We start from the raw sequence: 56,276 nt of genomic DNA, 5'->3' as shown, positions 1-56,276 counted from the left end.
TTGCGGTCGGCCAGTTGCGACGGCACCACGTTCTGCAGGCTGCGGAAGATGCTTTCGGTGCGGCCCGGGGTCTTGCGCTCCCAGTCCTGGAGCATTTCCTTGACCACCTGGCGCTGCAGGTTTTCCTGGGAGCCGCACAGGTTGCACGGGATGATCGGGAACTGCTTGAAGTCCGAGTAGGCCTGGATGTCCTTCTCGTTGCAGTAGGCCAGGGGGCGGATCACCACGTTGCGGCCGTCGTCGGCGCGCAGCTTGGGCGGCATGGCCTTGAGGGTACCGTTGAAGAACATGTTCAGGAAGAACGTCTCGACGATGTCGTCGCGGTGGTGCCCCAAGGCCATCTTGGTCGCGCCGATCTCGTCGGCGAAGGTGTACAGCGTGCCGCGGCGCAGGCGCGAGCACAGCGAGCAGGTGGTCTTGCCTTCCGGCACCAGCTCCTTGACCACCGAATAGGTGTCCTTTTCGACGATGTGGTACTCGATGCCCAGCTCTTTGAGGTAGGCCGGCAGGACGTGCTCGGGGAAGCCCGGCTGCTTCTGGTCCATGTTCACCGCGACGATCTCGAACTTGACCGGCGCGACCTTCTGCAGGTGCATCAGCACATCGAGCATGGTGTAGCTGTCTTTGCCCCCGGACAGGCAGACCATCACCTTGTCGCCGTCCTCGATCATGTTGAAGTCGGCGACCGCTTCGCCGGCCAGGCGGCGCAGGCGCTTTTGCAGTTTGTTCTGGTTGACGGTGAGAGTGCCCATGACGCGAAATCCGTGAGGTGTGACGAAGGGCGGGCATTTTACGCAAAAACGCCGCCCGGGCGAAGGGCCGCGGGTCTGTCGCTGCGCCGGCGGCTCAAGTCCCTGCGGCGATTAAGCCCTGGGTTTACAGCGCGATTTGCTCTAAGCCCCTACACCCTGTGCGGTCAAGACCTTCCTATACTGCGACATAAGGTCGCATCGATGTCTGGAGACCTGAATTTGCTCGGCCACCTTGGCCCGAAGGCGCTCCGTTGGGGGGCGATGGCAATACAAAGAGGAGTGACTGGCATGATCCATCACGTAGTGGGGCTCTTCACCCACCCCGATCAGGAATGGAAGGAAATCCGTGGCGACCAGGAAGAAAGCATCAGCCACATGTACCTGACGCACACGCTGATCCTGGCGGCGATCCCCGCGGTCTCGGCGTTCATCGGCACGACCCAGGTCGGCTGGGTGATCGGCAGCCGTGCGCCGGTGATGCTGACCCTCGAAAGCGCGCTGTGGATGACGATCATGTCGTACCTGGCGATGCTCGGCGGCGTGGCGGTCATGGGCGCGTTCATCCACTGGATGGCCCGCACCTACGACGCCAACCCGAGCCTGGCCCGTTGCGTGGCCTTCGCCACCTACACCGCGACGCCGCTGTTCGTCGGCGGGCTGGCGGCGCTGTATCCGCACATGTGGCTGGGGATGATCGTCGGCACGGCGGCCATCTGCTACACGGTGTACCTGCTCTACGTGGGCCTGCCCACCTTCATGAACATACCGACCGATGAGGGATTCCTGTTTTCCAGCTCGGTGCTGGCGGTAGGCCTGGTGGTGCTGGTGGCCATCATGGCGTTCACCGTGATTGTCTGGGGGCTGGGCGTGGGCCCGGTCTACACCAACTAGCGATCCCCCCGAAAAGAACAAGATCCGCCAACACCAGGCCGCCGCAAGGCGGCCTTCTCATGCCCGGGAAAGCCGCGACCATTCGGCGGTCCGGCGATGCGCAAGGCCGGAAGGTTGCGGCATACTCCAAGCTTCTGGAGATCCATCAAGCATGCCCGAGCAACTCAATACCCGCGTCGAAGACTGTTTCCAACTCGCCGAATCCTTTTTCAAACGTCCTTTCAAGCGCCCCGTGGTGAGCCTCAAGCTGCGCGGGCAAAAAGCCGGGGTCGCGCACCTGCACGAGAACCTGCTGCGCTTCAACCCGCAGCTGTACCGGGAAAACACCGAGCATTTCCTCAAGCAGACCGTGGCCCATGAGGTCGCGCACCTGATCGCCCATCAACTGTTCGGCGACCGCATCCAGCCCCACGGCGAGGAATGGCAGCTGATCATGCGCGGCGTCTACGAATTGCCGCCCGACCGCTGCCACACCTATGAGGTCAAGCGCCGCAGCGTGACCCGCTACATCTACAAGTGCCCGTGCGCCGACAGCGACTTCCCGTTCACGGCCCAGCGCCATAGCCTGGTCAGGCAGGGGCGACGGTACCTGTGCCGCAGATGCCGGAACACCTTGGTGTTCAGCGGGGAGATGCGGGTCGAATAGCGCGGATCCCGTGGCGCCTGTTCCGGCCCCATCGCCAGCTGGCTGGCTCCCATACTGGATCTTTGGCGTTCACACATCCCCTGCTGGCGAAGGGCCGGGACAGCCGCTAGAGCACCACCTTGGCTTGCCGCAGCGCCTCGATCTCCGCAGCAGCGAAGCCCAACCCCTCCAGCACCTGATCCGTATGCGCCCCCAGCGCCGCCCCGACATGCCGCGGCGGCGGCAACGCTTCGGAGAACTTCAGCGGGCAAGCAATCTGCGCCTGGGCCGTGCCGTCCCCACGCGGTACCTGCGCCACCAGCGCCCGCGCCTGCAACTGCGGATGCCCCACCGCCTCGCCCAGATTCAACACCGGTTCGACGCAGGCATCGATGCCGGCGAACAGCTCGCACAGGTCGGCAAAGTCATGTTTCTCGAACTCGACCTTCAAGGCCTCCTTGAGCGCCCGTTGCTGCTGCGGCTTGGGTGACAAACCCTGGGCCGCCAGTTCCGGCCGCCCCAGCGCCGCACACAGTTGCTGCATGAAGGCCGGCTCCAGGCTGCCCACCGACATCCAGCGCCCATCCCGGGAGCGGTAGTAATCGTAGAAGCTGCCGCCATTGAGCATCTGATCTTCCCAGCCCGGTAGTTCACCACACGCCAGATACCCGGCGCCGGCCATGGCGTTCAGGCTGAAGGCGCAGTCGGTCATGCTCACGTCCAGGTGTGTGCCCTGCCCGCTCTGCTGGCGAGAAATCACCGCCGCCAGCAAACCGATCACCCCGTGCAGCGAGCCGCCGGCGATATCCGCCACCTGCATGCCCAGCGGCAACGGCCCGCTGTCGGCGCGCCCGGTGTGGCTGGAGAGCCCGGCCAGGGCCAGGTAATTGATGTCGTGGCCGGCGCGATCCTTGTAAGGGCCGGTCTGGCCGTAGCCGGTGATCGACACGTAGATCAGCCGGGGGTTGATCGCCTTCAGTGCCTCATAGCCCAGCCCCAGGCGCTCCATCACGCCGGGACGGAACTGCTCCAGCACGATGTCGTAGTCCGCCAGCAAACGCTTGATCACCTCCAGCGCTTCGGGCTGCTTCAGGTCCAGGGCCAGGCTGCGCTTGTTGCGGTTGAGGTAGGCGTGGCTGGCCGATATCCCGTGATCGTGGGGCGGCAGCACCCGCACCAGATCCAGGCGGGTCGGAGATTCGATGCGCAGCACCTCGGCGCCCATGTCCGCCAGCAGCAGCGACGCGAACGGCCCCGGCAGCAGGGTCGAGAAATCCAGGATTTTCAGTGAGGCCAGCGGTGCGGACATGGGCGATCTCCGTGAACGATCCCAGCAGCCTAGGCAGCCCCGGCCGGGGCGGCAATCACCGGATGCGTCAGCGGCAGTGACCGTTGCGCTCAAACCGCAGGCAAGAAAAAACCCGCCGCAGCGGGTTTCTTCATGACGCCAGCGTTACTTGACGCTGCTTGGGGTCGCGCCTTCGGCCACGCCCAGGTCGTCTTCCGGACGGGTATCGGCGATGCCGCGACCGCCCGAGGCCAGCTCGGCCTGCAGCACGTCGGTGTCCAGCTCCTTGACCCACTTGGCGACCACGATGGTGGCGACGGCGTTGCCGACCAGGTTGGTCAACGCACGGGCTTCGGACATGAAGCGGTCGATGCCCAGGATCAGCGCCAGGCCGGCCACCGGCAGGTGACCGACGGCCGACAGCGTGGCCGCCAGCACGATGAAGCCCGAACCGGTCACGCCGGCCGCGCCTTTGGAGGACAGCAGCAACACCACCAGCAGGGTGATCTGATGGGTGATGTCCATGTGCGTGTCGGTGGCCTGGGCGATGAACACGGCGGCCATGGTCAGGTAGATCGCGGTGCCGTCGAGGTTGAACGAGTAGCCGGTCGGGATCACCAGACCCACGACGGATTTCTTCGCGCCCAGACGCTCCATCTTGATCAGCATGCGCGGCAGCACCGATTCCGACGACGAGGTGCCGAGCACGATCAGCAGCTCTTCACGGATGTAGCGGATCATCTTCAGCACGCTGAAGCCGTGCATGCGGGCGATGGCGCCGAGCACGATCAGGATGAACGCCAGGCACGTGATGTAGAAGCAGGCCATCAGTTGACCCAACTGCACCAGCGAGCCGACGCCGTAGGCGCCGATGGTGAACGCCATCGCACCGAAGGCACCGATCGGCGCAAGCTTCATGATCATGTTGATGATGTTGAACATCACGTGGGCGAAGCGATCGATGAAGTCGAGGATCGGCTTGCCGTAGGCGCCCAGGCGGTGCAGGGCGAAACCGAAGATCACCGAGAACATCAGCACTTGCAGGATGTCGCCGGTGGCGAAGGCGCCGACGATGGTGCTCGGGATCACGTTGAGCAGGAAGCCCACGACGCTTTGCTCGGCGCCTTGCTGCACGTAGGTCGCGACTTTCGAGGCGTCCAGGGTGCTCACGTCGACGTGCATGCCGTTGCCGGGCTGCACGATGTTGACCACGACCAGGCCGACCAGCAGGGCGATGGTCGAAACGATTTCGAAGTACAGGAGCGCGTAGCCGCCGGTCTTGCCGACCGATTTCATGTTCTGCATGCCGGCGATGCCGCTGACGACGGTGCAGAAGATGATCGGGGCGATGATCATTTTGATCAGTTTGATGAACCCGTCACCCAGCGGCTTTACGGCCACACCGAGCTGCGGATAGTAGTGGCCGAGCGCGATACCGATGCAGATTGCGACGATCACCTGGAAATACAGGGATTTGTACAGTGGCTGACGAGTCGTCATTGCAAGTTTCCTCAAGAGTCCCGCGGGCAACATCCATCTGTTGAACACGACACTTGAATTGCGAACCCTCCTGCACTGGAGGGATTTGTTGTGTCGAGCGACGCTTTCCGGACCGGCTCGGCGCACGCTTCTGGCGCTTGTATCGCAAACCGCGTGCCACTTTGGCGCATTTCGCTGAAAGCCTTTTGATATCAGGGATTGCGGCCCGATCACGGTCACCGTTGCGCCGACTCGACGTGGCGGATTTCCGCCAACACGCCCGCTCTCGTCCTACAATTTGGCGGAAATCCGCCTTGTTGCACGTTCGGGCCGCCAGCTACCATCCGTCGCCTGAGGGAGGACTTGCCGCTTATGCGCGAACGCACCATTGCCAGCCATTTCGCCCGCGCCGCCCTGGTCGGCGCGCAGCGTGCGGGCCACGACTGCTCGCCGTTGCTGCAGCAGCTGGGCATCAGCCCCGAACTGCTGGAGGAGCCGCGCGCGCGGATCGCCCCTGAGCAGTTCACCCGGCTGATCCAGGGCCTGTGGCTGGCGCTGGACGACGAGTACCTGGGCTTCGGCCGGGCGCCGAGCAAACCCGGCAGCTTCGCCATGATGTGCCATGCCGTGATCCATTGCCGCACGCTGGAGAAGGCGCTCAACCGTGGCTTACTGTTTTATAGCCTATTCCCCGAGGCCCCGCGCCTGACCCTGCACCGCGAGGACGAGTGGGTGCGCCTGAGCCTGGACGATTCGCGGTTATGGGATCCGGATCACTTTCTGACCGAAAGCCTGCTGGTGATCTGGCATCGCCTGGGCAGCTGGATGATCGGCCAGCGGATCCGCCTGGAGCAGGCGACATTCAGCTACCCCAAGCCTGCCCACGGCGCCGAGTACGATCTGCTGTTCTCCTGCCCGTTGTCGTTCTCGGCCGGGCAAAGCAGCCTGCGCTTCCACAGCCGCTACCTGAACATGCCGCTGCTGCAGGACGAGCGCACCCTCAAGCACTTCCTCGAACGCTCCCCCGCCGACCTGCTGTCGCGCCCGGACGACGGCAACAGCCTCAGCAGCCGGCTGCGTCGCCTGCTCAGCCAGGACAGCGCGCGCTGGCCGGACCTGGAAGCGGTGGCGGCGCACCTGCACATCAGCCCGCAGACCCTGCGCCGGCACCTGCGCGAGGAAGGCACCAGCTTTCAGGAGCTCAAGGATCAGCTGCGGCGGGATATCGCCATCTACCACCTGGGACGGGCCGATCTGTCGTTGCAGGCGATCGCCGAGCAGTTGGGGTTTTCCGAGCCGTCGGCGTTTCACCGGGCCTTCAAGAAGTGGACGGGGCTGACGCCGGGGGCTTACCGGGCGCAGGAGCATTGAGCCGGATCTTCGACCGGATCGAATGGCCCCTTCGCGGGCAAGCCCGCTCCCACAGTGATCGTGGGCGTTCACCACTGTTGTGCAGACCGCGGAACCTGTGGGAGCGGGCTTGCCCGCGATGAGGCCTGCAAGGCCAACGCCCAACGGTCAGACCGCCGGGAAGTGAATCCTGAACGCCGCCCCGCCCATCGGCGAATCCCCCAAGGTCAGCTTGGCGCTGTAGCTTTCGATGATGTCCTTGACCACCGCCAGGCCGATGCCCTGCCCCGGATGCTGCCGGTCCAGCCGCTCGCCGCGCTCCAGGATCCGTGCACGCTGATCCTGCGGCACGCCGGGGCCGTCGTCCTCCACGCACAGCTCGACCCCGGCCAGGCTCTCGCGCACGCTGATGCGCACTTCGCCCAGGCACAGGCGGTAGGCGTTCTCCAGCAGGTTGCCCATCATTTCCAGCAAGGCGCCCTGCTCGATCGGCACGTAGCAGTGCTCGGGCAGGTCGAAGGCGACCCGCACACGCTTGTCGCGGTAGACCTTGTCCAGGGTGTCGCACAGGCTCTGCAGCACCGGGCGCAGGCGCACCTGATGGCGCACCAGCCCGCTCTTGCGCAGGCTCGCCCGCTGCAGCTGGTAGCTGATCTGCTGGCTCATGCGCTCGATCTGGTTCTGCAGCACCCAGGCCTGGTCCCGGTCCTGGGGGCGCAGGGCCATGTCTTCGCTGACGCCTTGCAGCACCGCCAGCGGGGTTTTCAGGCTGTGGGCCAGGTCGTCGAGGGAGTCGCGGTAACGGCTGCGCTGCTGGCGTTCGCTGTGCAGCAGGCGGTTGAGCGAGCCGGTCAGGCGCAGCAGTTCGCGCGGGTGCTGTTCGCTGAGGCTCTCGCGGGTGCCGCTTTCGATTTCGTCCAGCTCCTGGCTGAGCCGGCGCAGGGCCTTGAGGCCCCAGGTCAGGCCGATCCACAGCAGCGCCAGCAGCACCAGCAACGCGGCGCCGAAGCCCAGATAGAGATTTTCGCGCAGGCCCTCCAGGGTGGTTTCGTACTCGCGCACCGGTTGCAGGGCAACGATGCTGAACGCCGCGCTCTTGCCGCCCAGCAGCTTGACTTCGACGTCGTAGACGAAGAACTCCTGGCCGTTGCTCTCGCGGATCCGCGCGAACTCGTTGCCGAGGCCGTCGTAGCGCGGCTTGTAGTTGATCTGCTCTTCCTGGGTCGCCTTGGAGCGCCAGACCAGATGCCCTTCGCGGTCGTAGATGTAGCCCAGCAGGCGGAAATCGGCGAGGTTGAAGCGCTCGTCCGGCAACTGCGTGGGCATCACCAGGCGGCCGTTCTCCACGCGGGCGGCGGAGATCAGCGTGGTGACGTCCGACGCCAGGCGCTGCTCGATCGAATCCTGCAACGCCAGGCTGAACGCGCCCTGCATCGCCGGCAACAGGGCGAGCATGAACAGCACCGCCAACGTCGTGGCGGCGAGCATCAAGCGAACGCGAAGGGAGCGGATCAAGTGCAGCGCTCGTTGAACAGGTAGCCCAGGCCGCGCACGGTGTCGATCGGCTTGAACCCGGCCGGGCCTTCCAGCTTGCGGCGCAGACGGCCGACCAGCACTTCGATCACGTTCGGATCGCGCTCGTCGTCATCCGGGTACAGCTGCTCCATGAGGCGGTCCTTGGGCACCACCTGCTGATGGTGGCGCATCAGGTATTCGAGGATCCGGTACTCGTAGGCGGTCAGCGCCAGTGGCTGTTCATCGAGGGTCGCCTGCTTGCGGTTGAGGTCCAGCAGCAGCGGGCCGGCGACGATGGTCGACTGGGTGAACCCGCTGGAGCGGCGCAGCAGCGCATTGAGGCGCGCTTCGAGCTCCTCGAACTGGAACGGCTTGACCACGTAGTCGTCGGCGCCGGCGGCCAGGCCTTCGACCTTGTCCTGCCAGTTGCCGCGGGCGGTGAGGATCAGGATCGGGAACGCCTTGCCCCCCGAACGCAGCTGACGGATCAGGTCCAGCCCGCCCATGCCCGGCAGGCCGAGGTCGATCACCGCCAGATCGAAGTTGAACTGGCCGGTCTGGTACAGCGCCTCCTCGGCGTTGGCCACGGACTCGACCACATGGCCGCTTTCCGTGAGGCGGGTTTGCAGGTGATGGCGCAGCAGCGCTTCATCTTCGACGACCAACAGCTTCATGACCTTCTCCCAGTCAATCGATATTTCCGGACACAACAGGTGGAAGCCAGCCCGCCGGCGATGGCGGTCCGGCAGCCGACAAAGGGTCGACCGTCAGGACGCCATCGCCAGCAGGCTGGCTCCCACAGGGCTTTGCAGTCAACCGCGCCTCAGAAAGCGTAGTTGGCCGACAGGTACGTCTGGGCGCTGCTGGTCAAGTCCAGCGAGCCCTGCTTGCTGCCGCCGCGCTCGCTCATCTCGGTGCTGGCGTTGCTGCGCAGGTAACGGTAACCGAGTTCCACCGAGGTGTTCTGCGACACTTGCTGCAACACACCGAATTGGCCGCCGACGGCGTAACCGATGTCGCTGTCGTGGCTGAAGCCCGGGGAATTCTGGCTCAGCTTGGTCAGGCCGGCGGTGGCGCCGCCGAACAGTTTGGTGCTGTCGCCCACCGGATAGAACAGATCGTAGCTGCCGAGCAGGTTTTCCTGGCGCAGTTTAATGCCATTGTGCGAACCGGACACGGTGTCGTAGGTGGCGTAGTAGCGGCCCTGGCTATTTTGCTGACCGAGGCGCACGCCCCAAGTGTTGTCCTTGCCGATCACGCCGTCGGCGTCCGGGTGACCCAGGTTCTCGTTCAGGGCGTTGGACTTCTTCACTTTGTCGCTGGTCTGGCCGAACGTCAGGCCGGCGAAGTTGGAGGTGGTATCGGCATGGGCGGCGATGCTTGCGCTCATGACGGTGAAGGCCAGCAGCAGTTTGTTCAAACGAGTCATCGGATGTTCCTCTTGGGTGCTCTTCAGGTATGGCGCAAGGTTAACGGCCCTCCCCTGTACCGCCCCTGAACGCTCTCTGAACCTGCGCTGAACCAAATGGACTAGGCTGTCTTGACCCCTTTTCTGTCAGGAGACCCGACCATGCGCCTGTTCCTCGCCCTCGCCCTGCTCCTCGCCAGCGGTTTCAGCCAGGCGGCGATCAAGACCCAGGAGATCCCTTACCAGAGCGCCGACGGCACGAAGCTCATCGGCTACTACGCCTACGACGACGCCCTCAAGGGCCCTCGCCCGGGCGTGGTGGTGGTGCATGAATGGTGGGGGCTGAACGACTACGCCAAGCGCCGCGCCCGCGACCTCGCCGGGCTGGGCTACAGCGCCCTGGCCATCGACATGTACGGCGACGGCAAGAACACCGAGCACCCCAAGGACGCCATGGCCTTCATGCAGGCGGCGCTCAAGGACAGCGCAGCAGCGGGCGCGCGGTTCCAGGCCGGCCTGGATCTGTTGAAGAAACAGCCGCAGACCGACCCGCAAAGACTCGCCGCCATCGGCTACTGCTTCGGCGGCGGCGTGGTGCTGAACGCCGCGCGCCAAGGCGTGCCGCTGGCCGGCGTGGTGAGTTTCCACGGCGCGCTCGCCACCAGCACCCCGGCCACGCCCGGCAGCGTCAAGGCGAAGATCCTCGTCGAACACGGCGCGCTGGACAGCATGGTCACCCCAGACAACGTCGCGGCCTTCAAGGCGGAAATGGACAAGGCCGGGGCCGACTACCGTTTCGTCAGCCTCGACGGCGCCAAGCACGGCTTCAGCAACCCCGACGCCGACCGCCTGAGCCACGGCGAACATGGCGGCCCGGACATCGGCTACAACAAGGCCGCCGATGAAAAGTCCTGGGCGGACATGCAGGCCTTCTTCAAGAACATCTTCGGTTGACCCGAAGGCATCGCCGGCAGGCTCGTTCCGATGCGGGAGCGAGCCTGCCGGCGATGAATCCGCCGCCGGCCTTGAGCTGAGCACCGGCCACCCGGCAAAATGCCCCCCATGAATGCCGAACCCCTGCTCCCCGCCTGCTGCTCCGCGCTCGACGCCCATTGGCCGTTGCCCACGACGCTGCCCGACACCGTGCTGCTGAGCACCCGTTTCGACCCGTCACGCCTGCTCGGCGATGACTTTGCCCGCGCCGCCATCGAGCCCCCGCCGAGCATCCAGCGCTCGGTGGCCAAGCGTCAGGCCGAGTTTTTGGCCGGACGCCTCTGCGCCCGCGCTGCGCTCCAGCAGTTGGAAGGCATAGGCGTGGTGCCGGCCATCGGCGAGGACCGCGCCCCGGTGTGGCCGGCGCACATCTGCGGTTCCATCACCCACGGCACCGGCCGCGCGGCGGCGATCGTCGCCCGCAAGCGGCACTGGCGCGGGCTGGGCATGGACCTGGAAAACCTGCTCGACGTCGAACGGGCCGAGCGCCTGGCCGGGGAAATTCTCACCCCGCCGGAACTGCAGCGCATGGCCGCCGGGCCCAGGGACCAGATCGCGCTGTGCGTGACGATGACGTTCTCGGTGAAGGAAAGCCTGTTCAAGGCCCTGTATCCGATCGTGCAGCAGCGCTTCTACTTCGAGCATGCCGAAGTGCTGGAGTGGACGCCGGAAGGCGCCGTGCGGTTGCGCCTGTTGACGAACCTGTCCGGCGAATGGCGTAACGGCACGGAACTGGAGGCGCAGTTCGGGGTGCAGGACGGGCAACTGCTGAGCCTGGTCAGCATTCCCTCCTGAAGGATTGAGCCTTCACTGACGCCATCGCCAGCAGGCTGGCTCCCACAGGTTTCGGCGGTGAAATGTTGGAGCGAGCCTGCTCGCGATGAGGCCGGCACCCTCCATAAAACTGTGGGAGCCAGCCTGCTGGCGATGACAATGGCACCGTCACCGCAGGACTCAGCGCCGTTCCTGATTGCGCGGCCAGCTCAGGCTGAAGCACGCCCCGCCCAGGCTCTTGCTCTTGCCGATCAGCGCCCGGCCATCGTGCCAGTGGATGATCCGCCGCACGATCGACAAGCCCAGCCCATGCCCGCCGGACGCCCGTGTGCGGCTGTCGTCCAGGCGCAGGAACGGGGTGAAGATCTTCTCCCACGCCGCCTCCGGTACACCGGGCCCATCGTCCTCGACGTCCACCCGGCAGCGCAGCTGGCCCACCTGATAGCTCACCGTGACCTTCGAGCGCGCATGCCGCATCGCGTTGCGCACCAGGTTCTGCAGCGCCCGGTGCAGGTAGCGCGGCTCGGCCTCGACCCAGGCATCGTCGCAATCGGCCGCCGACAGGCACAGCCCGCGCTGCACCGTGACCTCGGCGCGCAGCGGCGCCAGCTCGGCGATCACCTGATTGACCAACGCATCAAGGTCGATGCGCTGGAAGGTCAGCTCCGGCGAGCCCTGCTCCAGCCGCGCATAGGTCAGCATCTCGTCCACCAGCTTGTCGAGGTCCTCGATGTCGTGGTCCATGCCTTCGCGGTATTTCTCCAGCGCCTGCGGGGTGGTGGCCGAGCCGATCATCTCCAGCCCGAAGCGCAGGCGCGCCACCGGCGTGCGCAACTCATGGGACACCGCACGCACCAGCTCGCGCTGGATGGCCAACAGTTGCTGCAGGTGCTCGGCCATGCCGTTGAACGCCGCCGCCAACTTGCCCACCGAGTCGGCGCCCCGCGCCGGCACGCGGGTCTCCAGGCTGCCCTTGGCGATGCGCGTGGCCGCCGCCTCCAGGCCGCGCAGGCGCCGTTCGAGCTGACGCACCAGCAGATAGACGATCAGGCCGATCAGGGTCAGCCCGAGGGCGGCGATCAGCACCAGCCATTCCGGTGGATAAGGGTTCATCTGGTACAGCGGGCCGATCTCCAGCACCCACGGCGTGCCGACCATGCCGGCGAACACCCGGATCGAGTCGCCGCCCTTGCCCAGCGCCATTACCGTGTCGCCCTCAGCCACGCGGCGGCTCTGGTCTTCGTCCATGTCGGCGTCCTGCACCGTGACCAGCCGCAGGTCGAAGCCGAAGCCCTTGTCGTCCTTCAGTTGCGCCAGCCGCTTGGGCTGGTCGCCCACCGGCACCCGCACCAGTTCGTCGGCCAGCAGATAGATAGTCGCCCGCGCCAGTTGCTCGCTGATCTGCTGCACGTCGCCGGTGAGCACCAGTTGCTCCTTGTCGCTGACCAGCCGGTAGACCCGCGCGGCGTGCGGCCCGGTCTGCTCCACCAGGGCCTGGCCGCGCAGCACGCGGGTGCGCTGGGTCAGGTCAAGGTCGGTCTGGGCGAAGGTCTTCAGCGCCAGGGGAATGCCCAAAAGCCGCTCCCACACCAACAACGCACGGTGACGCTCGGTTTCGTTCATCGGCTGCAGGTTGTCGGCCATCAGCGAAAAGGTGCCATGGGCCAGGCGCTCGCGGTACTGCTCGCTGCGCACCTGATTGAGCAGGTGCAGGGCCAGCACGCCGAGCACCGCCACCAAAATCAGCGCGGCGCACATGCCGCCGTAGATGCGCAGGAAGATCGAATTCACAGCGGCAGTTCTGCGCAGGCTTCCGGCACGAACAGGTAGCCTTTGCTGCGCACGGTCTTGATCAGCCGCGGATGGTCCGGGTCATCGCCGATCTTGGGGCGGATCCGCGAAATGCGCACATCGATCGAACGGTCCTGGCCGTCGTAGCCGATGCCCCGCAGCGCGGTGAAGATTTCCTCCCGGGACAGGATCCGCCCGGCGTTGGACACCAACAGCCAAAGCAGGTCGAACTCGGCGCTGGTCAGCTCGATGCCGCTGTCGCCCAGCCAGGCCTCGCGCAGCGCGCTGTCCACCACCAGGGGGCCGAACTGCAGGCGGCGCGCCTTCTCCGCCGCCGGCTCCGGCGCTTCGCTGCGCCGCAGCAACGCCTGGATGCGGGCCAACAGCAGGCGCGGGCGCACCGGTTTGCAGACGTAGTCATCGGCGCCCAGGTCCAGGCCCAGAATCTGGTCGGCGTCATCGGTGCGGGCGGTGAGCATCAGGATCGGCCCGTCGTAGCGGTCGCGCACCTTGCGGCAGATGCTCAGGCCGTCTTCGCCCGGGAGCATCAGGTCGAGGATCACCAGATCCGGCTGCTCCTTGACGATCCGCGCCGCCGCCAGGGCGCCGTTGCCTTCGATCTCCACCCGCAAACCGTTGGCCTGCAGGTATTCGCGGGTCAGTTCGGCCAGACGCTGGTCGTCCTCGACTATCAATACCTGCCAGGCTTCTTGCTCCACGGGTGACCTCTGCTTGCCGATGCTGCCGATAAAGGAAGGGGTTTCCCGGCGGGGAAACCATCAGGATCCTCCCGTCTTTTTGTCATGTTTGGGGAGGATAAGAATGCTAGCGCACGGGCCGATTGTATAAACGTCGACCGGCGAGAACACAAGTCGGCAAATGCGTCTGGACACGCTGCCTTTTTGTGATAGGGTTCGCGCCCTCAAAAATTTGCCGGCGTCATTTTTTGCGGCGGAAAACAGTGACAAACGGTCTGGCCCGGCAGGTTCGCGGCCTACACGCGATTTCTCGTTTTCCCACACAATTTACGCACAGGGTTATCCACAGGTAGTACGTTGCAATCCCTCCCCCAAACGCATTATCTTGTAGCCCGCGCGCAAAAAAACCCTAGATGTTGGGGTTGGCGCCCAAAACCCAAACACAAACCCGGCAGTGAATTCAAGGCTTTTTATTGCCATTGTCGGGTTGAACCAAACGTATTTTCAGAAGCCCAAACCGCGCCTGCGGATGGCAACCGTTTTTCAGCCGTTCACGGCGATGACGGTACGGGAGTTGCAGTCCGGAACTGCCCCCGGAACGGAATGCGGTTTCACGCGCACCGCGCGTGACCGAAGACTTCGGCATGGAAGCGGCGCCCACAAGGCCCCCTTCCTGAACTGTCCCGAAGTCGTTATGCCCGGCGCTTGCCGGCTGTAGTGCTTCAGGACGGAACGGTGGGCACCGAGACGGTGCCCAAACAAACATAGAGAACGTGGAGACACCCATGCAAACCGACACAACTCGCGAGAACCCGCAGGGCACCTTGCCGCAGGCCGCCGATTCGAATTCGGATCTGGCCGCCACCGCGCCTGGCCAACTGCGCGTGATCAAGCGTAATGGCACTGTCGTTCCTTACACCGATGACAAGATCACCGTCGCTATCACCAAAGCGTTCCTCGCAGTTGAGGGCGGCACCGCTGCCGCCTCGTCGCGAATCCACGACACCGTCGCCCGCCTGACCGAACAGGTCACCGCGACCTTCAAGCGCCGCATGCCGTCGGGCGGCACCATCCACATCGAAGAGATCCAGGACCAGGTCGAACTGGCCCTGATGCGCGCCGGCGAGCAGAAAGTCGCCCGCGACTACGTGATCTACCGCGACGCCCGCTCCAAGGAGCGCGCCACCCGCACCACCGCCGAAGCCCCGGTGCAGGCTCACCCGTCGATCCGCATCACCCGTGCCGACGGCAGCCTGGCGCCGCTGGACATGGGCCGCCTGAGCACCATCGTCAGCGAAGCCTGCGAAGGCCTGGAAGAAGTCGACGGCGAACTGATCCAGCGCGAAACCCTGAAGAACCTGTACGACGGCGTGGCCCTGAACGACGTCAACACCGCCCTGGTGATGACCGCCCGCACCCTGGTCGAGCGTGAGCCGAACTACTCGTTCGTCACCGCTCGCCTTTTGATGGACACCCTGCGCGCCGAAGGCCTGGGCTTCCTGGGCGTCGCCGAGAGCGCGACCCACCACGAGATGGCCGACCTGTACGCCAAGGCCCTGCCGGCCTACGTCGCCAAAGGCATCGAGTTCGAACTGCTGAACCCTGTGCTGGCCGACTTCGACCTGGAGAAACTGGGCAAGGCGATCAACCACGAGCGCGACCAGCAGTTCACCTACCTGGGCCTGCAGACCCTCTACGACCGTTACTTCATCCACAAGGACGGCGTGCGCTTCGAACTGCCGCAGATCTTCTTCATGCGCGTGGCCATGGGCCTGGCCATCGAAGAGAAGCAGAAAGAAGACCGCGCGATCGAGTTCTACAACCTGCTGTCGTCCTTCGACTACATGGCGTCGACCCCGACCCTGTTCAACGCCGGCACCCTGCGTCCGCAGCTGTCCAGCTGCTACCTGACCACCGTTCCGGACGACCTGTCGGGCATCTACGGCGCGATCCACGACAATGCCATGCTGTCCAAGTTCGCAGGCGGCCTGGGCAACGACTGGACTCCGGTGCGTGCGCTGGGCTCGTACATCAAGGGCACCAACGGCAAGTCGCAAGGCGTCGTGCCGTTCCTCAAGGTGGTGAACGACACCGCCGTGGCCGTGAACCAGGGCGGCAAGCGCAAGGGCGCTGTCTGTGCGTACCTGGAAACCTGGCACATGGACATCGAAGAGTTCATCGAGCTGCGCAAGAACACCGGTGACGACCGTCGCCGCACCCACGACATGAACACCGCCAACTGGATCCCGGACCTGTTCATGAAGCGCGTCTTCGACGACGGCAAGTGGACCCTGTTCTCGCCGTCCGAAGTGCCGGATCTGCACGACCTGACCGGCACCGCCTTCGAAGAGCGCTACGAGTACTACGAAGCCCTGACCGAGTACCCGGGCAAGATCAAGCTGTTCAAGACCATCCAGGCCAAGGACCTGTGGCGCAAGATGCTCTCGATGCTGTTCGAGACCGGCCACCCGTGGCTGACCTTCAAGGATCCGTGCAACCTGCGCAGCCCGCAGCAGCACGTGGGCGTGGTGCACAGCTCGAACCTGTGCACCGAGATCACCCTGAACACCAACAAGGACGAGATCGCGGTCTGCAACCTGGGCTCGATCAACCTGCCGAACCACATCGTCGACGGCAAGCTGGACACCGCCAAGCTGCAACGCACCGTGAACACCGCCGTGCGCATGCTCGACAACGTGATCGACATCAACTACTACTCGGTGCCGCAGGCGAAGAACTCCAACTTCAAGCACCGTCCGGTGGGCCTGGGCATCATGGGCTTCCAGGACGCGCTGTACCTGCAGCACATCGCCTACGGCTCGCAGGAAGCGGTCGAGTTCGCCGACAAGTCGATGGAAGCCGTCAGCTTCTACGCGATCCAGGCGTCCTGCGACCTGGCCGACGAGCGCGGCGCCTACGAGACCTTCGAAGGCTCGCTGTGGTCCCAGGGCATCCTGCCGCTGGACTCCCAGCAGATCCTGATCAAGGCCCGCGGCCAGAAGTACATCGATGTGGACCTGAACGAATCCCTGGACTGGGCACCGGTTCGCGCCCGTGTGCAGAAAGGCATCCGTAACTCCAACATCATGGCCATCGCACCGACCGCCACCATCGCCAACATCACCGGCGTGTCGCAGTCGATCGAACCGACCTACCAGAACCTGTACGTGAAATCGAACCTGTCGGGCGAATTCACCGTGATCAACCCGTACCTGGTGCGCGACCTCAAGGCCCGCGGCCTATGGGACTCGGTCATGATCAACGACCTGAAGTACTACGACGGTTCGGTGCAGCAGATCGAGCGCATCCCGGCGGAGCTCAAGGCGCTCTACGCCACCGCGTTCGAAGTGGACACCAAGTGGATCGTCGACGCCGCCAGCCGCCGCCAGAAGTGGATCGACCAGGCTCAGTCGCTGAACCTGTACATCGCCGGCGCATCGGGCAAGAAGCTGGACGTGACCTACCGCATGGCCTGGTACCGTGGCCTGAAGACCACCTACTACCTCCGTGCCCTGGCCGCGACCAGCACCGAGAAGTCGACCATCAACACCGGCAAGCTGAACGCGGTATCCGCGGGCGGCAACCACGGCGACGACGCTGTCCTGGCGGCACCGACCGCACCGGCAGGTCCTGCTCCGGTGCCGAAGGCCTGCGCCATCGACGAGCCGGATTGCGAAGCTTGCCAATAAGCTGAGCGCCTTCAGGCGTTGCGAGACGCCTGAACGAACAACCCCCGACAGACCTTCGGTTTGCCGGGGGTTTTCTTTGGGCGCAGGAAAAACGGGCCACAAAAAACGGCGAAGCCCCTTCAGGCTTCGCCGTTTCCTTTGCCGCTACGGGGTATCAGACCATGAACGACTCGGTCATCGCCTGCCCTACGACCGGAATGGTGAAGCTGTCACCGTTGGCGGTCGTGAAGGTCTCGATGGTGGCGGAACCGGCGTACCAGTCGGCCAGCACCACCGCGTTGCCCTTGTAGCCGGCGTTCCAGTCGGACGCCTTGTAGATGTAGGCATTGACGCCGTCGCTCGCGATGAACACATCCGCTTTGGACTGGATGTTCGACAGCACGACCTGATCGCCGCTGGAGCTGCCGTCATCCTTGATCACGAAACGTCCCCCCGTCCCGGTCACCTTGTAGGTGTCGGCGCCTTCTCCGCCGAAGGCAAAACCGTTGCCGACCATGATCAAGGTGTCTACGCCCGCGCCACCGAACAGCTGGTAGCCCGGCCCTTCGCCCACCATCGCGTCGTTGCCTTCGTCACCGTAGGCGATGCCGGCGTAGACCGTGATGCTGTCATTGCCGGCGTCGCCGTGCAGAATGCTGCCGCGGTCGTTGCTGGCGCTCCACATGTCGTCATCGCCGTTGCCGCCGAACAGCATGTCCGCTTCCGCCGGACCGCTGCGGTCAGGGCCGTTGAACGCAAACGGCTCGTACTTGCCGCCGTGGATCGTGTCGTGGCCGTCGCCGCCGCGGATCACGTCATTGCCCGCACCGCCATAGAGCTCGTTGTTCAGGGCATTGCCGGTCAACGTATCGTCGAAGGCCGAACCGTGCAGGCCTTCGATGTTGACCAGCACGTCGCCGGTGGCGTCGCCGCCGGTCACGGTGTTGGCCAGCAGGTCGATCTGCACCGCCGCCGAGCTGCCCAGGTACCAGGCCGCGTCGGCGCCCGCGCCGCCGTCGATGTAGTCGGCGCCCTTGCCGCCGATGAACGTCTCGACGCCGGCCGTGCCGATCAGCGTGTCGTTGAACGCGGTGCCTTCCCAGTTCTCGATGTTCAGGTAAGTGTCGCCGGCCGCAGCCCCGGTCAGCGGCTGGCTGAGATCCAGCGTGATGGCCGAGCTTTCGAACGCAAAGCTGACAGTGTCACGTCCGTAGCCGCCGTCGAAGATGTTGGCCTGGTCGTTGCCCATGAAGGTGTCGTCGCGACCCGAGCCGACGATCTTCTCGATGCTCTGGAAAGTGTCGCCCTTGGCGATCGCCGTGTGCTCGCCGGTCTTGAGGTTGACGACCACGCCCACCGGGCCGATGTCTTCATAGCTGACGGTGTCGAAGCCGTCGCCGCCGATGAAGGTGTCGCCGCCGTCGCCGCCCATCAGCACATCGTTGCCGGCACCGCCGGTGATGACGTTGTCCAGCGCGTTGCCCCGGGCCAGGAAGGTGCCGGTGCCGGTGTAGGTCAGACGCTCGATGCCAGCGTTCATGACGTAGAAGGCCTGGTTGGTGCGCACCTCATCGTTGCCGCCGTCGGCCAGCTCGATGATCGAGCCGAACGTGGCATTGTTGAGAATGTAGACGTCGTCGCCGGCGCCGCCCTGCACGGTGAAGGAGCCCGAGTTGGCGTTGCTGACGAATACGTCGTTGTTGGCCGAACCGATGATCTTCTCGATCCCGGTGAAACTGTCGCCTTCGGCGTCGCCGCCGGCACCGGTGCCGGCTCCGGCGCCGGTGGCGCCCAGGGTCAGGGTCACGCCCTGTGCCGACTGCGAGTAGTCCGCCACGTCGACGGCCGTGCCGGCGCCGCCGTCGAAGCGGTCCGCGCCGCTGCCGGACATGAACGTGTCGCCGTACTGCGAGCCGCGGATCAGCTCGATGTCGGTATAGGTATCGCCTGCGGCGATGCCGCTGTGCACACCGGTCTTGAAGTTGAGCGTGACGGCCGCGCCGCTGTCTTCGTAGCTGACGGTGTCGGTGCCGGCGCCGCCGATGAAGCGGTCGGCGCCTGCGCCGCCCATCAAGGTATCGTTGCCGGCGCCGCCGGTGATGATGTTGTCGGAGGCGTTGCCGCGACCGGTGAAGTTGCCGGTGCCGGTGTAGGTCAGGCGCTCGACCTCGGCGCTCAGCGTCATGTTCGCCAGCGTCGTGCGCACTTCGTCGTTGCCGCCGCCGGCGGTCTCGACGATGGTCTGGAAGGCCGGGCCGTTGATGATGTACAGGTCGTCGCCCGCACCGCCCTCCAGGGTGAAGGCCCCGGCGCCGGTGGTGAACACATCGTTCTGGGCCGAACCGACGATCCGCTCGATGTTGGTGAAGGTGTCGCCCTGAGCGTCGCCGCCCTGCCCGCTGCCCGTGCCGACCGTGGTGAGGGTGATGTTGACGGCCTGTTCGGAGGTCGAGTAGTCGACGGTGTCCACGCCACCGACGACGCCGCCGTCGAAGATGTGCGCCTCCAGCCCGCTGACGAAGGTGTCGCCGAACTTGCTGCCGCGGATGATCTCGATGTCGGTGAAGGTGTCGCCGGCGGCGATGCCCCCATGGACGCCGGTCTTGAGGTTGACCGTCACGCCTGCTGCGGTGCTGTCTTCGTAGCTGACGACATCGGTGCCGGCGCCGCCGATGAAGCGGTCGCCGCCGGCGCCGCCCATGAGCAGGTCGTTGCCGGCGCCGCCGGTGATGATGTTGTCCGAGGCGTTGCCGCGGCCGGTGAAGTTGCCGGTGCCGGTGTAGGTCAGGCGCTCGACTTCGGCCGACAGCGTCAGGCTGGCCTGATTGGTGCGCACTTCGTCGTCGCCGCCGCCCACCGATTCGATCACCGCCGCCGAGCCGTTGCCGTTGATGACGTAGACGTCGTTGCCGGCGCCGCCGCTGAACGTCGTGGAGCCGGCCGTCACGGTGAACACGTCGTCGAAGGCCGAGCCGTAGAAGCCTTCGATGTTGCTGAACAGGTCGCCTTGGGCGTCCCCGCCCGAACCGCTGCCGGCGTTGCTCGCCACGGTCAGGCTGACGCCCTGGGCAGAACCGGCGTAGCTCACGGTGTCGGTGCCGGTGCCGCCGTCGAAAGTGGTGGCGCTTTCATCGGCGACGAAGTTATCGGCGTAACTGGAGCCGCGGAACACTTCGATGCCGCTGAACGTATCGCCCGTGGCGATGCCCGTGTGGACGCCGGTCTTGAGGTTGACCGTCACGCCGACGCCCGAAACGATGTCTTCGTAGCTGACGGTGTCGATGCCCGCGCCGCCGATCAAACGGTCCGCGCCGGCACCGCCGATCAGCAGGTCGTTGCCCGCGCCGCCGGTGATGATGTTGTCGCCGGCGTTGCCGCGGCCGGTGAAGTTGCCGCTGCCGGTGTAGGTCAGGCGCTCCACTTCGGCGCTCATGTTCATGCTGGAAAGGTTGGTGCGAATCTCGTCGTCGCCCCCGCCGGCCAATTCGAGGGCCCCCGCACCGCCGGCGCTGTTGATGATGTAGATGTCGTTGCCGGCGCCGCCGGTGAACGACGCGTTGCCGGACGTGATGGTGAAGACGTCATCGTAGGCCGTGCCGATGTACGACTCGATGTTGCTGAACATGTCGCCTTGGGCATCGCCGCCGGAGCCGGTGCCGGTGGTGCCCGTCACGGTCAGGTTCACCGCCTGGTCGGACAGGGCGTAGCTCACGCTGTCGTAGCCGACGGCACCGTCGAAGGTGTTGGCCGACGCATCGGCGAAGAATTTGTCGTGGTAGGTGGTGCCGCGGATGACCTCGATGCTGTCGAACGTGTCGCCCTTGGCCAGCCCGGTGTGCTCGCCGGTCTTGAGGTTGACCGTCACGCCGAGGCCGGAGTTGTCGTCTTCGTAGCTGGCGGTATCGATGCCCGCGCCGCCGATCAGACGGTCCGCGCCGGCGCCGCCGATCAGCACGTCGTTGCCCGCGCCGCCGGTGATGATGTTGTCGCCGGCGTTGCCGCGGCCGGTGAAGTTGCCGCTGCCGGTGTAGGTCAGGCGCTCGACTTCGGCGCTCATGCCCATGCTGGACAAGCTTGTGCGGATCTCGTCGTCGCCGCCGCCCGCCAGTTCGCTGACACCGGAGAAGGTGGCGCTGTTGATGATGTAGACATCGTTGCCGGCGCCGCCGCTGAAGGATCCGCCGCCGGACGTCACGGTGAAGACATCGTCGTAGTCCGAGCCGATGACCACCTCGATGTTGCTGAACGTGTCGCCCTGGGCGTCGCCGCCGGTCCCGCTGCCGACACCGCCTGCCATCGTGATGTTCACGGCCTGCTCGGAGAGGGCGTAACTCAGGGAGTCATAGCCGTTGCCGCCATCGAACGCGTAGACGTTGCCGTCGGCGACGAATTTGTCGTGGTAGGTCGTGCCGCGGATGACCTCGATGCCTTCGAAGGTGTCGCCCAAGGCCAGCCCGGTGTGCACGCCGGTCTTGAGGTTGACCGTCACGCCCGCACCCGATACGTCATCTTCGTAGCTGGCCGTGTCGGTGCCGGCGCCGCCGATCAACCGGTCAGCCCCCGCCCCACCCATCAGCACGTCGTTGCCGGCGCCGCCATCGAGGATGTCGTCGCCCGCCATTCCGCGGATCTGGTCATCTCCTGCGGTGCCCACCAGATTGTCAGGGCCGTTGGAGCCATTAATTACCGCCATTGCATCTTCCTTGTGTGTGTTGTGGAAACTACGGTGAAACAGGGAATGAAGCTTCCTGATTTCCATATCGCCAAGCCGTGTCCTGGCTCAATGAAGCAGGTGAAAGGGTTTTTGACACGTACGTGCCGGATGCGGCGGGAGTGCAAAAATCAAACCAAGAATCCGACGAACGGCAGTCAGTTGTTCTATAGACGATTTCGGCAGGCATAAAAAAACCGGCGCCACTGGCGCCGGTTCTCTTGTTGCGATCAACCCGGATCAGGTCATCTGAATGATGGTCTGCATGATGGTGCTTTGGGTCGAGATGGTCTTGGCGTTCGCCTGATAGTTGCTCTGGCCCTTGATCAGATCCACCAGCTCGTTTGTCAGGTTGACGTTCGACTCTTCCAGCGAGTTGGATGCCACTTCGCCCAGGGTACCGGTCTTCGGTGCGTCGTAGCCCGGGATGCCCGAAGCGTAGGTCTCTCTCCAGGCGGTGCCGCCGACAGGCTGCAGGCCCTGTTCGTTGGTGAAGCTGGCCAGCGCGACCTGGCCGATGGCCTTGCTCTGGTTGTTGCTGAAGTTGGCGAACAGGGTGCCGGTGCCGTCGATGGTCAGGTTGGTGATCTGGCCGGTGGCGTAGCCGTCCTGGGTCGGGATCGAACGGGCGGTGTCGGCGTTGAACTGGGTGGTCTTGGCCATCGAGATGGTGATGCCCGCCGGGTTGGCCGACGCGCCGTTGGCTTTCCAGACGCCGTTGGTCACGGTGCCCGGCACCCAGCCAGTGAGTTTCAGGTCGCTGCTGATGATGGCAGGGCCACCCGCAGGATCCGGAGTGCTGACCTGAGTCAGTTTGCCGGCGGTGTCGAAGGACATGGTCGAAGCCACCGGTGGGGTGGTCTTCGGATCGCTGCCGGTGGCGTCCGGGTTGCGGCCGTCCACCAGGGTGTAGACCTTCCAGGTGTTGGCGCCGGTCTTGACCATGTACTGGTCCATGACGTGGGAGTTGCCCTGGCTGTCGTACACCGGCGTGCTGAACGACTTGGTGTAGGTCGCGGTGTTGCTCGGGTCGAACTTGCCTGCCGCCACGGTATCGTCGATCACCGGCGCGGTGGAGTTCAGGTTGATGGTCGAGGTCACGAGCGAGGTGGACTTCGGCGCCAGGTTCGAGGTGTCGATCTTCAGGTCGGTCAGCACGCCGTTGATGATCTTGCCGTTGGCGTCCACACCGTAGCCTTGCAGGCGCGAGGTGTAGTCGGTGTTGGTGATGAAGCCGTCCTTGTCGACCTTGAACGTGCCGGCACGGGTGTAGGTGATCGAACCGTTGTTGCTCAGGGTGAAGAAGCCGGAACCGTTGATGCCCATGTCCAGCACGTTGCCGGTGTTGCTGATGTCACCTTGGGTGAACTGCTGGGACACGTTGGCCAGGCGCACGCCGTTGCCGATGACCTTGCTGCCGCTGCCCAGGCGGGTCGACGAGTAGACGTCGGCGAATTCGGCGCGGGAGGACTTGAAACCGGCGGTCGCGACGTTGGCGATGTTGTTGCCGGTCACGTCCAGTTGTTTGTTGGCTGCATAGAGACCGCTGAGGCCGATGTTAAAAGACATATTTCACTCCTTTGTGCCGGTGGGTCGGCTCTATATACCAATGGTTTGTACTTTGGACAGGGCGACGGTGCCCTTGCCGGACAGGTTGAGCATCAGCTCGCCGCCGGTCTGGCTGATCGTCACGCTGGTGACGGTGGCCGGCAGGTAGGTCGCCAGGTCCGTCGCCGTGCCGTTGATCGGGGCATTGGCCTTGACGGTGTAGGTGCCGGCGGCGACCAGGTTGCCGTCCTTGTCCTTGCCGTCCCAGGTGAAGCTCGCATTGCCTGCGGCGCGGCTGCCCAGGTCGATGGTGCGCACGGTCTTGCCGGCGCTGTCGGTGATGGTGACGGTGCCGCCGGCGATCGACGAGGTGACGTTGACCGAACCGGTCATGCCTTTGCTCGGGTCGTCGAGCTGCACGGTGTTGGTCTGCACAATCACGTTGCGGCCCACCAGCGACGAGGCCTGCAGGGCCTGCGACGAGTTGTAGTTGCCGGCCAGCGAACTGACGGTGCTGTTGAGGGTGGTGATGCCTTCAAGGCTGCTGAACTGCGCCAGCTGGGCCACGAACGCGCTGTTGTCCTGCGGGTCCAGCGGGTTCTGGTTCTTCAGCTGGGTCACCAGCAGTTGCAGAAACGCGTCCTTGCCCAGGGCTTTGCCGCCGGTCGAACTGTTGGTGGCCGAAGCGATGCCATCGGCGGTCGAACTGGTCTTCTTCGACGAGTTCGCCAGGATGTCGTTCAGGCTCAGGCTGCTGGTGGTATCGGTAACGCTCATGGCAGTCGCCCCTTATCACTGACCGAGGGTCAGAACCTTCTGCATCATGGTCTTGGCGGTGTTCATCATTTCCGCGTTGGTCTGGAACGAACGGCTCGCGGAAATCATGTCGGCCATCTCTTCCACCACGTTGACGTTCGGGTAGTAGACGTAGCCCTTGGCGTCGGCCGCCGGGTGGTTAGGCTCGTAGCGCGCCTCCAGGTTGCTCTGGTCTTCGACCACGCCCAGCACCTGCACGCCCTGGCCTGCGGCGTCCTGGTTCTGGAACAGGGAGTTGCCGCCGGAGCTCTGCTCGCCCTGGAACATGGTGGCGAACACCGGGTGACGGGCGCGGTAGGTCTGGTCGATGCTCGACGAGACGGTCTCGGCGTTGGCGATGTTCGACGCCACGGTGTTCAGGCGGGTGTTCTGTGCGCTCATGCCGCTGCCGGCAATGTTGAAAACGCTGGACAGGGACATGGATTACTCTCCGCGCAGGGCCGATACCAGCCCTTTGAATTTGCTGTTGAGCAGGGTGAAGCTGGCCTGGAAGCCGACCGCGTTCTGCGCGTAGTTCGACTGCTCCAGTTGGGCGTCCACGGTGTTCTGGTCGATCGACGGCTGCATCGGCGTGCGGTACATCAGCGACTCGTCGCCGTTGCCCAGGCCTTCGGCCTCGATGTGACGGCTGTTGGTCATGTTCAGGGCGAAGGTGCCGTTGGCGTTCTTCTGGCTCTGGGCCTCCAGCACCTTGGAGAAGTCCAGGTCCCGGGCCTTGTAGTTCGGGGTGTCGGCGTTGGCGATGTTGTTGGCCAGCACCTCGGCGCGCTGGGCGCGGAAGCCCAGAGCCTTTTCGTGGATGCCGAGCGCTTTGTCGAAGCTGATGCTCATGTCGGGAACCTTCAGGTGACCGGAGTTTTTCGTAATCGGGTTATAGCAAGCGGCATGCCAATTTATAAAAGCCCCGGATTACGGGGCCTTGCCGACCAACGGCAAGGCGGCAATGCCAGAAAAGCGGCAACGGGTTTCCGCCGCCTGCCGCTTTTCTGCCGCTTGAGGCACAAAAAAACGGGAGCCCTCGCGGACTCCCGTTTCTTGTGTCGCCATGTGCCGGTCACTTCGCCTGGTAGATGATCCCCGGGCTGCACTGCACCATCTGGTAATGGTCGGGCAGCCCGTTCAGCGCTTCGGAAGCGCCGAGGAACAGGTAACCGCCCGGCTTCAGCGTGCTGTGGATGCGCATCAGGATGTCTTTCTTCACCTCGGCGGAGAAGTAGATCAGCACGTTGCGGCAGAACACGATGTCGAACTTGCCGAGGCTGGCGTAGCTGTCGAGCAGGTTGAACGAGCGGAACTCCACCCGGCTCCTGATCGGCGCCTTGACCGCCCAGCGGCCCGGCCCCTTCGGATCGAAGTAGCGCTGCAGGCGATCGGCGGACAGACCGCGGCCGATGGCCAGGCTGTCGTACTCGCCGGTCTTGCAGTTGGTCAGCATGCTGCCGGACAGATCGGTGGCGACGATCTGCACGCCCATCTTCAGCTGGCCGATGTTGATCCGCTCGAACTCGTCGATCGACATCGACAGCGAATACGGCTCCTGGCCCGACGAGCAGGCCGCCGACCAGATCCGCAGACGCTGGTTGGGGCTGGCCTTGATCGCCTCGGGCAGCACCTTGTTCTTGAGGACCTCAAACGGATAGGTGTCGCGAAACCACAGGGTCTCGTTGGTCGTCATGGCATCGACCACCTGCTCGCGCAAACCGCTGCGCGGCTGGGTCTGGATGCGCTGCACCAGCTCACCCAGGGACTTGATGCCTTGCTGCTCCATCAGTTTGTTGAGACGGCTCGACACCAGATACTGTTTGTTTTCACCGAGCAAGATGCCACAGGCTTTCTCCAGGAACACCCGGAACTGTTCGAAATCCAAATTACCCGTAGACAAATTGATGCCGCCTCTTAAATCGTGTTGACCGCCAGGGGCGAACGCCCCTAGCTGATATCTGCTGCTTTGATCCGGTCGACTACCCGGGATGCCAGGTCATCAGGACGGAACTTGGCCAGGAAGTCATCGGCACCGACCTTCTTGACCATCGCCTGATTGAACACACCCGACAACGAAGTATGCAGGATGATGTGAAGCTTTTGCATGCGCGGGTCGCTGCGGATCTCGGCCGTGAGGGTGTACCCGTCCATCTCCGGCATCTCGATGTCGGAGATCATCATCAGGAACTCTTCTTCCGGCTTCTTCCCTTCGTCGACCAGCTTGCGCAGGTAATCCAGCGCCTGCCGGCCGTCGTTCAGCGCCACCACCTCGACGCCCACCGTCTGCAGGCAACGCGTGACCTGCTTGCGCGCCACCGACGAGTCGTCGACCGTCAGCACCCTGAGCGACAACGCCTTGCTCTGGGTCTCGACGTCCACCACGCCGTGCGAAATCGCCTCCGGCGTCGGCGCGACTTCCGCCAGCACCTTCTCGACGTCGATGATTTCGACTAACTGATTGTCCACCCGAGTCACAGCGGTCAGGTAGTGATCGCGACCGGTGCCCTTGGGCGGCGGATGGATCTCTTCCCAGTTCATGTTGACGATGCGCTCCACCGAGCGCACCAGGAAACCCTGGGTCTTGGTGTTGTACTCCGTGATGATCACGAACGGACTGTTCTTGTCTTTCAAAGCCCCGGAACCGGTCGCCATCGCCAGATCAAGGATCGGAATGGTCGCCCCCCGGATATTCGCCACCCCGCACACGACAGGACTGGACTTGGGCATCAGCGTCAGTTGGGGACATTGCAGCACTTCCCGAACCTTGAACACGTTGATCCCGTAGAGCTGCTGACCGTCGAGACGGAACAACAGCAGCTCCAGGCGATTCTGCCCCACCAGTTGCGTGCGCTGGTTCACCGAATCCATTACACCAGCCATGCACAGACTCCTACGCCAACGCCAAGTGTTGTTGCGACGCACATTCGTTGCCAAACGGCACGGCGCTTGCTTTTTAACCCGTATGAACACTCAAACGACATTTTTTCGACGCCCGGCATCCCCGATCCGCAGATGGCTTTGCGCGGCGTCGGCCGTTTGCTTCTTTTTCGCTGGCAGCCCTGCCGTTGCTGATGCGGTTACCTTGCCTGACATGCTTATCGGCGTCACTCAAGGCTTTCTTGAATTCACCGTAGAAGACTATCTGGCCACCAGTCAAACGGAAGGCCGCTACGAAATCGAAGTCAACCAGCTCGACCCGCGCATGCGCATGCCTATGTGCGACAAGGAATTGACAGCCTCCCTGGAGAGTCCCGCACGTCCGCTGGGACGGGTGACGGTCAAGGTGCGCTGCGAAGGCGCATCCCCCTGGACGGTGTTCGTGCCCGCTCAAGTCCGCCTGTTTCGCGAGATCGTGACCACCACCCGTCCCCTCAAGCGCGCCGGGATCATCGAACCCCAGGACGTGACCTTGCGCGAGCGCGACGTGAGTCAGATCAACCAAGGTTTCCTGACGTCGGTGGATCAGGCGATCGGGCAGAAATTGACCCGACCAACGGTCGCCGATCAGGTGATCACGCTGGTGCACCTGGAGCAGGCGGAAGTCGTGCGCAAAGGCGATCAGGTGGTCATCACCGCCCGCAGCGGCACGCTGGCCGTGCGCATGCCGGGCGAAGCCCTGTCCAACGGCGGGCTCAAGGAACAGATCCGGGTGAAGAACCTCAATTCCCAACGGGTCATCAAGGCGCAGGTCATCGCGCCCGGCCAAGTGGAAGTGGCGATGTAGAAAACTGGCGCAGACCGCAGCCGTTCCCTAAACTGTGCCACATCGGCAGACGTGCCGGCGCTTGCAGGCTCATTGACGAAAGGGCCTAAAGTTTTCCAGGGGATGGCCGAGAACATGGCAAGCGTCCAAATTCCCAGAGGTTTTTTTGACATGGTCATCGATTTCAGCCGTTTGAACAGCTCCTCGTCACTTACGGGCGGCACACGCACCAGCGCTCCCAAGGAAACCGCCGAAACCGGCGCTTCCGCACCGCTGAACGCCCCGGCCGAACAGGCCACTGCCGCAAAAAGCGGGGAATCGGTACACCTCAGCAATGAGGCTCAACAGTTGCAGAAGATCACTGACAAGCTGCGCGACCAGCCCGTCGTCGACAAAGGCCGGGTGGCCGAGTTGAAGGCGGCGATCGCCGATGGCAGCTACAAGGTCGACAGCAACCGTGTAGCCAGCAAACTGCTCAACTTCGAAGCCCAGCGCTAGGCCCCGGTCTGCGCCAGGCTTTTGGACGCTTAAAACCCAAGGCCAGCCATGCACGACACAACTTTATTGCAACTGATCATCGACGACTTTGCTCCAGCTCAACAATTGCTGGAGTTGCTGCAAAGCGAGTACCTCGCCCTGCACGGTCGCGACATGCCGCTGCTGGAAGAAATTCTGGCGAGCAAGCAGGCGTTGATCATTCTGCTCGAACAGCATGGCCGCAAGCGCAGCGAGATCCTCGCCAGCCTCAACCTGCCCGCTGACCGCCAAGGCCTGGAGCAACTGGCCAGCCAATCGAGCGTCGGCGACCGGCTGCTGTCCCAGAGCGACGTGCTGACCGACCTGATCGCCCAGTGCCACGCCGCCAACCTCAAGAACGGCCAGTCGATCCGGATCCAGCAGGCCGCCACGGCCAACCAGCTGAAGATCCTCACCGGCGGCGAGCCTCCCGCGCTCTACGATGCCAGCGGCGCCTTCGCGAACCTGCAGAAACCACGCGCACTCAGCCAGGCGTGAGCCCTTCCATGCCGGCGCCCTATCAACACGTGAAACATGCTGGCAAAATGCTGGCTAGCCGTAGTCAAATTTTGTCTGGAGATTGATTCAACGTGTCCAATGCCCTCAGCGCGGATGATGCTCCGCAGCCACCCAAGGTGCTCACCACGCCCCTGGAGATCTCCAGCAACCTGCGCCAGCTGCAAGAAAGCCACGACCCTTTGATCATCACGTTCCTGGAGCGCAGCCAGCGCTTTCAGAGCTACCTGATCAAGGTCGACCGTGACAGCGGCACCATCGCCCTGGACGAAATGATCCCGCGCGACGGCGAGCGTTTCCTCCAGGCCGGCGAGCCGTTCAAGGTCGAAGGCTTCCACGAGGGCGTACGCATCGCCTGGGAATGCAGCACCCCGCTGACCATCGAAGAATCCGCAGGCGACCGCTTCTACAGCGGCGCCATGCCGACCGAAGTGGTCTACCACCAGCGCCGCAACGCCTTTCGCGCGGCCCTGAAGCTGACCGACCTGGTCAATGTCGAACTGGGCGGCGAAAAGCTCAAGTCGCCCCTCTCCGGCAAACTGCTCGACATTTCCGCCACCGGCTGCAAGCTGCGCTTCGAAGGCGACATCACCGGGCGCCTGCAACTGGGCCAGGTCTACGACCGCCTGATCGCTCCCCCGCTGTTCGGCAACCAGTCGGCCTCGGTCGAACTGCGCTACCTGCATTTCGAAGAAAAGCTCAACATGACCTTCGCCGGCCTGCGCTTTCACAACATCAGCGGCCCGGCGGCGCGCAACGTCGAGCGTTTCGTCTACCAACTGCAGCGCGAGGCCCGTCGTTTCGACAAGGACGACTTCTGACCGTCAGGCCAGCGCCATGAAAAACGGGCAGTCACTCAGGGTGACTGCCCGTTTTTCGTTGCGGCAAAGGAAAGGGCCCGTCAGGGCTTGGCGGGCTCGGCGTCCGCCTCGGCAGGCACATCCCCCGCCGCTGCCGGATCGGCATCCGCCGCAGGCTCCGGGCTGACCGAACTGTGCATCTGCTCCTGCACCACCTGCTCGTCCACGCGCGGGTCAAGGGCCGCCACCAGCGGCGAGCTGGACATGCTGTCAGGCATCGCCACGTGATGCAGCGGCGCGTCGTCGACCTGATGCAGGTTGGTCACGGCCTTCGGCCGGATCCGCCACACCAGCACCAGCGCAAAGAACGTGAAGAACGCATACAGGCTCTGGCTGCCGAACAGCTTCATCAGCACCCCTGCCGCCAGCGGACCGATGCTCGCGCCCACGCCGTAGGTCACCAGCAGCATCGCCGTCAGCGACACCCGCCGCTCGCTCTCGACATGGTCGTTGGAAAACGCCACCGCCAACGGGTACAGGCAGAACTGCACCAGCGAACACAGGAAGCCGACGATGAACAACACCTCCAAAGGCACCTGCGGCAGGATCGCCAGGGGCAACGCGGCCACCGCCAGCACCAAGGCAAAACTGCGGATCAGCAACGCCCGGTCGTAACGATCCGACAGCCAGCCCAACGGCCACTGCACCAGCAGCCCGGCGAAGATGCAGCTACCCATGAACAGACCGACCTGCTCGGTGGACAGCCCCTGCTGCGAGGCGTACAGCGGCGCCAGGCCGTAGAACGAACCGATGATCAGCCCCGCCCCCAGCACCGTGCTCAGCGACTGTGGCACGCGCTTGATGAAGAAGCGCGGTTCCATCGGCGCCGGGTGCAGCGGCGCGGGGTGAATCCGCCGGGTCAGGGCCACCGGCACCAGGCACAGGGCAAAGCACAGCGCCACCAGCATCAACAGCTCCGGGCCCAAGCCCGGATGCATCACCAGGATCAGTTGGCCCAGCACCAGCCCCAGGTACGAGGCGATCATGTAGCCGCTGAACACCAGGCCGCGCTGGTTGGCGTCGGCCTGCTCGTTGAGCCAGCTCTCGATGACCATGTACTGGCACATCATGCCGAGGCCGACGATGGTCCTGAGCACCAGCCACGCCGGCAGCCAGTCCACCAGGCCATGGCCCAGCACCGCCGCACCGACGATCCCGGCGCACGCGGAATAGGCGCGGATATGCCCGACCCGGGCGATCAGCCGGTGGCCGATCTTGCCGCCCAGCACCAGGCCGAAATAGTTGGCCGCCATCAACGCACCGACCCACAGTCCGTCGACGTGGTCGGCCGCCAGGCGCAAAGCCAGATAAGTGGAAAGGAGGCCCGAACCGATCAGCATCATCAGCGAGGCGAAATACAGCGCTCGAAAGGATTTCCAGATTTGGCGCATCGGCGTTCCGAGCGGCTCCTTGCGGTAAGTGTCGGGCTATCCGAACGATAGCCCGACGGCGGCGGTTCGTCAGGCCTGGGCAGCTAGAACGCGCCGTTCCCAGGGAGTGATTTCATCGAGGAAACTGGTCAACTCCATGCTCTTCGAAGCGATGTAGCCTTCGATGAACTCCTTGCCGAACAGTTCCCGGGCCAATTGGCTACGCTTCAGACGCTCCAGCGCCGCGTGCAAGGTACACGGCAGCGAAAGATTGTCCGGCACCTCGAACTCGCCCTGGATCGGCGCGGTCGGCTCAAGCTCATGCTCGATGCCGTGCAGGCCGGCGGCCAGGCTGGCGGCGATCGCCAGGTACGGGTTGGCGTCGGCGCCCGGCAAGCGGTTCTCGACCCGGCGGGCCGCCGGCGAGCTGGCGGGAATGCGCAGGCCCGCCGCACGGTTGTCATGGGACCAGCAGGCGTTGTTCGGCGACGCATAGGGATGGCACAGGCGCTGGTACGAATTGACGTTCGGCGCGAACAGCGCGGTGAAGTCGGCCAGGCCCGCCTGCTGCCCGCCGATGAAGTGGCGGAACATCGCGGTCGGCTGCCCGGCCTCGTCGCTGAACACGTTCTTGCCGCTGCCGGTTTCGACGATGCTCTGGTGAATGTGCATCGAACTGCCCGGCGTGTGCGCCAGCGGCTTGGCCATGCACACCACGGTCAGGCCGTGCTTGAGCGCGACTTCCTTGAGCAGGTGCTTGAACAGGAACGTCTGGTCGGCCAGGAGCAGCGGATCGCCGTGCAGCAAGTTGATCTCGAACTGGCTGACGCCCATCTCGTGCATGAAGGTGTCGCGCGGCAGGCCCAGGGCCGCCATGCATTTATAGACGTCGCTGAAGAACGGCCGCAGGCCGTTGTTGGAACTGACGCTGAACGCCGAATGGCCGTCCTCCCGGCGCCCGTCCAGGCCCAGCGGCGGCTGGAACGGCTGGGTCGGATCAGTGTTCGGCGCAAAGACAAAGAACTCAAGCTCGGTCGCCACCACCGGCGCCAGGCCGCGGGCCGCGTAACGGGCGATGACCGCCTTCAGCTGGCCGCGGGTGGAGAGGCTGGAGCTTTCGCCGGTCAGCTCGTCGGCGTCGCAGATCGCCAGCGCCCGGGGCTGTTCGCTCCACGGCAGGCGATGGATCTGCGCAGGGTCGGCCACCAGCGCCAGGTCGCCGTCGTCGCTGCCGTAGAACCGCGCCGGCGGATAGCCGCCCATGATGCACTGCAGCAGCACCCCCCGGGCCAACTGCAGACGCCGCCCTTCGAGGAAGCCCTCGGCGGTCATCACCTTGCCCCGTGGCACGCCGTTCAAATCCGGCGTGACACATTCAATCTCATCAATGCCCGTCAATCGCTGCGCGAGTGAACGCTGGCCATCGGTTGTCATGACGCAATCCTTGTTATTGTGCGAGCCGCGAACGGCGACCCGTACAAAATAGGCTTCGGCTGTTCGGAATATCAAGCAGTCGCCAACAAAAAGCCGAACAACCCGCAGAACACCTGAAAAGCCGGGGCTTCACGGCAAATAGAGACTGAACACCCCGCCGCCCAACGGGCCGCCGTTGCGGATCTCGGTACGCCCCTCGACACCGTTGCGCTGATGCAGCGCGGCGATGCGCCCGGCGAAGTACAGCCCCAGCCCGGTGCTGCCGCTGCTGTGGTTGATGCCTTGTACATATTCGGCCTGGCGCTCAAGCATCTCGGCCGGGTAGCCTTCGCCGTCGTCGTTGACGCTCAGCACCAGTTGCCCGGCTTCGTCGCTGACGGTGATCAGCAGCGACTCCCGGGCATAACGGATTGCGTTGTTGATGATGTTGCCCAGCACCGAGGCGACCAGCTCGCGGTCGAAGAAGCCCAGCGGGCTCAGGGGATCGACCTCGTACGTGACCACGATCCCGCGACTGGCGAACACCTCCTGGTGCGCGGCCAGTTGCGCTTCGATGAAGTCGTCCAGTTCGTGGTAGGCCGGCTGCAGGGGCATCTGGTTGACGCCCAGCTTGTACAGCGCCAGCAGCTGCACCAGCATGCCGTTGAGGTGCGCGAACTCGAAGTCGATCACCCCCTGCTCCGGCCCCTGGCGCTGCGCCTCGGGCAGCCGCGCCAGCCATTGGCTGTGGGCCTGGGTCAGCATCGCCAGCGAGTTCTTCATGTCGTGCACGGTGGATGCGATCACCGTGGAGAAATCCAGTGCCTGCTCATCTCGGTTCATTCGCCAAACGCCTTGCTTTTCAGCTTCTGGTAGCGCGGGTAACGCGCGTCGGTGTCGGGCATCAGGCCAACCGTTTTCAGGCAGGCCCGACATTCTTCCAGCTCCGCCGACGGCACTTTGGTGTCGGTGCCGTGCAGCAGCGACTGCGCCATGTTCAGCGCGATGCTGATGTTCTTCGGTTGCATCTTCAGCGCCCGGCGGAACACCTCGCGGGCTTCGGCCAGGTTGCCGGTCTTGTACACCCGCACGCCCTGACGGTTGAGTTCGGCGGCGGCGTTGCTGGAACTGAGGATAGCCGGGTCGTCGGTCAGCTTGGCGATGTCTTTCATCACCGTCGGATCGTCGCCGTAGATTTCCGCGCAGCTCTTGAGCATCGAGGTGCCCGCCTCGGTCTGGCCGAGCATCTGCAACTGCTTGGCCACCAGCAGCGCCGCTTCCGGGCTCATGAACTGCTCCATGCCGTCCAGGCGCAGCAACGCCTGCTCGGTGAGCTTCTCGGCGGTTTCGGCATCGTTGAGCAACAGGCTGGTGGCCTTCATCAGGCGCGCACGGATCTGCAGGCCCGGATCGGACGGGTTTTCCTTGGCCACCAGGCTGAGGGTGGTGTTGATCTCCAGCCGGGTGCGGGTGTCCAGCCCCTTCTCGCTGCCCTTGCTGATCAGCGCATGGGCCAGGCCGAGATTGCTTTCCGGATCCTTGAAGCGCGACTGCGCGCCCTGGTGCACGGCCTGGCGGTAGGCGCGGGAGGCGGTGTCGAAATCTTCGTTGGCCATCGCCAGCTTGCCCAGCAGCGCCTGCCGGCGCACCGCCAGCGGCGACAGGCGGATCGCTTCTTCGAGCACTTTCTGCGCGCCCTTGCTGTCGCCCTCGGCCACCAGCACCTCGGCCATGCCGTCGTACAGCGCCGGCATCATCGGGAACATTTTCAGGGCCTTTTCATAGACGCCCTTGGCCTGGGCGATCTGGCCGCGCTTGAACAGCAACTGGCCCAGCCCGGCGAACGCCCACGGCAACGGACGGTCGGCCAGGATGCTGTCGTACAGGCGTTCCAGCGCTTCGTTCTGGTTCATGTCGCGCAGGGCATCAGCGCGGTAGCGCAGGCACAGCGGCGAATAGCGGATGTCCTGCTTGCACAGGGCGATGCAGGCGTTGAGCACCTCGACCGGCTTGCCGCGGTCCAGGGCCTGCAGAATCGGCTTGAGCAGGGTCTTGCGCTGCTCCAGGCGCTCCAGGCGCTGGGCCAGGCCGATGCGGTTGAACGGCTTGGTCAGGTAGGCATCGGGCTCGTGCTCCAGGGCACTGAGCACCATCGCCTGACTGGTCTCGGCGGTGACCATCACGAACACCGCCTCGTGGCTGATCAGCTTTTCCATCATCAGGTCTTCCAGCACCTGCTGACCGTTCTTCTTGCCGTCCCCCAGGTGGAAGTCCTGGAGGATGAAATCGTAGGACTTCTGCGAACACATCTTCAGCGCCTGCTCGCCGCTGTCGGCGGTGTCCACGTCCTTGACCCCGAGCTCGCGCAGCATAGAACGCACGGAACTGCGGTAATCCGAAAAATCATCGACGATCAGAAAACTCTTTTGGTGATACGACGACATCGAGGATTTCCAGGCAATTGAAGAGGACGGATCGAGGCTTTGCGCAGGCGCGCAGATGATAACGGCAGGCCAAATGCTATCAAGCGATTTCGCGCGATTCCGCCGTCACCCCAAGGGTTATCGGCCGGATCAACGGTTCTCTTGAAGCCGGGCTTCAAGATTCCTTGCGGCGGGATTACCCTTCGCGGCTGTTCTTTTCATCCAACCGCAAGGGATTGATCGTGTTCATCAAAGGAAGCTGTGTTGTATCGGCGTGTGCGTTGTTGTTCGCCCAGGCCGCTTGGGCGAGCGGCATGGATTGCGAGAAGGCGCAAAGTGTCGTGGAACACGCCATTTGCGCGGACAAGCCGCTGTATGGACTGGATGCGGAGATGGGCTCGACCTACCGCAAACTGATCAAAGCCGCCCCGCAGGCGCAGGCCGAACTGAAGTCGAGCCAGCGCCAATGGCTGAAGACCCGTGACGGGTGCGCCGACAACATCGCTTGCCTGCACCAGCAGTACCAGGATCGCTTGCAGACATTGAACGCGCAGTGGATCGAGGCCGTCGCCTACAAGCCCGACGACGTCGACCGGGAGGTCATGGAGGATCTGCACCAACGCATTCTCAAGAAGATCGAGGACAACCCGGAGTTTGCGCTGGAAGGGGCACTGGGCACGCTCTCGGCCAAAAGAGACGAAACCTCGTTCTCCGGCGATCCGAGCGAAGACGACGCCTACGATCAAACGACCTTCCCCAAGGCCCGGCCCGAAGGGGTCTCGCCGGATGAATGGAAAGCCCTGAACGCCTCCGGCCTTGATGCGGATGCGGAGCAAGGCCGGGCCACTTACACCTTGATTGACCTGGACGGCGATGGCCAACGGGATCTGTTCGTCTCCACCTATTCCGGCGGAACCGGCCTGGTCAACATCTATGAAACGTTCCATCGCGACGGAGCGCGGTTCACACGACGAAAGGCCCCTTACGATCCTGAAGCGATCAATGACCGCTACTCGTTATCGACCAGTGATCGCGGCGCCAACCAATCGGTTGGCTGGATCGAATCTCACGGAAGGATGTACCTCACCTACTTCAACGGCTCCTACGGCACCGACCGGCTCTATCTGCTCAACCCGCTGAAAATCAACAGCCAGATCCCCACCGTGACGGTTCGTTACGAGTACCGACTGACCGTACCCGCCACCCAGTACGCCGAAGACAACAACGCCAGCTACACGCTGGAACCGGGCCTGCAAACGGCGCTCACCGAAGCCTTGACCGAATCGAACGCCGGCAACCCCCAACAGCTCAAGCAGGGCACGGCCCCCCTCTGCCCCATTCCGGCCTCCGGGCAAGGCGACGATGACTACTACAGCTACGGTGCGGGCTACTACGCCATCGAATCGGTCACGGACATGGCGGTGACCATCGGCAACGAGTGCTTCATCGCCAGGCTGAACAACTGGTTCGGCAGCTACAGCGAAAAGGATGGATTGCCTGCATTGCTCACACTGCGCAAACCCGGGGCTGGGGGTCAGGAGCGGAGTTATTCGGTCAACGGCCGGCGCCGAGCTACCGAGGTCAGCGCCACGATCGGCAAGGCTGAAGAAGGGATCGGGCTCTTTTGAGGGCCGGCGGAACACCATGAAAAAGCCCCGCCAGATCGCTCTGCACGGGGCTTTCGAAAGGATGGTGTCCCAGGGCAGGTTCGAACTGCCAACCTTCCCCTTAGGAGGGGGATGCTCTATCCAATTGAGCTACTGGGACACGCGGTTGCCGTTGTGACGGACGGCGTGCATGTTAACGGCCATGCCCCTGTTTGTCATGTCATCCGTAGGGCTTTTTGAGCGTAGGCAGGCACCCTGCAATGTCGCGGGAGCTTTCGTCGTGCATTTTGCATCCCATTAAAAGGCCACCCTTGCGAAATGCACGTCAACCCCTGCGAAAGACCCTTTCAAATGCTTGTTTTTAAAGGACTTCACAGCGGTTAGACTATTGGCACGCCGGCTGCTTCGCTTGTTCCCAAAGAACAAACGGAGATCAGCCCATGAACAGCGCCCTCTTGCTCGCCAATGCGATCGCCCTCGCGGTTCTGGTGGGGTTTCATTTTGCGCCACGGGAAGACGCCTCGGTGGCCCAACGCCTGCCGCACTACCTGATGGTGCAGAAAGCGCCGCAATGGGCGGTGCTGAGCGACCGCCAAGTCTTCGCGCCGCAGGAGGTCAACGAGCCTGGGCACGCATTGCCGGCGCAATCGACCGAGCGCCTGGCGTTCTAACTTTTTTCAGGAGGACTGCATGTCCAGATCGGCCTTGGGATTGTTGATCCTCGCCCTGCTCAGCGGCATCGCTCACCTTTCGCTCTTCGAAGAGACGGAGATTTCCCTGCCGTTGATCGGCTGCGGCGCATTCGCCGTCCTGTTCGTGCTGGCGCTGGTGGCCGGCCGCAAGATCAAGTTCGACCCGGTGCTGCGCTGAGCTTCACCCACGCCAGCAAGCGGGCGACGGTGTCCGCCAAAGCCCCCGAATTGTCGAGCCGATGGATCGGCGCCTCGCCGACCGCATCGCCCGCCACGAACAACGCATTGCGCGCCAGCCGCGCATCGATCTGCGCCAGGGTTTCCCGCCCCCGCCTGAGCAAGCGCTCGCGCAGCACGTCATCCCGCACCGTCAACAGCACCGGCAACAGCGTCGGATAGCGCTCGAACGCCTCGGCCAGGTGTCCGCGCGAGCCGTTGACCAGCACATGCCGCCCGGACTGCAGCCATTGATCGATCTGCACCGGAATGCCGTAGCTAAGGCCGTTGGCCTGCCATGACAGCGCGAAATCGCCGGCGCTGCGGCGTCGCTCGAACTCCTGCGGCGTCACGCCGACCGCCTCTTCGCCCACCGACTCCGCCGACCGGGTGATCACCCGCCGCACCACTTCGCAGCCGAGCGCCCTGAGCGGTTCGCGCGCAGCGTCGATCAGGCTGTCCTTGCCCGAACCGGACGGCCCCATCAGGTAAATCAGCCTGCCGTCCATCCTGAAAATGCCCTCCGGCAACGGTTGCGCCCTAGAAAATCGGCCATTTGCCACTATCCTTTAAAAGGTAGGGAAGAAGGATCGAAGCCACATAGCATGCACGTTCTGGCGCCGTCGGGCACCCGTTCTCGTGCATCGGGATGCGGTCGGCGATGCGCACTGGGCGATCTTTTCAAACCAGTCCGCATTTCTGATAATTGGTGCTGGCATTACGCCTTTACCCAGATCAATATTTGTCACAGAATTGACGCCAAGGATCTGGCAATTTTGAGGCATGATGCGGGCCTCTTAACAATTCAGGTTGAACCATTTGGCGAGGGTGCTTGTCCTACCACTCATCCTGCGGCCAATTCCGAGAACCGCTCCCCTGAACTAACCGGTTAACTATATGCGCCCATTGAAACAGGCAATTTATTCCAGCCGCACGGCTGACAAGTTCGTCGTACGCCTGCCAGACGGAATGCGTGAACGCATCGCCGAGGTGGCTCGCAATCATCACCGCAGCATGAACTCAGAGATCATTGCCCGTCTTGAGCAGAGCCTCATTCAGGAAGGCGCACTGGGCGAAGAGTTGAGCATGCGCCTGGACAGCCCCGAGCTGTCGCTGCACGAACGCGAACTGCTGCAACGCTTCCGTCAGCTCTCCCACCGCCAGCAGAACGCCCTGGTGTCGCTGATCGCCCACGACGCCGAAATGGCCGCCGACGCGTCCTGAGCCGCACAGAACATCTCAAGCCAGCCTGCATGCTGGCTTTTTTTTGCCCGGCATTCGGCCAAGCGCTTTTTTGCAGGCAACAAAAAGCCCGCCGATGGGCGGGCTTTTCAGGTGCGGTCAGAGCAGGAAGATCGTCGCCAACCCCAGGAAGATGAAGAAACCGCCGCTGTCGGTCATCGCGGTGATCATCACGCTGGAGCCCATGGCCGGGTCACGCCCCATCTTCGCCAGCGTCATCGGGATCAGCACCCCCATCAACGCCGCCAGCAGCAGGTTCAGGGTCATGGCCGCCGTCATCACCACTCCGAGCGACCAGCTGTGGTACAGCAGGTAAGCGACCACACCGATCACGCCGCCCCAGATCAAACCGTTGATCAGGGCGACCGCCAGTTCCTTGCGCATCAGGCGCGAGGTGTTGCCGGTGCTGACCTGATCGAGCGCCATGGCCCGGACGATCATGGTGATGGTCTGGTTGCCTGAGTTGCCGCCGATGCCCGCCACGATCGGCATCAGCGCCGCGAGCGCCACCAACTTCTCGATCGAGCCTTCGAACAGGCCGATCACCCGCGAGGCGACGAACGCCGTGATCAGGTTGATCGCCAGCCAAGCCCAGCGGTTGCGCAAGGACTTCCAGACCGAAGCGAAGATGTCTTCCTCTTCGCGCAGACCCGCCATGTTGAGGACTTCGCTTTCGCTTTCCTCACGGATCAGGTCCACCATTTCGTCGATGGTCAGACGGCCGATCAGCTTGTCGTTCTTGTCCACCACCGGGGCAGAGACCAGGTCGTACCGTTCGAACGCCTGTGCTGCGTCGTAGGCGTCCTCGTCCGGGTGGAAACTCACCGGATCGCTGGCCATGACTTCGGCAACCTGCTTCTCAGGATCGTTGACCAGCAGACGCTTGATCGGCAGCACGCCCTTGAGCACGCCGTCGTAGTCGACCACGAACAGCTTGTCGGTATGGCCCGGCAGCTCCTTGAGACGACGCAGGTAACGCAGCACCACTTCCAGGCTGACATCCTCACGGATGGTCACCATCTCGAAGTCCATCAGCGCACCGACCTGCTCCTCGTCATAGGACAGGGCCGAACGCACACGCTCGCGCTGCTGGTTGTCGAGGGACTCCATCAGCTCGTGGACGACGTCCCGCGGCAACTCAGAGGCCAGGTCGGCGAGCTCGTCGGCGTCCAGCTCCTTGGCGGCGGCCAGGAGCTCGTGATCGTCCATGTCGGCGATCAGCGACTCACGGACGGAATCGGACACTTCAAGAAGGATGTCGCCGTCGCGGTCAGCCTTGACCAGTTGCCAGAGCGTCAGACGGTCGTCCAGCGGCAAGGCTTCGAGGATGTAGGCGACGTCGGCGGAGTGCAGGTCATCGAGCTTGCGCTGCAGCTCGACCAGGTTTTGCCGGTGAACCAGGTTCTCGACCCGGTCGTGATGAGCGCCTTCCTGGCGATGGGTCAGGTCTTCGACGACCTTCTGGCGCTGCAGCAGCTCAACGACCTGAGCCAGGCGATCCTGCAGGCTTTCCTGTGTTTTCTTTACTTCAACTTCAGACATAGGCGAACTCCACTCCCAGCAGCGGGGCACGCCGGAAGGATCAATCAGTCAATTCTTGATTGGTGAAACGGGCTACTGAACAACTACTGGGTAAGTCCATGGAGGTTTTCCATAAGCCCCGGCGGGGCTGACGGGCGCAATGATACACCGCCTGACGGTTTAAAACGTTAAAAAATCATGGCTGAAACAAGCGCTTGCGAGACAAAGCTCAGCGCCGCCCTGATCCATGGAACTGCGACGACTCATCCTGAAAAGAAAACACACCGGCAACGGCAAAAGCAGCGGCTACCCTTGGACATTGCCCGTCACGGAGGACGCCCGATGCCCTTGAAACCAACCCCGATCGTTTTGACCACCCTGCTCTGCCTGCCGCCCGCCGCCGGGGCGACCACCGTCCATCGCTGCGAGGCCGAAGACGGGCGCATCACCTTCACCACCTTGAGCTGCACAAATGGCGAACGCCTTTCACGACACGAAGTAAGCCCCTACGCACCGGGGTCGGTCGTACCCCTGCTGCCGGAAGCCCGTCATGAAGAAACCGCCGGTCACCCAGGCAAAAGGCGCGAGCCGGCCATCATCGGCCGCGCACAAGACCCCTGCGGCAACCTGATCGACGCCAGGCAGAGGCGTGAAGCGATCATCAACCGTAGAGTCATCACCGGCATGAACCCGCTGGATGTCGAGAGCGCCCTGGGCAAACCGGACAAGATCACCCAGCGCAACTCATCCATGACCTATCGCTACGACCTCAAACGGGGCCGCAGTGCGCAGGTGGATTTTGACGAGAAAGGATGCGTGACGGGAAAAGCCAAATCCCGGACAGCAAAAAGCCCGCGTTAAACGCGGGCTTTTTGGTGTATGGTGCACTCGACAGGATTCGAACCTGTGACCGCTCGGTTCGTAGCCGAGTACTCTATCCAGCTGAGCTACGAGTGCATTTTGTGTTTTTAGACCAGACCACAACTGGTTGAAGCCGAGTCGCCTATATCGCTATAAACAACTCTTAAATGGTGCACTCGACAGGATTCGAACCTGTGACCGCCCGGTTCGTAGCCGGGTACTCTATCCAGCTGAGCTACGAGTGCATTTGTTGCCGCGCATTATAGACCGTTGAATCTTTTTGTAAAGCACTTTTTCTAGTAATTTCAACAACTTACCGAAAAAGCCAGATTACAACGAACTACGAAAATAATGGCGGAGAACGGGGGATTCGAACCCCCGACACCCTTGTGAGGTGTACTCCCTTAGCAGGGGAGCGCCTTCGGCCACTCGGCCAGCTCTCCGCAACACGGGGCGTATATTAACCAGCTTCTTCCCCGTTTGCAAACATAAAAATCGATAAAAATTAATGGGTTGGTTCTTCGTCCTTCTCTTTCTTGATACGCAGGTAAATTTCCTCACGGTGCACGGCCACCTCTTTGGGGGCGTTGACGCCGATGCGCACTTGATTTCCTTTGACGCCGAGCACGGTCACGGTGATTTCGCCATCACCGATAATCAGGCTTTCTGCGCACCGACGAGTCAGAATCAGCATACCTTTCTCCTCACGCATTTCAGTTCAGGGACAACAGTCTGCAAAAAAAAGGCACCCGACCTACAACCGGAGCGATCGTAGCCCTACATGCCTGAGTATTGACCAGCGCAAGCAAAAGAACAGTTTCCCGTCTGCGCCATTCAAAAAATAAAGGGCGCGGTCAGACCGCGCCCTTCAGGTGACGCGTCACTCGCCCTGGCGGGCTGGAGCGTCCAGTTCGAAAGCCGTGTGCAGGGCGCGCACGGCCAGTTCCAGGTACTTCTCTTCGATCACCACGGACACCTTGATTTCCGAGGTCGAGATCATCTGGATGTTGATGCTTTCCTTGGCCAGGGATTCGAACATGCGGCTGGCAACGCCTGCGTGGGAACGCATGCCGACGCCGACGATCGAGACCTTGGCGATCTTGGTGTCGCCGACGACCTCACGGGCACCGATCTCGCGGGCGGTGTTTTCCAGCACAGTCTGCGCGGACTGGTAGTCGTTGCGGTGCACGGTGAAGGTGAAGTCGGTGGTGTTATCGTGCGCGACGTTCTGCACGATCATATCGACTTCGATGTTCGCGGCACTGATCGGGCCGAGAATCTTGAACGCCACGCCCGGGGTGTCTGGCACGCCACGGATGGTCAGCTTGGCTTCATCGCGGTTGAAGGCGATGCCGGAAATGATCGGCTGTTCCATGGTTTCCTCTTCATCAATGGTAATGAGGGTGCCCGGACCCTCCTTGAAGCTGTGCAGTACGCGCAGCGGGACGTTGTACTTGCCGGCGAACTCCACCGCACGGATCTGCAGCACCTTGGAGCCGAGGCTGGCCATTTCCAGCATCTCCTCGAAGGTGATCTTGTCCAGGCGCTGAGCCACGGACACCACACGCGGGTCAGTGGTGTAGACACCGTCGACGTCAGTGTAGATCTGGCATTCGTCAGCCTTGAGCGCGGCGGCCAGCGCCACGCCGGTGGTGTCGGAACCGCCACGGCCCAGGGTGGTGATGTTGCCGTGTTCGTCGACGCCCTGGAAACCGGCGACGACGACGACGCGGCCGGCCTTCAGGTCGCCGCGGATCTTCTGGTCGTCGATCTGCAGGATGCGCGCCTTGTTGTGCGCGCTGTCCGTCAGGATCCGCACCTGGTTGCCGGTGTACGACACCGCCGGCACACCGCGCTTGATCAGCGCCATGGCCAACAGGGCGATCGTGACCTGCTCACCGGTGGAGACGATCACGTCCAGTTCACGGGGAACCGGCTGGTCGTCGCCACTGATTTGCTTGGCCAGATCGATCAGACGGTTGGTTTCGCCGCTCATTGCAGACAGCACAACCACCAGGTCATCGCCGGCATCGCGGAATTTCTTAACCTTGTCGGCGACCTGCTCGATTCTCTCGACGCTGCCGACCGAGGTGCCTCCAAATTTCTGTACGATCAAAGCCATTTCAAAGCCGCCTCTGCCCATGAAGGGCGCCCAATAATCACTCGAACGGCCATCGGGCCCGCCACTAGACTGCGGGCCCGGCGGCGCGTCTTATAAACCCTGCTCGACGAACGGAACGGTCAGCGCCAATGCGCTGTCCAGTGCGCCGGCGTCTGTACCGCCGCCCTGCGCCATGTCCGGGCGACCGCCGCCCTTCCCGCCCACTGCCGCAGCAGCCTGTTTCATCAAATCACCGGCTTTGAGTTGGCCAGTCAGGTCCTTGGTCACGCCAGCGACCAGTACGACCTTTTCCTCATGGACACTGCCGAGCAGGATCACTGCGCGGCCGAGTTTGTTCTTCAGCTGATCGACCAGCGCCAGCAGCGCCTTGCCGTCCTGACCGTCCAGACGCGCAGCCAGCACCTTCACGCCCTTGACGTCCGCAGCCTGGGCCGACAGATCGTCGCCGGCGGCGCTGGCGGCCTTGGCCTGCAGCTGCTCGAGCTGCTTCTCCAGCAGGCGGTTGCGCTCCAGCACAGCCGACAGCTTGTCGATCAGGTTGTCGCGGCTGCCCTTGACCAGGCTGGCCGCTTCCTTGAGTTGCTCTTCGGCCGCGTTCAGGTAGGCCAGCGCCGCAGCGCCGGTCACCGCTTCGATGCGGCGCACGCCGGAGGCCACACCGCCTTCGCTGATGATCTTCAGCAGGCCGATGTCGCCGGTGCGGTTGGCATGGATGCCGCCGCACAGCTCAACGGAGAAGTCGCCGCCCATGCTCAGCACGCGCACGCTGTCGCCGTACTTCTCGCCGAACAGCGCCATTGCGCCTTTCTTCTTGGCGGTGTCGATGTCGGTCTCTTCGGTCTCCACCGCCGAGTTCTTGCGGATCTCGGCGTTGACGATGTCTTCCAGCGCCTTGAGCTGTTCAGGCTTGATCGCCTCGAAGTGGCTGAAGTCGAAACGCAGGCGCTGACTGTCCACCAGCGAGCCCTTCTGCTGGACGTGGTCGCCCAGCACCTTGCGCAATGCCGCGTGCAGCAGGTGGGTGGCCGAGTGGTTCAGCGAGGTGGCGTGGCGCACGTCGGCTTCGACGTGGGTCTCCACCGGTGCGCCGACGATCAGGCTGCCCGAGGCCAGCACGCCGTGGTGCAGGAACGCGCCGCCGGTCTTGGTGGTGTCGCGCACGTCGAAACGGCTGTTGCCGGCCTGAATGTAGCCGCAGTCGCCGACCTGGCCGCCGGACTCCGCATAGAACGGGGTCTGGTTCAGCACGATCACGCCTTCCTGCCCTTCACTCAAGACGTCCACGGACTGGCCGTCTTTATAGAGCGCGACGACTTTCGCCGAACCGCTGGTGGCGTGGTAACCGGTGAATTCGGTGTCGACGTCGACCTTGACCAGGCTGTTGTAGTCCAGGCCGAACGAGCTGGCGGAACGGGCGCGCTCACGCTGGGCTTCCATTTCGCGCTCGAAGCCGGTTTCGTCGATGGTCAGGCTGCGCTCGCGGGCGATGTCCGCGGTCAGGTCCATCGGGAACCCGTAGGTGTCGTAGAGCTTGAACACCACGTCGCCCGGCACGACTTCGCCCTTGAGCTCGGACAGGTCCTGCTCGAGGATCTTCAGGCCCTGCTCCAGGGTCTTGGCGAACTGCTCTTCCTCGGCCTTGAGCACGCGCTCGATGTGCGCCTGCTGGGACTTGAGCTCAGGGAAGGCTTCGCCCATCTCGACCACCAGCGCGGCGACGATCTGGTAGAAGAAGCTGCCCTTGGCGCCCAGCTTGTTGCCGTGGCGGCAGGCGCGACGGATGATCCGGCGCAGCACGTAGCCGCGGCCTTCGTTGGAAGGCAGCACGCCGTCGGCGACCAGGAAGCCGCAGGAACGGATGTGGTCGGCCACCACTTTCAGCGAAGCCTGGCCGTCGTTGGTGCAGCCGATGGCCTTGGCCGAAGCGGTCAGCAGGCTCTGGAACAGGTCGATCTCGTAGTTCGAGTGCACGTGCTGCAGCACGGCGCTGATCCGCTCAAGGCCCATGCCGGTGTCCACCGACGGTGCCGGCAGCGGATGCAGCACGCCGTCGGCGGTGCGGTTGAACTGCATGAACACGTTGTTCCAGATCTCGATGTAGCGGTCACCGTCCTCTTCCGGCGAGCCCGGCGGGCCGCCCCAGATGTCGGCGCCGTGGTCGTAGAAGATCTCGGTGCACGGACCGCACGGGCCGGTGTCGCCCATGGTCCAGAAGTTGTCGGAGGCGTACGGAGCGCCCTTGTTGTCGCCGATGCGCACCATGCGCTCGGCCGGCACGCCGACTTCCTTGGTCCAGATGTCGTAGGCTTCGTCGTCGGTGGCGTAGACGGTCACCCACAGCTTTTCCTTCGGCAGGTTCAGCCACTTGTCGGACGTCAGGAACGTCCAGGCGAAGGTGATGGCGTCGCGTTTGAAGTAGTCGCCGAAGCTGAAGTTGCCCAGCATTTCGAAGAAGGTGTGGTGACGGGCGGTGTAACCGACGTTTTCCAGGTCGTTGTGCTTGCCGCCGGCGCGCACGCATTTCTGGCTGCTGACGGCGCGGGTGTACGCGCGCTTTTCCTGGCCCAGGAAGCAGTCCTTGAACTGGTTCATGCCTGCGTTGGTGAACAGCAGGGTTGGGTCATTGCCCGGAATCAAAGAGCTGGAGGCTACACGGGTGTGGCCTTGCTCTTCGAAGAAGCGAAGGAAGGCTTCACGGATTTCTGCGCTTTTCATTAGGTTCTTCCACGGAGGCTGCGGCCAAAGGCCTGTGCAAAACGTCGACAGACGAAGCAACGGCAAAGGGCCGCATTATATCGGCCCTGCGCGCGGGGTACAGCGTGTTTATACGATAGAAGCAGTCAATTGGGCCGCCAACGCTGTCACTTGCGCGAAAACGCGACGAATGCCTCGACCACCTGCCCGATTTGCGAGCGATTGACGTCCATGTGCGTGACCATCCGCAGCCGGGCGGCGGCGCTCAGCCGGATCCCGCGCTCCGCCGCAAACGCCTTCAGGGCGTGGGCACGGTCGCCCATCTGCACGTAGACCATGTTGGTCTGCACCGGCTCGACGCTGAACCCTGCATTGCGCAGCCCTTCGGCCAGCAACTCGGCGTTGGCGTGGTCGTCCGCCAGGCGCTCGACGTTATGCTCCAGCGCGTACAGCCCCGCCGCCGCCAGCAGACCGGCCTGGCGCATGCCGCCGCCGACCATCTTGCGCAACCGGCGGGCCTTGCCGATCAGCTCGGCCGAGCCGCACAGCACCGAGCCGACCGGAGCGCCGAGGCCCTTGGACAGGCACACCGAGACCGAATCGAAATGCCGGGTGATCTGCCGGGCATCGACGCCCAGCTTGACCGCCGCGTTGTACAGGCGCGCGCCGTCCAGGTGCAGGGCCAGGCCGTGCTCCTGAGTGAAGCTTCGGGCCCGGGCCAGGTATTCCAGCGGCAGCACCTTGCCTTGCATGGTGTTTTCCAGGGCCAGCAGACGCGTGCGGGCGAAATGGAAGTCATCGGGCTTGATCGCGGCGGCCACCTGGTCCAGATCCAGCGAACCGTCGGCCTGCACCTCCAGCGGCTGCGGCTGGATCGAGCCGAGCACCGCCGCACCGCCGCCTTCGTACTTGTAGGTGTGCGCCTGCTGGCCGACGATGTATTCGTCGCCCCGCCCGCAATGGGCCATCAAGCCCAGCAGGTTGCTCATGGTGCCGGTCGGCACGAACAGCGCGGCGGCAAACCCCAGCCGTTCTGCCAATTCGGCTTCCAGACGGTTGACCGTCGGATCCTCGCCATATACATCGTCACCGGTGGCCGCGCGGGCCATCGCTTCAAGCATTGCGGGAGACGGTTGGGTGACGGTGTCGCTGCGAAGATCGATAACGCTCATGAACCTGGCCTCAAGTCAGCAGGGGAAATCCCTTTTCGTTTTGGAATTACTGCGGGCATGGCGCGGATTAATCAACCCTTGGGCAAGGAAAAGTCGCCGCGTGAAGCGAAAAATTCGATGGCAATCATCACAAAGGCGCAATGCATCGCCAAAGGAACTGTGTTAAAAACGCTGCGCCGCCGGACAAAGGGCGGCACAACGTTCTCAGGGCGGGGTGCAATTCCCCACCGGCGGTAATTGCGCGCAACGCGCATAGCCCGCGAGCGCTTGGCGGCAGGCACGGTTCAGGTCGTGTCCGACGGCAAGGTCAGCAGACCCGGTGTGATTCCGGGGCCGACGGTCACAGTCCGGATGAAGAGAGAACGGGATTGACGCCAAAGGGCCGTCTGCGTGCTTGCGCGCGCGTACCCTTGATCCCTTTCGATTCATATCGCCCTGTTTTTCACACAAACAGGAGTCAGAACATGCAACCCACCGCAATCGACAGCAAAGCCAAACACACCCAGGGCGAGCGCGTCGCGTTCATCCAGGCCTGCTGGCACAAGGAAATCGTCGACCAGAGCCGTAAAGGCTTCGTCAACGAAATGATCGCCCAGGGCTACCAGGAATCGGACATCGATTTCTTCGAGGTCGGCGGCGCGTTTGAAATGCCGCTGCACGCCAAGCTGCTGGCCAAGACCGGTCGTTATGCCGGTATCGTCGCGGCCGCCCTGGTGGTGGACGGCGGGATCTACCGTCACGAGTTCGTCGCCCAGTCGGTCGTCAGCGGCCTGATGCAGGTGCAGCTGGAAACCGAAGTGCCGGTGTTCTCGGTGTCCCTGACCCCGCACCACTTCCATGCCGGCGAAGAGCACCAGAAGTTCTTCTTCGAGCATTTCGTGCACAAGGGTCAGGAAGCGGCGAGAACCTGCGCCGACACGCTGCTGAAGATCCGTGCGCTGCGCCGCAGCGAGCCGCGTGCCGTAGCGGTCTAAGCGCCGAAACCTGTGGGAGCCCGCCTGCTCGCGAGGGCGGCGGGTCAGTCACCATCGATGTCGGATGGGCCGGCCGATTCGCTGGCAAGCCCGCTCTCACAGGGTCTGCGGTGCTTCCGGATTCAGTGAAGGAAGCCTGCAGGGTTCGTGCGGCGTGATCAGGCCAGTTGATCGTCCGTGGTCGGCACGATCAGGATGCCGGCGCGCAGGCCGTTCTTGACCTTGGGGTTGGGGAAGATGATCCGCGCGCCCTGCTCTTCGATGATCCAGCGGGTATTGGCCAGGTCTTCGGCCAGCACATACCCCATGTCCAATTCCGAAAAGTTCTCGATGTCCGCCGGCAGGTTCAGGCGGAAGGCGTCGCTGTGCTTGATGATTTCCCGGGCCACGCTGAACAGCTGCAGGCCGTCCAGGCCTTCTTGCGCCTGTTCGGGCTCGTTGCCTTCGATGATCTGCTTCAGGCGGTTTTCCAGCAGCGACACGTTGACCCCGGCGTTCTGCCCGAACGGCCGGGCCTTGCCCAGCTCGAGGGTGAAGGACTCGGCGCCGAGCTTGTCGTAGGTGTACGAGCTGAACACGATCGACGGCTTGTTCTGCAGCAGCACCGCTTCCATGCCCGCCGCCCGCAGACGGGCCAACTCGCGCCGGGAATGCTGGCGCCCTTCCTTCCACGGGTACAGGGCAAACTGCTCGATCTTCGAACCGCGGATCGCGGTGTGCAGGTCGTAGTGCAGGCGCTGACGGTCCGGCAGGTTGAAGAAACTCGCCGCAAGGCGCTCCAGCTCACAGGCACGCAAGGCTTCGCAGCCGCTGCTTTGTTCGTGACGGCCGTTGAACAGCCGGTTGACGTCCTGCTCGATGAAGCGCTCGCCCTTGCGGATCGCTTCCGGGTTGCCGAACAGGAACAGAATGCGTGCGCGCGGCTTCAGGTCGCCGCGGGCGATGTCATGCAACAGGCGGTCGAGCAATTCGATCGGCGCGGTCTCGTTGCCGTGGATCCCTGCAGACAGCAGCAGGTCCAGGCCATTGTCGCGCGCTTCGGGCGGCCGCACTTCCAGCGCGCCCTCGCTCAACCAGCGCATGCGCACGCCTTCGACAGTCAGTTGAGTCTTCTCCGCCGGTTCGCGGCCGGCGAGGGTCAGTTCAAGCAGTTTGCCGAGGGCGAGCATAGAGCGGTTTCCTTAGTGGTCGTGGTTGCAATCCGGGCCGTGCACATGTTCCTCGCCACCGAGGTCGGCCGGTTCCATTTCCAGTTGCAGACTTACCAGATTAGTCGCCAACGGGCGCAGCAGCAGGTTGGCGTACTCTTCGTCGTCTTCTTCGACGTCGACGCCGATCAGCAGTTGGCCGCGGCCGTCCTGCTGGATCCACAGCTCCTTGCCTTGCCACATGACCGCGACGCGGGTGCAGGAGGTTTGCAGTTGCGTGCCGTCGGTGTCTTCAAGGATCAGCTGCAGGGAATCACTCATGTTTACGCTCTCTTGGGAGATGAAGCCGTGCGCCGCGCGAAGGCGGCGCACCGGCCATCAATTGATCTGGAATGGATAAACCGCGCCCAGTTTAAGGATTTGCGTCAGTTCATCCAGTGCCGTCCGGCATTCAAGCAGCAATTGCGGATCCGCCAGATCGTTTTCGGTCAGGCGGTCGCGGTAGTGCTTTTCAACCCATGCGGTCAACGAACCGTACAACGGTGCCGTCATGATAACCCCTGGATTGACCGCCGCCAGTTCGGTTTCGTTGAGTGCGACACGCAGCCTCAGGCAAGCGGGGCCGCCGCCGTTCTGCATGCTTTGCTTCAGGTCGAAGACCTTGACCTCGCGAACCGGGCCGCCGGAGCCGGTCAGGCTTTGCAGGTAGTTCCAGACACGCTCGTTGCCGCGGCACTCTTCCGGCACGATCAGCAGCATCGAGCCGTCAGGGCGCGACAGCAACTGGCTGTTGAACAGGTAGGAGCGCACCGCGTCATCCACGGTGACCGCCGAACGCGGCACGCAGATCGACTGGAACTTGCCGCCGACCTTGGCGAGCTTGGTTTGCAGCTCGGCCAGCATCTGTTCGGTCTCCAGGAACGCGTCCTCGTGATAGAACAGCACCTCGCCGTTGCCCACCGCGATCACGTCATTGTGGAACACGCCCTGATCGATCACCGCCGGGTTCTGCTGGGCGTAGACCACGCCGTCGTCACGCAGGCCGTGCAGGCGGGCGACCGCCTGGGACGCTTCGAGGGTCTGGCGCGCCGGGTACTTCTGCGGCGCCGGATAACGGGTGTCGAACGCGCTGCGGCCGAACACGAAGAACTCGACGCCGGCCTCGCCGTACTCACGGCAGAAACGGGTGTGGTTGGCCGCGCCTTCGTCGCCGAACTGCGCCACCGCCGGCAACGCGGCGTGATGGGCGAAGTGCTGCTGATCGGCGAACATCGCCCCCAGCACGCGGCTGGTGGTCGGGTGTTCGATGCTGCGGTGGTACTTGCAGTTGAGGTTGGCGGCGGTGAAATGCACGCGGCCGTCGGCGGTGTCGGCGCTCGGGCTGACCGTGGCGGCGTTGGCCACCCACATGCTCGACGCCGAGCAGCTGGCGACCAGCAGCGGCATCGCTTCCTTGGCGGCGCGCTCGATCACCTGGGCATCGGTGCCGCCGAAGCCCAGACGGCGCAAGGCAGCCACGTCCGGACGCTCCTGCGGCGCCAGCACGCCCTGGACAAAGCCCATGTCCATCAGCGCCTTCATTTTCGCCAGACCCTGCAGCGCGGCTTCCTTCGGATTGGAGGACTGCTGACTGTTGCTTTGGGAGGCGACGTTGCCGTAGGACAGGCCACCGTAGTTGTGGGTCGGCCCCACTAGACCGTCAAAATTGACTTCACAGGATTTCATCAGCGAGGCTCCACGAGAATCTGTTGTTATAGGCTTGCGTAACGGTTCTTTGAGACTGCGGCGCGGCTTTCGCGGGCAAGCCCGCTCCCACAGGTCGGCAGGTGTTTGCACCTATGTGCCCTGCATCGATCCCGTGGGAGCCAGCCAGCCTGCCGGCGATGGGCATCACGCCATCTTCACGCCCGGCGTCAGGGCCGCCGGCAGCACCAGGTCCGGGGTTTCGAGCGAGGCCACCGGGTAGGCGCAGTAGTCCGCCGCGTAGTAGGCGCTGGCGCGGTGGTTGCCCGACGCGCCGACGCCGCCGAACGGTGCGCTGCTGGCGGCGCCGGTCAGTTGCTTGTTCCAGTTGACGATGCCGGCACGGCTTTGCAGCCAGAACTGCTGGTAACGCGCCTCGGAATCCGACAGCAGGCCGGCAGCCAGACCGTAGGCGGTGTCGTTGGCTTCGGCGATGGCCGCGTCGAAATCGGCGTAGCGGATCACTTGCAGCAGCGGGCCGAACAGTTCCTCGTCCGGACGCCCGGCCACAGCGGTCACATCCAGGATGCCCGGCGTCAGCAAGGCCGACTGCGCCTGCGGCTGGGTCATTTCCAACAGCGGCACCGCACCGTTGGCCAAAAGATGCGCCTGGGCATCCATCAGGGCCTTGGCCGCGCCCAGGGAAATCACCGAGCCCATGAACGGCGCCGGCTGGCGGTCGAACGCGCCGACCTCGATGGTCGACGTCACCGCCACCAGGCGCGCCAACAGGCTGTCGCCCCAGGCGCCTTGCGGCACCAGCAGACGGCGGGCGCAGGTGCAGCGCTGGCCGGCGGAAATGAACGCCGACTGAATGATCGTGTAGACCGCTGCGTCGAGATCGGCGACCTGATCCACCACCAACGGGTTGTTGCCGCCCATCTCCAGGGCGAGGATCTTGTCCGGGCGCCCGGCGAACTGCTGGTGCAGGTGATTGCCGGTGCGGCTGGAGCCGGTGAAGAACAGGCCGTCGATGCCTGGATTGGCCGCCAGGGCGATGCCGGTTTCGCGGGCGCCTTGCAGCAGGTTCAGCACACCGGCCGGCAGACCGGCCTCGATCCAGCACTTGACCGTGAGCTCGGCGACCTTCGGCGTCAGCTCGCTCGGCTTGAACAGCACGCTGTTGCCGGCCAGCAACGCCGGCACGATGTGCCCGTTCGGCAGGTGGCCAGGGAAGTTGTACGGACCGAACACCGCCACCACACCGTGGGGCTTGTGGCGCAGCACGGCGGTGGCGTCGCCCAGCGGGCCGCTCTTCTCACCGGTGCGTTCACGGTAGCTCTGCACCGAGATCGCGATCTTGTTGACCATGCTGGTGACTTCGGTCGCCGCTTCCCAGAGCGGCTTACCGGTTTCCTCGCCGATGGCGCGGGCCAGCTCGTCGCTGTGGCTCTTCAGAGTGGCGGCGAATGCTTCGAGCACGCCGATGCGCTCCTGCAGAGAACGCTTGGCCCAGGCCGGAAATGCCTGGCGCGCGGCGTGCACCGCCGAATCGACCTGGGCGGCGGTTGCGCCCTGGCCTGACCACAGCACTTGCTGGGTCACCGGGTTCAGCGACTCGAACGCATCCCCCTGGCCGGCCAGCCACTGACCTGCGATGTATAGCGAATTCATTGTTTCGACTCCCGGGCTGCGGACAACGGAACGGCGCGCACCTGATCGCCGGCATTGAGTTGAAGGCGTTTGGCGGTCAGCGGATCGACCACCAGGGTGCCGGCGGCCAGACGCGCCGGGGCTGCAGTGATCCGGCAGTCCTCGCGCTTGCGGTTATGGATGATGAACGGCGTGGCGTCGTCGCCCGGCGTGCCCACCGCCAACACCAGCGCCTGGCTGTCGCGCACCGCGCGGATCTTGCCGGTTTCGCACTCGATGGCGGGGCCGGCGTCGAAGATGTCGACGTAGCCCTGATAGCTGAAGCCTTCGCCCTTGAGCATCGCCAGCGCAGGCTCGGTGTCCGGGTGCACCTGGCCGATCACGGCACGTGCGTCTTCGGACAGGAAGCAGGTGTACAGCGGGAACTTGGGCATCAGCTCGGCGATGAACGCCTTGTTGCCGACGCCGGTCAGGTAATCGGCCTGGCTGAATTCCATCTTGAAGAAATGCCGGCCCAGGCTCTCCCAGAACGGCGAACGGCCCGCCTCGTCGGAGACGCCGCGCATCTCGGCGATGATCTTGTTGCCGAACAGCTGCGGAAACTCGGCGATGAACAGCATCCGCGCCTTGGACAGCATGCGGCCGTTGAGGCCGGTGCGGTAGTCGGCGTGCAGGAACAGCGAGCACAGCTCGGAGTTGCCGGTCAGGTCGTTGGCCAGGAACAGGGTCGGGATCTCGCGGTAGATGTTCAGCTCCTGGGAGGCGCTGACGGTCAGGCCGACCCGGAAGTTGTACCACGGCTCACGCAGGCCGACGGCGCCGGCGATGGCGGAGATCCCCACCACGCGGCCGTTGTCGTCTTCGAGCACGAACAGGTAGTCCGCATCGCCGCGGCCGGCTTCGCCGCGAAAGGTCTTCTCGGCCCAGCCGACCCGGTGGGTCAGGCGCTCTTCGTTGGCCGGCAAGGTGGTCAGGCCGGTGCCGGTGCTGCGGGCCAGGTCGATCAGAGCGGGTAAATCGCTGCTGCGTACGGGACGAACGATCATGCTATCTCCTCAAACGGGCCGCCAACGCCACCCGTGAAACTCGCTAAGGCGTTAAACCGCCACCAGGCGCACGCTGGCGCCCTCGCCGACGCCCAGGGCTTCGGCCGCTTCCAGGTCCAGGGTCACCGGTTTGCCGGGCGCGTAGTCCAGCTCCAGCAGAACGGCGCGGTAATCCTGCAACTGCGCGTTGGCCACCAGGTACTGGCGCCCTGCGCCCTTGACCGGCTCGCCGATCTTCACCGGCACGACGCGGCTCTGGGCGATCGAGCGGATCCCCGAGACGCGGGCGTGCAGGGTCGGGCCGCCGTCGAAAATGTCGATGTAATGATCGGTCTCGAAGCCTTCGCGCATCAGGATGTCGAAGGTGATCTGCGCACGCGGGTGCACCTGGCCCATCGCCTCCTGGGCGGAGTCCGGCAGCAGCGGCACGTAGATCGGGTAGTGCGGCATCAGCTCGGCCAGGAAGGTGCGGCTCTTGAGGCCGCACAGGCGCTCGGCCTCGGCGTAGTTGAGGTCGAAGAAGTTGCGGCCGATGGCGTCCCAGAACGGCGAGTCGCCGTTCTCGTCGCTGTAGCCGACGATCTCGGTCACCACCGAGTCGGCGAAACGCTCAGGATGGCTGGCGACGAACAGCAGGCGGCCACGGGAGTTGAGCTCGGCCCACGGCGAGCCCACCAGGTCGCGCTGCACGTAGAAACTGGTCAGCAGGCTGTTGCCGGTGAGATCGTGGCACTGCGAAAGCACGTGGATCTTGTTGTGGATCTTCAGCTCGCGGGAAGCGTGCACGAAGGTCTCGTTGCGAAAGCTGTAGAACGGTTCGGAGTAGCCGGCCGAGGCGACGATGGCCGAGCAGCCGACCAGCTTGCCGGCGACGGTGTCCTCAAGGACGAAGAAGTAGCTTTCCTCGCCGTTGAAGCTGACCTCGGCGGAGAACGACGCCTCGCTGGCGGCGATCTTGTCGCTCAGGCGCTCCACGTCGTCCGGCAACGAAGTGACACCGATCGGGCTGTCCGCAGCCAGACGCTGTACCTCGCCCAGGTCAGCCATTTGCGCAGGGCGCATCACCAGCATGGTGTCACTCCTTTCTCTCATGAAAATCACAGGTGAAAAATTCCGCACCGTCCCCGGGTCGACCCAGAGTCGATTGTGGGAGCCAGACTGCCGGCGATTGCGTCCTTTCAGGCAACAGTGATGTTGGCTGTCAGGCCCTCATCGCCAGCGGGCTGGCTCCCACAGTATGTGTCGGTGCGAAACGAAAATCGGGTCCGGCGCCTGAGCGGTCAGGCGCCGGAGGGTCAATCAGGCTTGCGTCAGCTTGGCCACGGCGCGCTCGAAGCGCTCCAGGCCCTGATCGATGTCGGCGTCGTCGATCACCAGGCTCGGCGCGAAACGGATCACGTCCGGGCCGGCCTGCAGGATCATCAGGCCTTCACGCTCGGCGGCGTTGAACACGTCCTTGGCCTTGCCTTTCCAGGCATCGCTCAGCACGCAGCCGATCAGCAGGCCCAGACCGCGCACCTGGGTGAACAGGCCGTACTTCTGGCCGATCTGCTCCAGGCGGGTCTTGAACTTGTCGTGCTTGGCGTTGACGCCGTTGAGCACTTCAGGGGTGTTGATCACGTCGACCACTGCCTCGGCCACCGCGCACGCCAGCGGGTTGCCGCCGTAGGTGGTGCCGTGGGTGCCGACGACCAGGTGCTTGGCCAGCGCTTCGGTGGTCAGCATCGCCGCGATCGGGAAACCGCCGCCCAGGCTCTTGGCGCTGGTGAGGATGTCCGGGGTCACGCCGAAATGCTGGTAGGCGAACAGTTTGCCGGTGCGGCCCATGCCGGTCTGCACTTCGTCGAACACCAGCAGCGCGTTGTGCGCATCGCACAGCTCGCGGGCGCCTTGCAGGTACGCCAGCTCGGCCGGCAGCACGCCGCCCTCGCCCTGGATCGGTTCCAGCACCACGGCGCAGGTCTTGTCGGAAACGGCAGCCTTCAGGGCCGCCAGGTCGTTGTACGGCACGTGGGTGATGCCGGTGATCTTCGGACCGAAACCGTCGGAGTACTTCGACTGGCCGCCGACGTTCACGGTGAACAGGGTGCGGCCGTGGAAGCTGTTCAGCGCGGCGATGATTTCGTACTTCTCGCTGCCGAAACGGTCGAACGCCACGCGGCGGGCCAGCTTGAACGCGGCCTCGTTGGCTTCGGCGCCGGAGTTGCAGAAGAACACACGCTCGGCGAAGGTGGCGTCGATCAGCTTGTGCGCCAGGCGCAGGGCCGGCTCGTTGGTGAACACGTTGGACACGTGCCACAGCTTGTTCGCCTGCTCGGTCAGGGCGCCGACCAGCGCCGGATGCGCATGGCCCAGCACGTTGACGGCAATCCCGCCGGCGAAGTCGATCAGCTCGCGGCCGGTCTGGTCCCAGACGCGGGAGCCTTCGCCACGCACCGGAATGAAAGCGGCAGGCGCATAGTTGGGAACCATTACCTGGTCGAAATCGGCGCGTTGTACCGCAGCGTGCTCAACGGACATCGGAGTCTCCTGATGAGGAACACCCGCCTGAAACT

Annotated in this window: 48 protein-coding genes, 4 tRNA genes and 1 riboswitch (1 of these 53 cut by a window edge); of the genes, 16 read left to right on the top strand and 36 right to left on the bottom strand. The window is 63.9% G+C overall.

The genetic code is table 11. From position 1 onward, the window contains the following. A protein-coding gene (gene ttcA / locus CAG33_RS01720) for a tRNA 2-thiocytidine(32) synthetase TtcA (RefSeq protein ID WP_085578191.1) crosses the window boundary here: on the bottom strand, nucleotides 1–752 show its 5' portion. 73 nt of this gene lie to the left of the window's left edge; only the first 752 of its 825 coding nucleotides appear in the window; it begins with the start codon at nucleotides 750–752; its stop codon lies beyond the left edge, outside the window. Nucleotides 753–1,040: 288 nt separating this feature from the next. Between ttcA and CAG33_RS01715 the strand changes: the two genes are divergently transcribed. Beyond that, nucleotides 1,041–1,643, top strand: coding sequence for a Yip1 family protein (locus tag CAG33_RS01715; RefSeq protein ID WP_085578192.1), 603 nt, complete (start codon nucleotides 1,041–1,043; stop codon nucleotides 1,641–1,643). 151 nt (nucleotides 1,644–1,794) lie between these two features. Next, nucleotides 1,795–2,289, top strand: coding sequence for a SprT family zinc-dependent metalloprotease (locus tag CAG33_RS01710; RefSeq protein WP_085578193.1), 495 nt, complete (start codon nucleotides 1,795–1,797; stop codon nucleotides 2,287–2,289). A gap of 106 nt (nucleotides 2,290–2,395) precedes the next feature. Here CAG33_RS01710 and CAG33_RS01705 read toward each other — a convergent pair whose 3' ends face one another. After that, nucleotides 2,396–3,577, bottom strand: coding sequence for a CaiB/BaiF CoA-transferase family protein (locus CAG33_RS01705; protein WP_085629635.1), 1,182 nt, complete (start codon nucleotides 3,575–3,577; stop codon nucleotides 2,396–2,398). 144 nt (nucleotides 3,578–3,721) lie between these two features. Next, nucleotides 3,722–5,056 (bottom strand): dicarboxylate/amino acid:cation symporter, encoded by a 1,335-nt coding sequence (locus CAG33_RS01700; protein WP_085578195.1) that lies wholly within the window; start codon nucleotides 5,054–5,056, stop codon nucleotides 3,722–3,724. Nucleotides 5,057–5,407: 351 nt separating this feature from the next. Between CAG33_RS01700 and CAG33_RS01695 the strand changes: the two genes are divergently transcribed. Continuing rightward, a complete protein-coding gene (locus tag CAG33_RS01695; protein WP_085636683.1) occupies nucleotides 5,408–6,406 on the top strand; it encodes an AraC family transcriptional regulator in 999 nt (332 codons plus the stop codon). Nucleotides 6,407–6,553: 147 nt separating this feature from the next. Here CAG33_RS01695 and CAG33_RS01690 read toward each other — a convergent pair whose 3' ends face one another. From CAG33_RS01690 to CAG33_RS01680, 3 genes are all read right to left on the bottom strand, one after another. Next, entirely contained in the window at nucleotides 6,554–7,900 is a 1,347-nt protein-coding gene (locus CAG33_RS01690) for an ATP-binding protein (protein WP_085578197.1), read from the bottom strand. Beyond that, on the bottom strand, nucleotides 7,897–8,574 hold the full coding sequence (locus CAG33_RS01685) for a response regulator transcription factor (RefSeq protein ID WP_085578198.1): 678 nt from the start codon (nucleotides 8,572–8,574) through the stop codon (nucleotides 7,897–7,899). Before CAG33_RS01685 ends, CAG33_RS01690 begins: the two co-directional genes overlap by 4 nt. Before the next feature lie 149 nt (nucleotides 8,575–8,723). Beyond that, entirely contained in the window at nucleotides 8,724–9,329 is a 606-nt protein-coding gene (locus CAG33_RS01680) for a hypothetical protein (protein ID WP_085578199.1), read from the bottom strand. Between the two features lie 141 nt (nucleotides 9,330–9,470). On the opposite strand from CAG33_RS01680, the gene CAG33_RS01675 reads away from it, so the two are divergent. Both CAG33_RS01675 and CAG33_RS01670 read left to right on the top strand, forming a co-directional pair. Further along, nucleotides 9,471–10,262 (top strand): dienelactone hydrolase family protein, encoded by a 792-nt coding sequence (locus tag CAG33_RS01675; RefSeq protein ID WP_085636681.1) that lies wholly within the window; start codon nucleotides 9,471–9,473, stop codon nucleotides 10,260–10,262. A 108-nt stretch (nucleotides 10,263–10,370) separates the two neighbouring features. Then, a complete protein-coding gene (locus CAG33_RS01670; protein WP_085636679.1) occupies nucleotides 10,371–11,096 on the top strand; it encodes a 4'-phosphopantetheinyl transferase in 726 nt (241 codons plus the stop codon). Between the two features lie 159 nt (nucleotides 11,097–11,255). Here CAG33_RS01670 and CAG33_RS01665 read toward each other — a convergent pair whose 3' ends face one another. Both CAG33_RS01665 and CAG33_RS01660 read right to left on the bottom strand, forming a co-directional pair. Next, nucleotides 11,256–12,866 (bottom strand): ATP-binding protein, encoded by a 1,611-nt coding sequence (locus CAG33_RS01665; RefSeq protein ID WP_085636677.1) that lies wholly within the window; start codon nucleotides 12,864–12,866, stop codon nucleotides 11,256–11,258. Continuing rightward, nucleotides 12,863–13,585, bottom strand: a complete 723-nt coding sequence (locus CAG33_RS01660; protein WP_085578203.1) for a response regulator — start codon at nucleotides 13,583–13,585, stop codon at nucleotides 12,863–12,865. The genes CAG33_RS01665 and CAG33_RS01660 overlap by 4 nt, the downstream gene beginning before the upstream one ends. 764 nt (nucleotides 13,586–14,349) lie before the next feature. On the opposite strand from CAG33_RS01660, the gene CAG33_RS01655 reads away from it, so the two are divergent. Continuing rightward, nucleotides 14,350–17,253 carry a ribonucleoside-diphosphate reductase subunit alpha gene (locus tag CAG33_RS01655; protein WP_085578204.1) on the top strand — a complete coding sequence of 968 codons (2,904 nt, stop codon included), beginning with the start codon at nucleotides 14,350–14,352 and terminating at the stop codon, nucleotides 17,251–17,253. A 154-nt stretch (nucleotides 17,254–17,407) separates the two neighbouring features. Here the strand turns inward: CAG33_RS01655 and CAG33_RS01650 are convergent, their stop codons facing one another. The 7 genes from CAG33_RS01650 to CAG33_RS01620 form a co-directional block, all read right to left on the bottom strand. Further along, the gene (locus CAG33_RS01650) at nucleotides 17,408–21,925 is read right to left on the bottom strand and encodes a calcium-binding protein (RefSeq protein WP_256576710.1); all 4,518 of its coding nucleotides are present in this window, start codon (nucleotides 21,923–21,925) and stop codon (nucleotides 17,408–17,410) included. A gap of 258 nt (nucleotides 21,926–22,183) precedes the next feature. Further along, nucleotides 22,184–23,512 carry a flagellar hook protein FlgE gene (flgE, locus tag CAG33_RS01645; RefSeq protein ID WP_085578205.1) on the bottom strand — a complete coding sequence of 443 codons (1,329 nt, stop codon included), beginning with the start codon at nucleotides 23,510–23,512 and terminating at the stop codon, nucleotides 22,184–22,186. A 30-nt stretch (nucleotides 23,513–23,542) separates the two neighbouring features. After that, the gene (flgD, locus tag CAG33_RS01640) at nucleotides 23,543–24,268 is read right to left on the bottom strand and encodes a flagellar hook assembly protein FlgD (protein ID WP_085578206.1); all 726 of its coding nucleotides are present in this window, start codon (nucleotides 24,266–24,268) and stop codon (nucleotides 23,543–23,545) included. A gap of 15 nt (nucleotides 24,269–24,283) precedes the next feature. After that, complete coding sequence (gene flgC, locus CAG33_RS01635) at nucleotides 24,284–24,727, bottom strand: flagellar basal body rod protein FlgC (RefSeq protein ID WP_085578207.1); 444 nt, start codon at nucleotides 24,725–24,727, stop codon at nucleotides 24,284–24,286. A 3-nt stretch (nucleotides 24,728–24,730) separates the two neighbouring features. Continuing rightward, nucleotides 24,731–25,138 carry a flagellar basal body rod protein FlgB gene (gene flgB / locus CAG33_RS01630; protein ID WP_085578208.1) on the bottom strand — a complete coding sequence of 136 codons (408 nt, stop codon included), beginning with the start codon at nucleotides 25,136–25,138 and terminating at the stop codon, nucleotides 24,731–24,733. Between the two features lie 223 nt (nucleotides 25,139–25,361). After that, nucleotides 25,362–26,189, bottom strand: coding sequence for a protein-glutamate O-methyltransferase CheR (gene cheR, locus CAG33_RS01625; protein ID WP_085636675.1), 828 nt, complete (start codon nucleotides 26,187–26,189; stop codon nucleotides 25,362–25,364). A gap of 47 nt (nucleotides 26,190–26,236) precedes the next feature. Next, nucleotides 26,237–27,169: a chemotaxis protein CheV gene (locus CAG33_RS01620; RefSeq protein ID WP_085578210.1), complete on the bottom strand. Its 933-nt coding sequence runs from the start codon at nucleotides 27,167–27,169 to the stop codon at nucleotides 26,237–26,239. Nucleotides 27,170–27,251: 82 nt separating this feature from the next. On the opposite strand from CAG33_RS01620, the gene flgA reads away from it, so the two are divergent. From flgA to CAG33_RS01600, 4 genes are all read left to right on the top strand, one after another. Continuing rightward, a complete protein-coding gene (gene flgA, locus CAG33_RS01615; protein WP_085578211.1) occupies nucleotides 27,252–28,013 on the top strand; it encodes a flagellar basal body P-ring formation chaperone FlgA in 762 nt (253 codons plus the stop codon). Between the two features lie 150 nt (nucleotides 28,014–28,163). Further along, the gene (gene flgM, locus CAG33_RS01610; protein ID WP_085578212.1) at nucleotides 28,164–28,490 is read left to right on the top strand and encodes a flagellar biosynthesis anti-sigma factor FlgM; all 327 of its coding nucleotides are present in this window, start codon (nucleotides 28,164–28,166) and stop codon (nucleotides 28,488–28,490) included. A gap of 48 nt (nucleotides 28,491–28,538) precedes the next feature. Then, nucleotides 28,539–29,006 carry a flagella synthesis protein FlgN gene (locus CAG33_RS01605; protein WP_085578213.1) on the top strand — a complete coding sequence of 156 codons (468 nt, stop codon included), beginning with the start codon at nucleotides 28,539–28,541 and terminating at the stop codon, nucleotides 29,004–29,006. A gap of 92 nt (nucleotides 29,007–29,098) precedes the next feature. Next, complete coding sequence (locus CAG33_RS01600) at nucleotides 29,099–29,845, top strand: flagellar brake protein (protein WP_085578214.1); 747 nt, start codon at nucleotides 29,099–29,101, stop codon at nucleotides 29,843–29,845. Between the two features lie 80 nt (nucleotides 29,846–29,925). On the opposite strand, the gene CAG33_RS01595 is transcribed toward CAG33_RS01600, so the two are convergent. From CAG33_RS01595 to CAG33_RS01580, 4 genes are all read right to left on the bottom strand, one after another. After that, nucleotides 29,926–31,275 carry an MFS transporter gene (locus tag CAG33_RS01595; RefSeq protein ID WP_085578215.1) on the bottom strand — a complete coding sequence of 450 codons (1,350 nt, stop codon included), beginning with the start codon at nucleotides 31,273–31,275 and terminating at the stop codon, nucleotides 29,926–29,928. 69 nt (nucleotides 31,276–31,344) lie between these two features. Further along, the gene (locus CAG33_RS01590) at nucleotides 31,345–32,586 is read right to left on the bottom strand and encodes a glutamine synthetase family protein (RefSeq protein WP_170929937.1); all 1,242 of its coding nucleotides are present in this window, start codon (nucleotides 32,584–32,586) and stop codon (nucleotides 31,345–31,347) included. A gap of 231 nt (nucleotides 32,587–32,817) precedes the next feature. Then, nucleotides 32,818–33,510, bottom strand: coding sequence for a sensor histidine kinase KdpD (locus CAG33_RS01585; RefSeq protein WP_085636671.1), 693 nt, complete (start codon nucleotides 33,508–33,510; stop codon nucleotides 32,818–32,820). Further along, nucleotides 33,507–35,111 carry a tetratricopeptide repeat-containing response regulator gene (locus CAG33_RS01580; protein ID WP_085636669.1) on the bottom strand — a complete coding sequence of 535 codons (1,605 nt, stop codon included), beginning with the start codon at nucleotides 35,109–35,111 and terminating at the stop codon, nucleotides 33,507–33,509. The genes CAG33_RS01585 and CAG33_RS01580 overlap by 4 nt, the downstream gene beginning before the upstream one ends. 221 nt (nucleotides 35,112–35,332) lie before the next feature. Here CAG33_RS01580 and CAG33_RS01575 point away from each other — a divergent pair, with 221 nt between their 5' ends. Beyond that, nucleotides 35,333–36,718, top strand: coding sequence for a lysozyme inhibitor LprI family protein (locus CAG33_RS01575; protein ID WP_085636782.1), 1,386 nt, complete (start codon nucleotides 35,333–35,335; stop codon nucleotides 36,716–36,718). Nucleotides 36,719–36,780: 62 nt separating this feature from the next. On the opposite strand, the gene CAG33_RS01570 is transcribed toward CAG33_RS01575, so the two are convergent. Next, nucleotides 36,781–36,857, bottom strand: a tRNA-Arg gene (locus CAG33_RS01570). 280 nt (nucleotides 36,858–37,137) lie between these two features. On the opposite strand from CAG33_RS01570, the gene CAG33_RS01565 reads away from it, so the two are divergent. Then, nucleotides 37,138–37,368 carry a hypothetical protein gene (locus CAG33_RS01565; protein WP_085629621.1) on the top strand — a complete coding sequence of 77 codons (231 nt, stop codon included), beginning with the start codon at nucleotides 37,138–37,140 and terminating at the stop codon, nucleotides 37,366–37,368. Between the two features lie 19 nt (nucleotides 37,369–37,387). Further along, the gene (locus CAG33_RS01560; RefSeq protein ID WP_085578220.1) at nucleotides 37,388–37,567 is read left to right on the top strand and encodes a PA3371 family protein; all 180 of its coding nucleotides are present in this window, start codon (nucleotides 37,388–37,390) and stop codon (nucleotides 37,565–37,567) included. Here CAG33_RS01560 and phnN read toward each other — a convergent pair. Beyond that, nucleotides 37,542–38,114, bottom strand: a complete 573-nt coding sequence (gene phnN, locus CAG33_RS01555; protein ID WP_085578221.1) for a phosphonate metabolism protein/1,5-bisphosphokinase (PRPP-forming) PhnN — start codon at nucleotides 38,112–38,114, stop codon at nucleotides 37,542–37,544. The genes CAG33_RS01560 and phnN overlap by 26 nt on opposite strands. A gap of 388 nt (nucleotides 38,115–38,502) precedes the next feature. Between phnN and CAG33_RS01545 the strand changes: the two genes are divergently transcribed. Next, complete coding sequence (locus CAG33_RS01545) at nucleotides 38,503–38,829, top strand: Arc family DNA-binding protein (RefSeq protein ID WP_003178899.1); 327 nt, start codon at nucleotides 38,503–38,505, stop codon at nucleotides 38,827–38,829. 117 nt (nucleotides 38,830–38,946) lie between these two features. On the opposite strand, the gene mgtE is transcribed toward CAG33_RS01545, so the two are convergent. After that, entirely contained in the window at nucleotides 38,947–40,389 is a 1,443-nt protein-coding gene (mgtE, locus tag CAG33_RS01540; RefSeq protein WP_085578223.1) for a magnesium transporter, read from the bottom strand. A gap of 321 nt (nucleotides 40,390–40,710) precedes the next feature. Here mgtE and CAG33_RS01535 point away from each other — a divergent pair, with 321 nt between their 5' ends. After that, entirely contained in the window at nucleotides 40,711–41,229 is a 519-nt protein-coding gene (locus CAG33_RS01535; RefSeq protein WP_085578224.1) for a DUF4124 domain-containing protein, read from the top strand. Between the two features lie 19 nt (nucleotides 41,230–41,248). Here CAG33_RS01535 and CAG33_RS01530 read toward each other — a convergent pair. The 7 genes from CAG33_RS01530 to ltaE all read right to left on the bottom strand — a co-directional run bounded on the left by CAG33_RS01530 (nucleotide 41,249) and on the right by ltaE (nucleotide 47,217). After that, nucleotides 41,249–41,325, bottom strand: a tRNA-Arg gene (locus tag CAG33_RS01530). A 72-nt stretch (nucleotides 41,326–41,397) separates the two neighbouring features. Then, nucleotides 41,398–41,474 (bottom strand) — tRNA-Arg (locus CAG33_RS01525). A gap of 107 nt (nucleotides 41,475–41,581) precedes the next feature. Then, nucleotides 41,582–41,672: transfer RNA gene (locus CAG33_RS01520), tRNA-Ser, on the bottom strand. A gap of 62 nt (nucleotides 41,673–41,734) precedes the next feature. Then, on the bottom strand, nucleotides 41,735–41,923 hold the full coding sequence (csrA, locus tag CAG33_RS01515) for a carbon storage regulator CsrA (RefSeq protein ID WP_010226667.1): 189 nt from the start codon (nucleotides 41,921–41,923) through the stop codon (nucleotides 41,735–41,737). A 186-nt stretch (nucleotides 41,924–42,109) separates the two neighbouring features. Continuing rightward, complete coding sequence (locus CAG33_RS01510) at nucleotides 42,110–43,351, bottom strand: aspartate kinase (RefSeq protein WP_085578225.1); 1,242 nt, start codon at nucleotides 43,349–43,351, stop codon at nucleotides 42,110–42,112. Between the two features lie 90 nt (nucleotides 43,352–43,441). After that, on the bottom strand, nucleotides 43,442–46,066 hold the full coding sequence (alaS, locus tag CAG33_RS01505) for an alanine--tRNA ligase (protein WP_085636667.1): 2,625 nt from the start codon (nucleotides 46,064–46,066) through the stop codon (nucleotides 43,442–43,444). Between the two features lie 146 nt (nucleotides 46,067–46,212). Continuing rightward, nucleotides 46,213–47,217 (bottom strand): low-specificity L-threonine aldolase, encoded by a 1,005-nt coding sequence (ltaE, locus tag CAG33_RS01500; protein WP_085578227.1) that lies wholly within the window; start codon nucleotides 47,215–47,217, stop codon nucleotides 46,213–46,215. A 196-nt stretch (nucleotides 47,218–47,413) separates the two neighbouring features. After that, a riboswitch (FMN riboswitch) is annotated at nucleotides 47,414–47,585 on the top strand. Between the two features lie 96 nt (nucleotides 47,586–47,681). Between ltaE and CAG33_RS01495 the strand changes: the two genes are divergently transcribed. After that, a complete protein-coding gene (locus tag CAG33_RS01495) occupies nucleotides 47,682–48,191 on the top strand; it encodes a 6,7-dimethyl-8-ribityllumazine synthase (RefSeq protein ID WP_085636665.1) in 510 nt (169 codons plus the stop codon). Nucleotides 48,192–48,349: 158 nt separating this feature from the next. Here the strand turns inward: CAG33_RS01495 and astE are convergent, their stop codons facing one another. From astE to CAG33_RS01460, 7 genes are all read right to left on the bottom strand, one after another. Further along, nucleotides 48,350–49,360 (bottom strand): succinylglutamate desuccinylase, encoded by a 1,011-nt coding sequence (gene astE, locus CAG33_RS01490; protein WP_085578229.1) that lies wholly within the window; start codon nucleotides 49,358–49,360, stop codon nucleotides 48,350–48,352. 12 nt (nucleotides 49,361–49,372) lie between these two features. After that, on the bottom strand, nucleotides 49,373–49,660 hold the full coding sequence (locus CAG33_RS01485; RefSeq protein WP_085578230.1) for a topoisomerase II: 288 nt from the start codon (nucleotides 49,658–49,660) through the stop codon (nucleotides 49,373–49,375). Nucleotides 49,661–49,717: 57 nt separating this feature from the next. Continuing rightward, nucleotides 49,718–51,064 carry an N-succinylarginine dihydrolase gene (gene astB / locus CAG33_RS01480; protein ID WP_085578231.1) on the bottom strand — a complete coding sequence of 449 codons (1,347 nt, stop codon included), beginning with the start codon at nucleotides 51,062–51,064 and terminating at the stop codon, nucleotides 49,718–49,720. Nucleotides 51,065–51,229: 165 nt separating this feature from the next. After that, a complete protein-coding gene (gene astD, locus CAG33_RS01475; protein WP_085578232.1) occupies nucleotides 51,230–52,696 on the bottom strand; it encodes a succinylglutamate-semialdehyde dehydrogenase in 1,467 nt (488 codons plus the stop codon). Continuing rightward, the gene (astA, locus tag CAG33_RS01470) at nucleotides 52,693–53,721 is read right to left on the bottom strand and encodes an arginine N-succinyltransferase (RefSeq protein ID WP_085578233.1); all 1,029 of its coding nucleotides are present in this window, start codon (nucleotides 53,719–53,721) and stop codon (nucleotides 52,693–52,695) included. The genes astD and astA overlap by 4 nt, the downstream gene beginning before the upstream one ends. A gap of 51 nt (nucleotides 53,722–53,772) precedes the next feature. Continuing rightward, complete coding sequence (aruF, locus tag CAG33_RS01465; RefSeq protein WP_085578234.1) at nucleotides 53,773–54,792, bottom strand: arginine/ornithine succinyltransferase subunit alpha; 1,020 nt, start codon at nucleotides 54,790–54,792, stop codon at nucleotides 53,773–53,775. A gap of 228 nt (nucleotides 54,793–55,020) precedes the next feature. Beyond that, on the bottom strand, nucleotides 55,021–56,241 hold the full coding sequence (locus CAG33_RS01460) for an aspartate aminotransferase family protein (protein WP_085578235.1): 1,221 nt from the start codon (nucleotides 56,239–56,241) through the stop codon (nucleotides 55,021–55,023). Nucleotides 56,242–56,276 lie beyond the last annotated feature (35 nt).

Source organism: Pseudomonas sp. B3(2017), assembly GCF_002113595.1.
GTDB classification, from domain to species: domain Bacteria; phylum Pseudomonadota; class Gammaproteobacteria; order Pseudomonadales; family Pseudomonadaceae; genus Aquipseudomonas; species Aquipseudomonas ekonensis.
Note: the sequence above shows the minus strand (reverse complement) of the source record. Positions and strands in the feature narration are given on the sequence as shown.

What these genes read in the sequence shown, in the direction of transcription:
- flgA (WP_085578211.1), top strand. Translation starts at nt 27,252, where the DNA reads ATGAACACTCAAACGACATTTTTTCGACGCCCGGCATCCCCGATCCGC.
- csrA (WP_010226667.1), bottom strand. Translation starts at nt 41,923, where the DNA reads ATGCTGATTCTGACTCGTCGGTGCGCAGAAAGCCTGATTATCGGTGAT.
- CAG33_RS01710 (WP_085578193.1), top strand. Translation starts at nt 1,795, where the DNA reads ATGCCCGAGCAACTCAATACCCGCGTCGAAGACTGTTTCCAACTCGCC.
- CAG33_RS01535 (WP_085578224.1), top strand. Translation starts at nt 40,711, where the DNA reads ATGCCCTTGAAACCAACCCCGATCGTTTTGACCACCCTGCTCTGCCTG.
- CAG33_RS01685 (WP_085578198.1), bottom strand. Translation starts at nt 8,574, where the DNA reads ATGAAGCTGTTGGTCGTCGAAGATGAAGCGCTGCTGCGCCATCACCTG.
- astD (WP_085578232.1), bottom strand. Translation starts at nt 52,696, where the DNA reads ATGAATTCGCTATACATCGCAGGTCAGTGGCTGGCCGGCCAGGGGGAT.
- CAG33_RS01510 (WP_085578225.1), bottom strand. Translation starts at nt 43,351, where the DNA reads ATGGCTTTGATCGTACAGAAATTTGGAGGCACCTCGGTCGGCAGCGTC.
- ltaE (WP_085578227.1), bottom strand. Translation starts at nt 47,217, where the DNA reads ATGAGCGTTATCGATCTTCGCAGCGACACCGTCACCCAACCGTCTCCC.
- astA (WP_085578233.1), bottom strand. Translation starts at nt 53,721, where the DNA reads ATGATCGTTCGTCCCGTACGCAGCAGCGATTTACCCGCTCTGATCGAC.
- CAG33_RS01675 (WP_085636681.1), top strand. Translation starts at nt 9,471, where the DNA reads ATGCGCCTGTTCCTCGCCCTCGCCCTGCTCCTCGCCAGCGGTTTCAGC.
- phnN (WP_085578221.1), bottom strand. Translation starts at nt 38,114, where the DNA reads ATGGACGGCAGGCTGATTTACCTGATGGGGCCGTCCGGTTCGGGCAAG.
- CAG33_RS01700 (WP_085578195.1), bottom strand. Translation starts at nt 5,056, where the DNA reads ATGACGACTCGTCAGCCACTGTACAAATCCCTGTATTTCCAGGTGATC.
- astE (WP_085578229.1), bottom strand. Translation starts at nt 49,360, where the DNA reads ATGCTCGCCCTCGGCAAACTGCTTGAACTGACCCTCGCCGGCCGCGAA.
- CAG33_RS01680 (WP_085578199.1), bottom strand. Translation starts at nt 9,329, where the DNA reads ATGACTCGTTTGAACAAACTGCTGCTGGCCTTCACCGTCATGAGCGCA.
- CAG33_RS01545 (WP_003178899.1), top strand. Translation starts at nt 38,503, where the DNA reads ATGCGCCCATTGAAACAGGCAATTTATTCCAGCCGCACGGCTGACAAG.
- astB (WP_085578231.1), bottom strand. Translation starts at nt 51,064, where the DNA reads ATGAAATCCTGTGAAGTCAATTTTGACGGTCTAGTGGGGCCGACCCAC.
- CAG33_RS01495 (WP_085636665.1), top strand. Translation starts at nt 47,682, where the DNA reads ATGCAACCCACCGCAATCGACAGCAAAGCCAAACACACCCAGGGCGAG.
- CAG33_RS01705 (WP_085629635.1), bottom strand. Translation starts at nt 3,577, where the DNA reads ATGTCCGCACCGCTGGCCTCACTGAAAATCCTGGATTTCTCGACCCTG.
- CAG33_RS01650 (WP_256576710.1), bottom strand. Translation starts at nt 21,925, where the DNA reads ATGGCGGTAATTAATGGCTCCAACGGCCCTGACAATCTGGTGGGCACC.
- CAG33_RS01715 (WP_085578192.1), top strand. Translation starts at nt 1,041, where the DNA reads ATGATCCATCACGTAGTGGGGCTCTTCACCCACCCCGATCAGGAATGG.
- aruF (WP_085578234.1), bottom strand. Translation starts at nt 54,792, where the DNA reads ATGCTGGTGATGCGCCCTGCGCAAATGGCTGACCTGGGCGAGGTACAG.
- CAG33_RS01605 (WP_085578213.1), top strand. Translation starts at nt 28,539, where the DNA reads ATGCACGACACAACTTTATTGCAACTGATCATCGACGACTTTGCTCCA.
- flgC (WP_085578207.1), bottom strand. Translation starts at nt 24,727, where the DNA reads ATGTCCCTGTCCAGCGTTTTCAACATTGCCGGCAGCGGCATGAGCGCA.
- CAG33_RS01460 (WP_085578235.1), bottom strand. Translation starts at nt 56,241, where the DNA reads ATGTCCGTTGAGCACGCTGCGGTACAACGCGCCGATTTCGACCAGGTA.
- CAG33_RS01485 (WP_085578230.1), bottom strand. Translation starts at nt 49,660, where the DNA reads ATGAGTGATTCCCTGCAGCTGATCCTTGAAGACACCGACGGCACGCAA.
- CAG33_RS01620 (WP_085578210.1), bottom strand. Translation starts at nt 27,169, where the DNA reads ATGGCTGGTGTAATGGATTCGGTGAACCAGCGCACGCAACTGGTGGGG.
- CAG33_RS01585 (WP_085636671.1), bottom strand. Translation starts at nt 33,510, where the DNA reads ATGAACCGAGATGAGCAGGCACTGGATTTCTCCACGGTGATCGCATCC.
- CAG33_RS01560 (WP_085578220.1), top strand. Translation starts at nt 37,388, where the DNA reads ATGTCCAGATCGGCCTTGGGATTGTTGATCCTCGCCCTGCTCAGCGGC.
- flgB (WP_085578208.1), bottom strand. Translation starts at nt 25,138, where the DNA reads ATGAGCATCAGCTTCGACAAAGCGCTCGGCATCCACGAAAAGGCTCTG.
- CAG33_RS01580 (WP_085636669.1), bottom strand. Translation starts at nt 35,111, where the DNA reads ATGTCGTCGTATCACCAAAAGAGTTTTCTGATCGTCGATGATTTTTCG.
- flgM (WP_085578212.1), top strand. Translation starts at nt 28,164, where the DNA reads ATGGTCATCGATTTCAGCCGTTTGAACAGCTCCTCGTCACTTACGGGC.
- CAG33_RS01590 (WP_170929937.1), bottom strand. Translation starts at nt 32,586, where the DNA reads ATGACCGCCGAGGGCTTCCTCGAAGGGCGGCGTCTGCAGTTGGCCCGG.
- CAG33_RS01595 (WP_085578215.1), bottom strand. Translation starts at nt 31,275, where the DNA reads ATGCGCCAAATCTGGAAATCCTTTCGAGCGCTGTATTTCGCCTCGCTG.
- CAG33_RS01565 (WP_085629621.1), top strand. Translation starts at nt 37,138, where the DNA reads ATGAACAGCGCCCTCTTGCTCGCCAATGCGATCGCCCTCGCGGTTCTG.
- alaS (WP_085636667.1), bottom strand. Translation starts at nt 46,066, where the DNA reads ATGAAAAGCGCAGAAATCCGTGAAGCCTTCCTTCGCTTCTTCGAAGAG.
- mgtE (WP_085578223.1), bottom strand. Translation starts at nt 40,389, where the DNA reads ATGTCTGAAGTTGAAGTAAAGAAAACACAGGAAAGCCTGCAGGATCGC.
- CAG33_RS01670 (WP_085636679.1), top strand. Translation starts at nt 10,371, where the DNA reads ATGAATGCCGAACCCCTGCTCCCCGCCTGCTGCTCCGCGCTCGACGCC.
- CAG33_RS01695 (WP_085636683.1), top strand. Translation starts at nt 5,408, where the DNA reads ATGCGCGAACGCACCATTGCCAGCCATTTCGCCCGCGCCGCCCTGGTC.
- flgE (WP_085578205.1), bottom strand. Translation starts at nt 23,512, where the DNA reads ATGTCTTTTAACATCGGCCTCAGCGGTCTCTATGCAGCCAACAAACAA.
- CAG33_RS01655 (WP_085578204.1), top strand. Translation starts at nt 14,350, where the DNA reads ATGCAAACCGACACAACTCGCGAGAACCCGCAGGGCACCTTGCCGCAG.
- flgD (WP_085578206.1), bottom strand. Translation starts at nt 24,268, where the DNA reads ATGAGCGTTACCGATACCACCAGCAGCCTGAGCCTGAACGACATCCTG.